The organism is Streptomyces sp. NPDC029164, assembly GCF_055563995.1.
The window spans coordinates 1-40,932 of the sequence record NZ_JBVHWW010000052.1 but is presented as its reverse complement, the minus strand read 5'-3'; the positions used below and the strand labels follow the sequence as shown (position 1 = coordinate 40,932).

The 40,932-nt window shown below is 72.9% G+C and carries 35 protein-coding genes, 1 rRNA gene and 1 pseudogene; 29 read left to right on the top strand and 8 right to left on the bottom strand.

The annotated features are described in order from the left end of the window. The 3 genes and pseudogenes from rrf to ACZ4VT_RS34470 all read left to right on the top strand — a co-directional run. Positions 1 to 91: ribosomal RNA gene (rrf, locus tag ACZ4VT_RS34480) — 5S ribosomal RNA — on the top strand; the annotation flags it as partial. A gap of 104 nt (positions 92 to 195) precedes the next feature. After that, positions 196 to 1,218: pseudogene (locus tag ACZ4VT_RS34475) on the top strand (hypothetical protein); the annotation flags it as partial. Positions 1,219 to 1,542: 324 nt separating this feature from the next. Beyond that, positions 1,543 to 2,409, top strand: coding sequence for a tetratricopeptide repeat protein (locus ACZ4VT_RS34470; protein WP_467955333.1), 867 nt, complete (start codon positions 1,543 to 1,545; stop codon positions 2,407 to 2,409). A gap of 77 nt (positions 2,410 to 2,486) precedes the next feature. On the opposite strand, the gene ACZ4VT_RS34465 is transcribed toward ACZ4VT_RS34470, so the two are convergent. Next, positions 2,487 to 3,758: a DUF1015 family protein gene (locus ACZ4VT_RS34465; protein WP_467955329.1), complete on the bottom strand. Its 1,272-nt coding sequence runs from the start codon at positions 3,756 to 3,758 to the stop codon at positions 2,487 to 2,489. 112 nt (positions 3,759 to 3,870) lie between these two features. On the opposite strand from ACZ4VT_RS34465, the gene ACZ4VT_RS34460 reads away from it, so the two are divergent. Genes ACZ4VT_RS34460 through ACZ4VT_RS34445 form a run of 4 tightly spaced genes read left to right on the top strand, consistent with a single transcriptional unit; the run spans position 3,871 to position 7,920 of the window. Continuing rightward, on the top strand, positions 3,871 to 4,908 hold the full coding sequence (locus ACZ4VT_RS34460; protein WP_467955328.1) for an HAD hydrolase-like protein: 1,038 nt from the start codon (positions 3,871 to 3,873) through the stop codon (positions 4,906 to 4,908). A gap of 50 nt (positions 4,909 to 4,958) precedes the next feature. Then, positions 4,959 to 6,017, top strand: coding sequence for a FecCD family ABC transporter permease (locus ACZ4VT_RS34455; protein ID WP_467955327.1), 1,059 nt, complete (start codon positions 4,959 to 4,961; stop codon positions 6,015 to 6,017). A 2-nt stretch (positions 6,018 to 6,019) separates the two neighbouring features. Then, entirely contained in the window at positions 6,020 to 7,093 is a 1,074-nt protein-coding gene (locus tag ACZ4VT_RS34450) for a FecCD family ABC transporter permease (RefSeq protein ID WP_467955332.1), read from the top strand. Beyond that, the gene (locus ACZ4VT_RS34445) at positions 7,090 to 7,920 is read left to right on the top strand and encodes an ABC transporter ATP-binding protein (RefSeq protein WP_467955326.1); all 831 of its coding nucleotides are present in this window, start codon (positions 7,090 to 7,092) and stop codon (positions 7,918 to 7,920) included. The genes ACZ4VT_RS34450 and ACZ4VT_RS34445 overlap by 4 nt, the downstream gene beginning before the upstream one ends. A gap of 125 nt (positions 7,921 to 8,045) precedes the next feature. Here ACZ4VT_RS34445 and ACZ4VT_RS34440 read toward each other — a convergent pair whose 3' ends face one another. After that, a complete protein-coding gene (locus ACZ4VT_RS34440) occupies positions 8,046 to 8,393 on the bottom strand; it encodes an alkyl sulfatase C-terminal domain-containing protein (RefSeq protein ID WP_467955325.1) in 348 nt (115 codons plus the stop codon). 64 nt (positions 8,394 to 8,457) lie between these two features. Here ACZ4VT_RS34440 and ACZ4VT_RS34435 point away from each other — a divergent pair, with 64 nt between their 5' ends. From ACZ4VT_RS34435 to ACZ4VT_RS34415, 5 genes are all read left to right on the top strand, one after another. Further along, positions 8,458 to 8,718, top strand: coding sequence for a hypothetical protein (locus ACZ4VT_RS34435; protein WP_362810423.1), 261 nt, complete (start codon positions 8,458 to 8,460; stop codon positions 8,716 to 8,718). A gap of 7 nt (positions 8,719 to 8,725) precedes the next feature. Continuing rightward, entirely contained in the window at positions 8,726 to 9,541 is an 816-nt protein-coding gene (locus tag ACZ4VT_RS34430) for a TlyA family RNA methyltransferase (RefSeq protein WP_467955324.1), read from the top strand. Beyond that, entirely contained in the window at positions 9,538 to 10,446 is a 909-nt protein-coding gene (locus ACZ4VT_RS34425) for an NAD kinase (protein ID WP_362810417.1), read from the top strand. Before ACZ4VT_RS34430 ends, ACZ4VT_RS34425 begins: the two co-directional genes overlap by 4 nt. A gap of 118 nt (positions 10,447 to 10,564) precedes the next feature. Then, on the top strand, positions 10,565 to 12,289 hold the full coding sequence (gene recN, locus ACZ4VT_RS34420; protein WP_467955331.1) for a DNA repair protein RecN: 1,725 nt from the start codon (positions 10,565 to 10,567) through the stop codon (positions 12,287 to 12,289). A 302-nt stretch (positions 12,290 to 12,591) separates the two neighbouring features. After that, entirely contained in the window at positions 12,592 to 13,710 is a 1,119-nt protein-coding gene (locus tag ACZ4VT_RS34415) for a glycosyltransferase family 4 protein (protein WP_467955323.1), read from the top strand. A 141-nt stretch (positions 13,711 to 13,851) separates the two neighbouring features. Here the strand turns inward: ACZ4VT_RS34415 and ACZ4VT_RS34410 are convergent, their stop codons facing one another. Next, positions 13,852 to 15,471 (bottom strand): PucR family transcriptional regulator, encoded by a 1,620-nt coding sequence (locus ACZ4VT_RS34410; protein ID WP_467955322.1) that lies wholly within the window; start codon positions 15,469 to 15,471, stop codon positions 13,852 to 13,854. A gap of 184 nt (positions 15,472 to 15,655) precedes the next feature. Here ACZ4VT_RS34410 and ACZ4VT_RS34405 point away from each other — a divergent pair, with 184 nt between their 5' ends. Beyond that, positions 15,656 to 17,245 (top strand): APC family permease, encoded by a 1,590-nt coding sequence (locus ACZ4VT_RS34405; protein ID WP_467955321.1) that lies wholly within the window; start codon positions 15,656 to 15,658, stop codon positions 17,243 to 17,245. A gap of 11 nt (positions 17,246 to 17,256) precedes the next feature. Beyond that, positions 17,257 to 18,888 (top strand): flavin monoamine oxidase family protein, encoded by a 1,632-nt coding sequence (locus tag ACZ4VT_RS34400; protein WP_467955320.1) that lies wholly within the window; start codon positions 17,257 to 17,259, stop codon positions 18,886 to 18,888. Between the two features lie 3 nt (positions 18,889 to 18,891). Here ACZ4VT_RS34400 and ACZ4VT_RS34395 read toward each other — a convergent pair whose 3' ends face one another. Together ACZ4VT_RS34395 and ACZ4VT_RS34390 are read right to left on the bottom strand one after the other, a co-directional pair. Next, positions 18,892 to 20,274, bottom strand: coding sequence for an FAD-binding protein (locus ACZ4VT_RS34395; RefSeq protein ID WP_467955319.1), 1,383 nt, complete (start codon positions 20,272 to 20,274; stop codon positions 18,892 to 18,894). A 139-nt stretch (positions 20,275 to 20,413) separates the two neighbouring features. Next, positions 20,414 to 22,219: a glycoside hydrolase family 15 protein gene (locus ACZ4VT_RS34390; protein WP_467955318.1), complete on the bottom strand. Its 1,806-nt coding sequence runs from the start codon at positions 22,217 to 22,219 to the stop codon at positions 20,414 to 20,416. Positions 22,220 to 22,690: 471 nt separating this feature from the next. Here ACZ4VT_RS34390 and ACZ4VT_RS34385 point away from each other — a divergent pair, with 471 nt between their 5' ends. The 14 genes from ACZ4VT_RS34385 to ACZ4VT_RS34320 all read left to right on the top strand — a co-directional run bounded on the left by ACZ4VT_RS34385 (position 22,691) and on the right by ACZ4VT_RS34320 (position 38,603). Next, a complete protein-coding gene (locus tag ACZ4VT_RS34385) occupies positions 22,691 to 24,358 on the top strand; it encodes a CTP synthase (RefSeq protein ID WP_467955330.1) in 1,668 nt (555 codons plus the stop codon). Positions 24,359 to 24,434: 76 nt separating this feature from the next. Next, positions 24,435 to 25,088 (top strand): NUDIX domain-containing protein, encoded by a 654-nt coding sequence (locus ACZ4VT_RS34380; protein ID WP_467955317.1) that lies wholly within the window; start codon positions 24,435 to 24,437, stop codon positions 25,086 to 25,088. A 328-nt stretch (positions 25,089 to 25,416) separates the two neighbouring features. Then, a complete protein-coding gene (locus ACZ4VT_RS34375) occupies positions 25,417 to 27,381 on the top strand; it encodes a tetratricopeptide repeat protein (RefSeq protein WP_467955316.1) in 1,965 nt (654 codons plus the stop codon). A gap of 152 nt (positions 27,382 to 27,533) precedes the next feature. Beyond that, the gene (gene ald, locus ACZ4VT_RS34370) at positions 27,534 to 28,649 is read left to right on the top strand and encodes an alanine dehydrogenase (protein ID WP_327386192.1); all 1,116 of its coding nucleotides are present in this window, start codon (positions 27,534 to 27,536) and stop codon (positions 28,647 to 28,649) included. Between the two features lie 368 nt (positions 28,650 to 29,017). Beyond that, positions 29,018 to 30,136: a ParA family protein gene (locus ACZ4VT_RS34365; protein ID WP_467955315.1), complete on the top strand. Its 1,119-nt coding sequence runs from the start codon at positions 29,018 to 29,020 to the stop codon at positions 30,134 to 30,136. Beyond that, on the top strand, positions 30,121 to 30,660 hold the full coding sequence (locus ACZ4VT_RS34360) for a hypothetical protein (RefSeq protein WP_351298625.1): 540 nt from the start codon (positions 30,121 to 30,123) through the stop codon (positions 30,658 to 30,660). Before ACZ4VT_RS34365 ends, ACZ4VT_RS34360 begins: the two co-directional genes overlap by 16 nt. 417 nt (positions 30,661 to 31,077) lie before the next feature. Next, on the top strand, positions 31,078 to 32,283 hold the full coding sequence (locus ACZ4VT_RS34355) for a segregation and condensation protein A (protein ID WP_467955314.1): 1,206 nt from the start codon (positions 31,078 to 31,080) through the stop codon (positions 32,281 to 32,283). After that, positions 32,280 to 32,915 (top strand): SMC-Scp complex subunit ScpB, encoded by a 636-nt coding sequence (gene scpB / locus ACZ4VT_RS34350; protein WP_467955313.1) that lies wholly within the window; start codon positions 32,280 to 32,282, stop codon positions 32,913 to 32,915. The genes ACZ4VT_RS34355 and scpB overlap by 4 nt, the downstream gene beginning before the upstream one ends. After that, entirely contained in the window at positions 32,915 to 34,273 is a 1,359-nt protein-coding gene (locus tag ACZ4VT_RS34345; protein WP_467955312.1) for a pseudouridine synthase, read from the top strand. The genes scpB and ACZ4VT_RS34345 overlap by 1 nt, the downstream gene beginning before the upstream one ends. A gap of 151 nt (positions 34,274 to 34,424) precedes the next feature. Next, positions 34,425 to 35,033 (top strand): nicotinamide riboside transporter PnuC, encoded by a 609-nt coding sequence (pnuC, locus tag ACZ4VT_RS34340; RefSeq protein WP_467955311.1) that lies wholly within the window; start codon positions 34,425 to 34,427, stop codon positions 35,031 to 35,033. Then, positions 35,030 to 36,109 (top strand): AAA family ATPase, encoded by a 1,080-nt coding sequence (locus tag ACZ4VT_RS34335; RefSeq protein ID WP_467955310.1) that lies wholly within the window; start codon positions 35,030 to 35,032, stop codon positions 36,107 to 36,109. The genes pnuC and ACZ4VT_RS34335 overlap by 4 nt, the downstream gene beginning before the upstream one ends. Next, positions 36,106 to 36,834: an NUDIX hydrolase gene (locus ACZ4VT_RS34330; RefSeq protein WP_362810376.1), complete on the top strand. Its 729-nt coding sequence runs from the start codon at positions 36,106 to 36,108 to the stop codon at positions 36,832 to 36,834. Before ACZ4VT_RS34335 ends, ACZ4VT_RS34330 begins: the two co-directional genes overlap by 4 nt. Then, entirely contained in the window at positions 36,831 to 37,841 is a 1,011-nt protein-coding gene (locus ACZ4VT_RS34325; RefSeq protein WP_467955309.1) for an ADP-ribosylglycohydrolase family protein, read from the top strand. The genes ACZ4VT_RS34330 and ACZ4VT_RS34325 overlap by 4 nt, the downstream gene beginning before the upstream one ends. A gap of 3 nt (positions 37,842 to 37,844) precedes the next feature. Beyond that, positions 37,845 to 38,603, top strand: a complete 759-nt coding sequence (locus ACZ4VT_RS34320; protein WP_467955308.1) for a nucleotidyltransferase domain-containing protein — start codon at positions 37,845 to 37,847, stop codon at positions 38,601 to 38,603. Here the strand turns inward: ACZ4VT_RS34320 and ACZ4VT_RS34315 are convergent. The 3 genes from ACZ4VT_RS34315 to ACZ4VT_RS34305 all read right to left on the bottom strand — a co-directional run bounded on the left by ACZ4VT_RS34315 (position 38,592) and on the right by ACZ4VT_RS34305 (position 40,199). Further along, positions 38,592 to 39,272, bottom strand: coding sequence for a nucleotidyltransferase domain-containing protein (locus ACZ4VT_RS34315; protein ID WP_467955307.1), 681 nt, complete (start codon positions 39,270 to 39,272; stop codon positions 38,592 to 38,594). The genes ACZ4VT_RS34320 and ACZ4VT_RS34315 overlap by 12 nt on opposite strands. A gap of 28 nt (positions 39,273 to 39,300) precedes the next feature. Then, the gene (locus tag ACZ4VT_RS34310) at positions 39,301 to 39,774 is read right to left on the bottom strand and encodes a Rieske (2Fe-2S) protein (RefSeq protein ID WP_467955306.1); all 474 of its coding nucleotides are present in this window, start codon (positions 39,772 to 39,774) and stop codon (positions 39,301 to 39,303) included. Positions 39,775 to 39,857: 83 nt separating this feature from the next. Continuing rightward, on the bottom strand, positions 39,858 to 40,199 hold the full coding sequence (locus tag ACZ4VT_RS34305) for a DUF952 domain-containing protein (protein WP_467955305.1): 342 nt from the start codon (positions 40,197 to 40,199) through the stop codon (positions 39,858 to 39,860). A gap of 59 nt (positions 40,200 to 40,258) precedes the next feature. On the opposite strand from ACZ4VT_RS34305, the gene ACZ4VT_RS34300 reads away from it, so the two are divergent. After that, positions 40,259 to 40,780: a YidB family protein gene (locus ACZ4VT_RS34300; RefSeq protein ID WP_467955304.1), complete on the top strand. Its 522-nt coding sequence runs from the start codon at positions 40,259 to 40,261 to the stop codon at positions 40,778 to 40,780. Positions 40,781 to 40,932 lie beyond the last annotated feature (152 nt).

Here is a 40,932-nt window from a genome sequence, read left to right as displayed (position 1 = left end):
GCCCGGTTACATTCCGAACCCGGAAGCTAAGCCTTTCAGCGCCGATGGTACTGCAGGGGGGACCCTGTGGGAGAGTAGGACGCCGCCGAACAATCTTTCAAAGGACCCTTGGTCCAGCGTTCAACGCTGGGCCAAGGGTCCTTTTTTGTTTCACCTCTTTACGCCGAAGCGCGGCCATGGGTTGGTTGCGCGAGAATGACTAGCGGTACCCCGAAGACAGGAGTCACACCCATGTCCAACTCTCCCGACGATCGTCCGGAGCGCGAGCCTCGGCGCAACGACGGCGGTGACAGGGGCGGCTACCGCGGGGGCCGTGACGACCGTGGTGGCGACCGTCCCCCGTTCCGTCGTGACGACCGTGGTGCCAGTGGTCGTCCGTCCAGTGGTGGCGGCTTCCGTCGCGATGACCGTGGCGGGCGTCCCGCCGGCGGCGGTGGCGGCGGTGGCGGCGGTTTCCGCCGTGACGACCGCGGTGGCGACCGTCCCAGCTACCCCCGCCGTGACGACGACCGTGGTGGTCGTCCCTCCGGTGGCGGTGCCGGCGGTGGCGGCGGCTTCCGTCGCGACGACCGTGGCGGGGACCGTCCGAGCTTCCCCCGCCGTGACGACCGTGGCGGCGACCGCCCGTCCTACCCCCGCCGCGATGACCGCGGGGGCGAGCGTCCCTCGTACCCGCGTCGTGATGACGACCGTGGTGGCTTCCGCGGTGGCCGTGACGACCGTGGTGGCGACCGCCCGTCCTACCCGCGTCGCGATGACCGTGGTGGCGACCGTCCGTCGTACCCGCGTCGTGATGACCGTGGCGACCGTCCCACCGGCGGTGGCGGCGGCGGCTTCCGCCGTGACGACCGTGGCGGGGACCGTCCGAGCTTCCCGCGCCGTGATGACCGTGGTGGCGACCGTCCGTCGTACCCGCGTCGTGATGACCGTGGTGACCGTCCCACCGGCGGTGGCGGCGGCGGCTTCCGTCGTGACGACCGTGGCGGGGACCGCCCGTCCTACCCGCGCCGCGATGACCGGGGTGGCGAGCGTCCCTCGTACCCGCGTCGTGATGACGACCGTGGTGGCTTCCGTGGTGGCCGTGACGACCGTGGTGGCGACCGCCCGTCCTTCCCGCGTCGCGATGACCGCGGTGGCGAGCGTCCCTCGTACCCGCGTCGTGATGACGACCGTGGTGGCTTCCGTGGCGGCCGTGACGACCGTGGTGGCGACCGCCCGTCCTACCCGCGTCGCGATGACCGCGGTGGCGAGCGTCCCTCGTACCCGCGTCGTGATGACCGTGGTGACCGTCCCACCGGCGGTGGTGGCGGCGGCTTCCGTCGCGACGACCGTGGCGGCGACCGCCCGTCCTACCCGCGCCGTGACGACCGCGGTGGCGACCGTGGCGGGTTCCGTGGTGGCCGTGACGATCGCGGTGGTGACCGTGGTGGCTACCGTGGTCGCGATGACCGTGGCGGCGACCGCGACTTCCGCTCCGACCGGGACCCGGTCAAGCGCCTTCCGATCGACGAGGACGTCACCGGTCTCGAGATCGACGCCGATGTGCGCCAGGAGCTGCTGAGCCTGCCCAAGGGCCTGGCCGAAGAGGTCTCCAAGAACCTGGTCATGGTCGCGCGGCTGATCGACGAGGACCCCGAGCAGGCGTACGCGTACTCGCGCATCGCCCTGCGCCTGGCCTCCCGCGTCGCCGCCGTCCGCGAGGCCGCCGGCTTCGCCGCGTACGCCACGCAGAAGTACAGCGAGGCCCTCGCGGAGTTCCGTGCCGCCAAGCGCATGACCGGCTCGGTCGAGCTGTGGCCCGTCATGGCCGACTGCGAGCGCGGCCTCGGCCGTCCGGAGCGGGCGCTGGCCATGGCCGGCGAGCCCGAGGTGCAGAAGCTGGACAAGGCCGGCCAGGTCGAGATGCGTCTGGTCGCGGCCGGTGCCCGGCGGGACCAGGGGCAGCTCGAAGCCGCCATCGTGACCCTGCAGAGCCCGGAGCTGGCCTCCAGCTCCGTCCAGCCCTGGACCGCGCGCCTGCGGTACGCCTACGCCGACGCCCTCCTGGCGGCCGGCCGTGAGGACGAGGCGCGCGAGTGGTTCGGCAAGACCCTCGAAGCGGACAAGGACGGGGCCACCGACGCCTCGGACCGTCTCGCCGAACTCGACGGTGTCGAGTTCGTCGACGCCGCCGTCGACCTGGCCGACGTCGATGTCGATGGTGACCTCGACGTCGAGGACGTCATCGACGACGAGGACGACGACGATGAGGACGACGAGGACGCGGCGGAGGTCGCCGCGGCCGAGCGCGCCTCCGACGTCGCCGAGTACTACGACGAGGACGACGAGGAGTACGAGCCGCTGGAGCAGTCCGCGGCCGACGCCGACCTCGACGACGCCGCGCAGGACTCGGGCCGCGACAAGGCCTGAAGCACGAGCACGGTGAGCGCATGAGAAAGGGCGGTACCCCCCGGCGGGGTACCGCCCCTTTTCGCGTCCGGAGTGGTTCAGCCCAGCCCGCGCAGGACCAGCCCGGTGGCCGGTTTCGGTCCGAAGGAGGTGGACTTGCGGGGCATGGTGACGCCCTGGCGGGCCAGGTCCCGTACGACTTCCTCCCGTACGGGGTGGAGCAGGACGGCGGTGCCCCCGTGGCGTTCGGCCATGGCCACGGTGGACGCGGCGTCGTGGATGTACGTGATCTCCTCGGGGGCGTCCGGCACGTGCCAGAGGGCGTCGAGCAGGGTCGCGTGCAGCACGGTGGCGTCCAGCCGGCGCCAGGCCTCCGGGCGGTCGTGGCGGACCGTGCGGTCGAGGAGCGCCAGGTCGGGATCGGTGACCAGGTGGAAGGTGCCGTCGCCGGTGAGCAGGAAGGCGTTGCCGCGTTCCGAGGCGTCCGCGAGGGCGTCCAGGGCGAGCGGGAGCGGTCCGTCGACCGGGGTGACGCGGAAGTGGCCGCCGAGGGCGGCGAGGGCGTCGGAGACCGGGAGCCGGCGCAGCATCCGGTGGATCGCGCGGACCTGGAGCGGGTAGCGCGCGGTATCCACGAGGAGGACCAGCCCGAAGTCCCACGCCGTGGGGGAGCCGTGCTCCTCCTGGAGGCGCAGGTACGTGGCCCAGCGGTGGTGGCCGTCGGCGATGAGGGCCTGGCGGTGGCTGAGGTCCGCCGTGACGGTGGCGAGCTCGTCCGGGTCCGTGATGGCCCACAGGCGGTGCTGGAAGCCGTCCTCGGTGGTCGTCGACAGCAGGGGCGTGCGCTGGGCGGTCCGCTCGACGACCGCGGCCGCTCCCGTGCCGGGGTCTTCGCCCCGGTAGGTGAGGAGCAGGGGTTCGAGGTTGGCGGAGGTGGCCCGCATCAGGCCGGCCCGGTCGGTGACCACGTCCGGCATGACGTCCTCGTGGGGGAGGACGATGCCCGCGTCGGCGGTGGACAGGGCGAGGGCGCCGATGACGCCGCGCTGGAGCAGGCCGGCCTTGCGTTGTTCGTACACGTAGAGCGCGGGCTCGGGGTCGGCGCTGAGGATGCCCTCGGCGAGCCAGTCGTGCAGGGTGCGGGCGGCCTGTTCGTTGCGTGCGGCCGGGGTGCCGGCCTGCGGGAGGATCAGGCGGACGATGTTGTGCGGGTCGGCGGATTCGAGGTGGTCGACTCCGTCGGGGCGCACGACCACGTCGTACGGCGGGGAGGTGACGGCCGCGAGGCTGCCGACACGCTCCGGGACGTAGCGCAGGCCATGGAACGGGATCAGTCGCAGCCCTTGGTCCGCGGTGCCAGGTGTGGTCATTGGTGCATGGTAAGTCGCGTCTCGCCATGCGGGATGATCGGGGCAGTGCAGAATCGGACAAGATCGTTCTCCCCCGGCTACCGCCGGGAGGGCCCTCAGAGGAGCGAACGCGATGACCCGGCAGAGCAGGACCAGTCCCGCGGCGAGTGAGCAGAGTCTGCACCAGGCGTACGACACCGCGCTGCTGGACCTCGACGGAGTGGTGTACGCGGGCGGCGAGGCCATCGCGTACGCCGTGGAGTCACTCGCCGCGGCCCGGGCCGACGGCATGCACCTCGCCTACGTCACCAACAACGCGCTGCGGACCCCGGACGCGGTCGCGGAGCACCTGGGCGAGCTGGGCATCCCGACGGAGGCCGCCGAGGTGATCACGTCCGCGCAGGCGGTGGCCCGGCTGATCTCGGAGCAGGTGGAGCCGGGGTCGAAGGTGCTGGTGATCGGCGGGGAAGGGCTGCGGGTCGCGCTGCGCGAGCGCGGACTGGTGCCGGTGGAGTCGGCCGAGGAGGAGGGCCTGGCGGCGGTGGTGCAGGGGTACGGGGGTCCCGAACTGCCCTGGGGACGCTTCGCGGAGGCCTCGTACGCGATCAACCGCGGGGTGCCGTGGTACGCGTCGAACACCGACCTGACGATCCCGGGGGTGCGGGGGATCGGGCCGGGCAACGGGGCCGCGGTGGAGGTCGTACGGATCGCCACGGGCGCGGAGCCGCAGGTGGCGGGCAAGCCGCTGCCCCCGATGCACCGGGAGACGGTGCTGCGGACGGGGGCGGAGCGGCCGCTGGTGGTGGGGGACCGGCTCGACACCGACATCGAGGGTGCCTTCAACGGGGAGGTGGACTCGCTGCTGGTACTGACCGGTGTGACGGACGCGGAGCAGCTGGTGCGGGCCGAGCCGAGGCACCGGCCGACGTACGTGGACCGGGACCTGCGGGGGCTGCTGACGGGGCAGCCGGAGGTGGAGCCGGTCGCGGAGGGGTTCGCCTGCGGCGGCTGGACCGCGGTCGCGCTGAACCGCGGGGTGCTGGAGCTGCGCGGGGAGGGCGGGGATCCGGTCGACGGGCTGCGGGCGCTGTGCGCGGCGGCCTGGACGGCGGCCGGGGACGGGGTCTGCACGCTGGACGCGGCGAAGGCGCTGGCCAGGCTGGGCCCTTAGGGCCGAACGGGTGATCCGTGCGAGGTGGAGGGTAGGCTAACCTAACTCGCGTGTTGGTCGAGAGCCCCCCTGAATCCGAACCGAGCGCGGCGCCCGGACAGGCCGCCGTCGCCCGCCCGCGTCATGCCGCGCGCGTCGCCGGTCTGCTGGCCGCCCTCGCGGTGCTCGCGCTGGTCGCGGTCGTGAGCATCGCCGTGGGCGCCAGGCAGATGCCCCTGGACGAGGTCTGGCACGGCCTGTTCGCGTACGCGGGGACGCCCTCCGACGTGGTGGTGCGGGACCTGCGGGTCCCGCGCACGCTCCTCGGGCTGATGGTCGGACTGGGCCTCGGCCTGTCCGGTGCCGTGATGCAGGCGCTGACCCGCAACCCGCTGGCCGAGCCCGGCATCCTCGGCGTCAACGCCGGCGCCGCGGCCGCCGTGGTCTCCGCGATCAGCTTCTTCGGCGCGACGTCGATCCGCGAGTTCGTGTGGTGGGCCTTCCTCGGCGCCGCCGTCGTCTCGGTGGTCGTGTACGTCCTCGGCGGCAGCCGCAGCGCGACCCCGGTGCGCCTCGCGCTCGCCGGTACGGCGGCCAGCGCGGCCCTGATCGGCTACATCAACGCCGTGCAGCTGATGGACAGCAAGGCGCTGGACAAGCTCCGCTTCTGGACGGTGGGTTCACTGGCCTCGGCCAACATGGACACCGTCCGCCAGGTGGCGCCCTTCCTGATCGTCGGCGCGGTGCTCGCGCTGTCGCTCGGCCGGCCGCTGAACGCGATGGCCATGGGCGACGACACGGCGCGGGCGCTCGGCGCGCACCTGACGCGGACCCGGATCGCCGCCGTGGTCGCCATCACCCTGCTGTGCGGTGCGGCGACCGCCGCGTGCGGGCCCATCGTCTTCATCGGCCTGATGATCCCGCACCTCGTCCGGGCGTTCACCGGTCCCGACATGCGCTGGGTGCTCGCGTACTCGGCCGTCCTGTCACCCGTCCTGCTGCTCGGCGCCGACGTCGTCGGCCGTGTCGTCACCCGGCCCGCCGAACTGCAGGTCGGCGTCGTGACCGCGCTCATCGGCGGCCCCGTCTTCATCTACCTGGTTCGGCGCAAGAGGATGGCCCAGCTGTGACCGTGACCGCGACCGTGAACGACACACCGCGCAAGGGCCGGTCCGGGCCCCGCCCGCTGCGCCTGCCCGGCGGGATCGCGCTGCGCGTCGAGGGGCGCGCGCTGGCGGTCGGCCTGCTGCTCGCCGCCGCGACGCTCGCGCTGGCCGTCCTGCTCATCGGCACCGGCGACTTCGAGATCGCACCGTGGGACGTGGTCCAGACCCTGCTGGGCAACGGCACCCCCGCCAACGACTTCATCGTCAACGACCTGCGGCTGCCGCGGGTCCTGGTCGCCCTGCTCGTAGGCGCCGCCCTCGGGATGGCCGGCGCGGTCTTCCAGTCGGTCTCCCGCAATCCGCTCGGCTCCCCCGACCTGCTGGGCTTCGGGTACGGCTCGGTGGTCGGCGCGCTCGTCGTCATCATCCTGTTCAAGGGCGATGCCAACGAGGTGGCCGTCGGCGCGCTGATCGGCGGCCTGCTGGCCGGGGCCGCCGTCTACCTGCTCGCCTACAAGCAGGGCATCCAGGGCTACCGGCTCGTGCTGGTCGGCATCGGCGCCTCCGCCATGCTCGTCGCCGTGATCCAGTACCTGATCACGAAGGCCCAGATGATCGAGGCCACCCGCGCCACGGTCTGGCTGACCGGCTCGCTGGCCGGCCGCGACTGGGCGCAGGTGTGGCCGCTGCTCGCGGTCTGCGCGGTGCTCTTCCCCCTGGTCCTCGGGCAGGGCCGGGCCCTGCGGATGATGGAGATGGGCGACGACGCCGCGTACGCCCTCGGGGTGCCGGTGGAGCGGACGCGGCTGCTGCTGATGCTCGCGGCGATCCTGCTCACCACCGCGGCGAGCGCGGCGGCCGGGCCCATCAGCTTCGTCGCGCTGGCCGCGCCGCAGCTGGCCCGGCGCCTCACCCGCTCGCCCGGCGGGAACCTGCTGACGGCCGCGCTGATGGGCTCGGTGCTGCTGATGGTGTCCGACTGGGCCTCGCAGCGGGCCTTCGGCGCGGACCAGTTGCCGGTGGGCGTGGTGACCGGGCTGGTCGGCGGTGTCTACCTGCTCTGGCTGCTCGTCACCGAGCGCAAGGCAGGACGTATATGAACCTGATGAGGAGTACGCAAGTGCAGCGGCTGACCGCGGAGAACGTGACGCTCGGCTACGACCAGCGGGTCATCGCCGAAGACCTGTCGGTGGAGATCCCCGACCACTCCTTCACGGTGATCGTCGGCCCCAACGCCTGCGGCAAGTCCACGCTGCTGCGGGCCCTGTCGCGAATGCTGAAGCCGTCCGCCGGGCGGGTGCTGCTGGACGGACAGGCCATCGGGTCGATGCCGGCGAAGAAGGTCGCCAAGACCCTGGGGCTGCTCCCGCAGTCCTCGATCGCGCCGGACGGCATCACGGTGGCCGACCTGGTCGCGCGCGGCCGGTACCCGCACCAGGGGCTGCTGCGGCAGTGGTCGGCCGAGGACGAGCGGGTCGTGAACGAGTCGATGGCCTCGACCGGGGTCGCCGAGCTCGCGGAGCGGGCCGTGGACGAGCTGTCGGGCGGGCAGCGGCAGCGGGTGTGGATCGCGATGGCGCTGGCGCAGCAGACGCCGCTGCTGCTGCTCGACGAGCCGACGACCTACCTGGACATCCAGCACCAGATCGACGTGCTGAACCTGTGCGCGGAGCTGCACGAGAACCAGGGGCGGACGCTGGTCGCGGTGCTGCACGACCTGAACCACGCGGCCCGTTACGCGACGCACCTGATCGCGATGCGGGGCGGGAAGGTCGTGGCGGAGGGGGCGCCGGCGGAGGTGGTGACGGCGGAGCTGGTGGAGAAGGTGTTCGGCCTGAAGTGCCAGATCATTGACGACCCGGAGACGGGGACGCCGCTGGTGATTCCCGCCGCCCGGGTGGCGCGGGTGGTGGCTCGCGCGCAGTAGCGGGCGCGGGCCGGCTGCCGGGGCGCCGCCCCGGACCCTCCCCCCGACCCCGTCCGGGGGGACCCCCAGCGCCTCAAACGCCGGCGGGGCTGAGAGAGCGCCTCAAGCGCCGGCGGGGCTGAGGGTCAGAGCAGGCTCTTGAGGCGTAGGAGGTCGCGGAAGCCGGCTTCGAGTTTTACTCGGCCGGAGGCCCAGGCCTTGGCGAACTTGAGGTCGCCCGCGACCAGGGCGAGGAGGTCGTCGCCCGTCATCGCGAGCCGGATCTCGGCCTTGGCGGCCGGCGGGCCGGGGGCGACCGTGTCCACGCGGATGCGGCCCGTGTCGAGGCGGCCCGTGAACGTCTGGTCGACGTCCGTGATGTGGCAGCTCAGGGAGCGGTCGAGCGCGGCCGCGCCGCGTACGCCGCCGTCGGCCCGGGCGAGATTGCCGGAGAGGGTTTCGAGTGCTTCGCGGCACTCCTGGATCGTAGCCATCGTGATCACGACCGTACCGCAGAGCCGTGCGTGGTCGCGGGGCGCTTCGAGGTAGCGTCGGGGCATGACCGACGAAGCCCAGGGCGCAGCAGAAGCCGACGGCGAAGCCTCCGCCGGGCCCGCGGGGCCCGTGGCGCTGGGCGTCGTACGCACCCCCACCGGACACGCCGCCGTGGACGCGCACCTGGCGCGGCTGGCGGACGCCGACCACCTCGCGGCGGACGGACACGTCGAGGTGTACGAGGATGTCCACCGGGGGCTGCGCGAGGCGCTGACCGCGCTGGACGCACCGCCCGTCCCTGGTCCGTACGAAAACAGGAGCTGAACCGAACGTGGCAGGAGTGGCACGCCGCCGCCTGGACGCCGAACTGGTACGCCGCAGCATGGCCCGCTCGCGCGAGCACGCCGCGCAGCTGATCGCCGCGGGCCGGGTGACCGTGGGCGGCACCACCGCGACCAAGGCCGCCACCCAGGTCGAGACGAGCGCGGCCCTGGTCGTCCTCAAGGACGACAGCGATCCCGACTACGTCTCGCGGGGCGGCCACAAGCTCGCGGGCGCGCTGGCGGCCTTCCAGCCGCTGGGGCTGCGCGTGGCGGGCCGCCGCGCGCTGGACGCCGGGGCCTCCACGGGCGGGTTCACCGACGTGCTGCTGCGCGCGGGCGTCGCCCACGTGGTGGCCGTCGACGTCGGCTACGGGCAGCTCGCCTGGTCGCTGCAGAGCGACGACCGGGTGACGGTCAAGGACCGGACGAACGTGCGCGAGCTGACGGTCGAGCAGATCGACGGGATCGCCGCGGACCTCGTCGTCGGTGACCTGTCCTTCATTTCCATCGGGCTGGTGCTGCCCGCGCTCGTACGGTGCTGCGCGCCGGACGCCGACCTGGTGCTGATGGTCAAGCCGCAGTTCGAGGTCGGCAAGGACCGGCTGGGCAGCGGCGGGGTCGTGCGCAGCCCGGAGCTCCGGGCGGAGGCCGTGCGCGAGGTCGCGGCGCAGGCGGCGAAGCTCGGTCTGGGCGTTCTCGGGGTCACGGCGAGTCCGCTGCCGGGACCGTCGGGCAACGTCGAGTACTTTCTGTGGCTGCGGGCGGGGGCACCGGCACTCGACCCGGCGGATGTTGACCGTGCAGTGGCGGAGGGGCCGCAGTGACAGATTCAACGGGGGAACGCACCGTATTCCTGCTCGCGCACACCGGGCGGCCGGCGGCCATCCGCAGCGCGGAGCTGGTCGTCAAGGGACTGCTGCGCTGCGGGCTGGGCGTACGGGTCTTCGCGCACGAGGCGGTGGACCTGCCGCTGCCGCCCGAGGTGGAGCTCGTCACCGAGTCCACGCCGGGGGTGCTCGACGGGTGTGAGCTGCTGATCGTGCTGGGCGGGGACGGGACCCTGCTGCGGGGCGCGGAGTTGGCGCGTGCCTCGGGGGTGCCGATGCTGGGCGTCAACCTGGGCCGGGTGGGGTTCCTCGCCGAGGCCGAGCGCGACGACCTGGACAAGGTCGTGGACCGGGTGGTGGCGCGCTCGTACGAGGTCGAGGAGCGGATGACCCTCGACGTGGTCGTGCGCACGAACGGCGACGTGGTCCACCGGGACTGGGCGCTGAACGAGGCCGCGGTCCAGAAGGTGTCCCCGGAGCGGATGCTGGAGGTGGTCCTGGAGATCGACGGGCGCCCGGTGACCGGCTTCGGCTGTGACGGGATCGTCTGCGCGACTCCGACGGGCTCGACGGCCTACGCCTTCTCCGCGGGCGGGCCGGTGGTCTGGCCGGAGGTGGAGGCGCTGCTGATGGTGCCGATCAGCGCGCACGCGCTGTTCGCGAAGCCGCTGGTGACCTCGCCCACCTCGGTGCTGGCGGTGGAGGTGCAGGCCGGCACCCCGCACGGCGTGCTGTGGTGTGACGGCCGGCGGATGCTGGAGCTGCCGTCCGGGGCCCGTGTGGAGGTCCGGCGCGGGGCGGTGCCCGTGCGGCTCGCCCGGCTGCACCACGCGTCCTTCACGGACCGGCTCGTCGCGAAGTTCGCGCTGCCGGTGTCGGGTTGGCGCGGGGCGCCCCACTAGCGGGTGTCCCGGCGTGTCGCCCATCGTGCTTAATAGCACATCCGTTCGGAGAACTCGGGGCGGGTGACGTCACATGGCACCGGTGAAACCTCGGTATCGTCGTCCCGTGCTTGAGGAGATGCGGATACGGTCGCTCGGGGTCATCGACGACGCGGTGGTCGAGCTGTCGCCCGGTTTCACCGCGGTGACCGGCGAGACCGGCGCGGGCAAGACGATGGTCGTCACCAGCCTCGGGCTGCTGCTCGGCGGTCGCGCCGACCCGGCCCTGGTACGGATCGGGGCCAAGGCCGCGGTCGTCGAGGGCCGCATCGTCATGCGCCCCGGCGCGCCCGCCGCCGTACGCGCCGAGGAGGCCGGGGCGGAGCTCGACGACGGCGCCCTGCTGATCAGCCGGACCGTGTCCGCCGAGGGACGCTCGCGCGCCCACGTCGGCGGCCGGTCCGTGCCCGTCGGCCTGCTCGGCGAACTCGCGGACGACCTGGTCGCGGTACACGGCCAGACCGACCAGCAGGGGCTGCTGCGCCCGGCCCGGCAGCGGCAGGCGCTCGACCGGTACGCCGGGGACGCCGTCGCCGTCCCGCTGGAGAAGTACGGATCCGCCTACCGCAGGCTCCGCTCCGTCGCCGTCGAGCTGGAGGAGATCACCACCCGGGCCCGGGAACGCGCCCAGGAGGCGGACCTGCTGCGCTTCGGGCTGGACGAGATCGCCGCCGTGGAACCGGTGGCCGGCGAGGACACCGAGCTGGCGGCCGAGGCCGAACGGCTCGGGCACGCCGAGTCGCTGGCCTCGGCGGCGCAGCTGGCCCACGGCGCGCTCGCGGGCAATCCCGAGGACCCCGAGGCCATCGACGCGAACATGCTCGTCGCGGGCGCCCACCGCGCCCTGGAATCCGTACGGTCGCACGACCCGGCGCTCGGCGCGCTCGCCGAGCGGATCGGGGAGCTGGGCATCCTGCTGTCCGACGTGGCCGGGGAGCTGGCGGGCTACGCCGACGACCTGGACGCCGATCCGCTGCGGCTGGCCGCCGTGGAGGAGCGCCGGGCGGCGCTGACCCAGCTGACCCGCAAGTACGGCTCCGAGGGCACCGTGGACTCCGTACTGGAGTGGGCCGAGCAGGGCGCGGCCCGGCTGCTGGAACTGGACGGCGACGACGAGCGGATCACCGAGCTGACCGTCGAGCGGGACGGGCTGCGCTCCGAACTGTCACTGCTGGCCCAGGCGTTGACGGACGCCCGGGTGGAGGCGGCGACCCGCTTCGCCTCCGCCGTGACGGAGGAACTGGCCTCTCTCGCGATGCCGCACGCCCGGGTGACCATCGACGTCCGGCAGGCCGAGGACGCGGACGGAGTGGAGGTGGGCGGCCGTCCGGTCGCCTACGGACCTTCGGGCGCGGACGAGGTCGAACTGCTGCTGGCCCCGCACCCCGGCGCCCAGCCGCGGCCGATCGCCAAGGGCGCCTCGGGCGGTGAGCTGTCCCGGGTGATGCTCGCCGTCGAGGTCGTCTTCGCCGGCTCCGACCCGGTGCCGACCTACCTCTTCGACGAGGTCGACGCGGGGGTCGGCGGCAAGGCGGCGGTCGAGGTGGGCCGGCGCCTCGCGAAGCTCGCCAAGTCGGCGCAGGTCGTGGTCGTCACGCACCTGCCGCAGGTGGCGGCCTTCGCCGACCGCCAGCTGCTCGTCGAGAAGACCAACGACGGTTCCGTCACCAGGAGCGGCGTCACCGTCCTGGAGGGCGAGGCCCGGATCCGCGAGCTGTCGCGCATGCTGGCGGGCCACGAGGACTCGGCCTCCGCGCGGGCACACGCCGAGGAACTGCTGGCGGCGGCGCGCGCGGACGCGTGAGCCGCGAGGGGTGACACGGTCGCGGGAGGGCCCGCGCACGGCGCGGCGGGCCCTTCGCCGTGCCGGAGCCGTGCCGGAGCCGTGCCGGAGCCGTGCCGGAGCCGTGCCGGAGCCGTGCGCGGGCGGCTCGCGACCGCCGGGGACAGCCCGCCGGGGTGAGGTGACACTAGGCCGTGTGGGTGAGGCTGGGGGGTGTCCGGCGGTATCTCGTACGGGATCCGCACCCGTATGGTCCCGGAACGCGCGTGCGGACTGGCATCCTTGGCGACGTCTCTGACTCCCTCACCCTGGAGCTTCGGCCCGTGAGCAGCTCCCCGGTCTCCACCTCCCTCCCGGCACAGCCCTACGGGCGCCCGCCGCTCCGCACCGTCCAGGTACTCGGCGACGGCGCGGGCGCGGGCAGCTGCGCGCACGTACGGTCGCTCGCGACCGGGCTCGCCGCACGCGGCGTACGGGTCACCGTGTGCGCGCCCGTCCAGGCGGAGGGGGAGTACGACTTCACCGGCGCCGGGGCGGAGTTCGCGCCCGACGCGGTGAGCGTCCTGCGGGCCGCGTGCGCCGGAGCGGACGTCGTGCACGCGCACGGGGTGCGCGCCGGGCTGCGCGCCGCGCTGGCCATGCGGGGGCGCCGGGTGCCGCTGGTGGTGAGCTGGCACGGCGACGGGCCCACGAACGCGGGAGCGCTGGGGCGGCTGGGCCGGATGCTGGAACGGCACGTGGCGCGGGCCGCGGCGGTCGTCCTCGGGGCCTCCTCGGACCTGGTGGACCTCGCGCGGCTGCGGGGCGCCCGGGACGCCCGGCTGGCACCGGTGGCGGTACCGGCGGGGCCCGCCGGAACCGAGGCGGCGGACCCGGGCAAGGTGCGGGCGGAACTCGGGGCGGTCGAGCGGCCGTTGCTGATCACCGTCGGCAGCCTGGTGCCGCGCCGCGGGTACTCCCTGCTGCTCGACGCGGCACGGGAGTGGCGGGCGCTGGAGCCGGCCCCGCTGCTGGTGATCGCCGGGGAGGGCCCGCTCCGGGCCGAGCTGTCGCGGCGGATCCAGGCCGAGGGGCTCCCGGTACGGCTGCTCGGGCGCCGCCGGGACGCGGCGCAGCTTCTGGCGGCGGCGGACCTGGCGGTGCTGCCGAGCCGGCGCGTGGCGCGGGCCCTGCTGGCGCAGGAGGCACTGCGGGTGGGGGTGCCGCTGGTGGCCACGGCCGTGGGGGGCGTGCCGGAGCTGGTGGGGGAGGGCGCGGTGCTGGTCCCGCCGGGGGACGCGGCGGCGCTCGCCGCGGCCGTGACCGGCCTGCTGGCGGACCCGGAGCGGAGGGCCGCGCTGGCGGTGGCGGGGCGGGCGCAGGCGGCGACGTGGCCGTCCGAGGACGACACCGTGGCGCAGGTCCTGTCGGTCTACGACGAACTGATGGAACGCCGCCGGTAGCCTCCCGGCGGGGTCGCGGTCGAAAGACCGGGGCTTCGTCCCTAACCCCGCGCCTCACTCGCCGGCGGGGCTGAAAGACCTCAGGCGCCGGCGGGGCTGGACGTGCCGGCCTCGCCGGCGCCGAGCGGTGCGAGGGGGGCGTCAGGAAGGGGTGTGGCGGCGGGCGCGGAGGGCCAGGCTCAGGGACAGGACCGTTTCGGGGTCGTCCAGGTCCGTGCCCAGGAGTTCCGAGATGCGGGCCAGGCGGTTGTAGAGGGTCTGGCGGTTCAGGTGGAGCTCGCGGGCCGTCTCCGCCTTGCGGCCCGCGTGGGCCAGGTACGTCTCCAGCGTGGGCAGCAGCGGCGGGCGCGACGTCGTGTCGTGCGTGCGCAGCGGCCCGATCGCCCGGTCCACGAAGGCCGCCAGGTCGGGATGTTCGCGCAGCCGCCACAGCAGCAGGTCGATGTCCAGGCGCCGCGCGTCGTACCAGGGCCGGGCCGGCAGGCCGTGGGCCGCCGTGGCGGTCTCCGCGGCGTGCCGCAGCCCCGCCGACGCGGCCGCCCAGCCGCCCGCGACGCCGACGACCACGGCCGGCGGGGCGGCGGCACGGTCCAGGCCCGCACGTTCGACGCCGGCCCGCAGCGCGGCCGAGACCCGGTCCGCCACCGCCGTGCGTTCCGATTCCGCCCGCAGGGACACGAGGAGCGGCACACGGCCCTCGACCGGGCGGACGCCCAGCAGGACCGGCACCCCGACGGACGACAGCTCCTCCAGGACCGCCCGGGCCAGGACGGCCCAGTTCCCGGACGGGCCGAGGTCCGTGGAGAGCCGCATGACCACCGGCAGCAGCGGCCCCGCCCCCGGCTTGAAGCCCAGGACGCGGGCCTGCGCCGGGGCGTCCTCCGCCGAGATGCGGCCCTCCGCCAGGTCCGTGAGGAAGTCGCCGCGGCCGCGCGCCGCCAACTCCTCCTCCTGCCGCGCCTGCATCAGCACGACGGCCAGCACGCCGGCCGTGCGCTCCGCCGCCATCCGGTGCACCGGCAGCAGCGGGGCCGAGACGCCGACCAGGACGACGCGGGCCCGGACCGAGCCCGTGCCGTGGCCGCCGCCCGGTACGTCGACCACCACCGTGTTCGCCGACGGCTCGGCCTCGCGCTGGCCCCGTAGGCCCTCCCACACCTGCAGCGGGTCCGCGCCCGCGTCCCCGGCCGCGCTGCCGGCCGCGTACAGCAGCTGACCGTCGGGGGTCTCCAGGAAGACCGGGTTCCCCGTGAAGTCGGCCAGGATCCGCAGCACCTGCGGGATGCCCCCGCCGCCCAACAGGGCCTCCGTGCAGCGCCGGTGGACCTCCTCGGCCCGCTGGAGCAGCGCGTAGTGGTGGTTGACGATCTCGGTGTGGACCTCCTCCGTGACGGCGACGAAGGGGACCTCCCGGTGGAGCTGGACCAGCGGCAGTCCCGCCGTGCGCGCGGTCTCCACGATCGTGGCGGGCAGCCGGGTGAAGCGCGGTCCCAGCTCGACCACCAGCGCGGCGATCCCCCGGTCCGCGAGGCGGCGTACGAAGGCACGCTGCTCGGCGGGCCGGGTGCCCAGGCCGAGACCCGTGGTCAGCAGCAGCTCGCCGCCCTTGAGCAGGGAGGCGATGTTCGGGACCTCGCCCGCGTGCACCCAGCGGACGGTCCGGCCGAGGCGGTCCGCGCAGGCCATCACCTCGGGCAGCCCGCTGCGCAGTCCCGGCAGCTCCAGTGCCCGCTGAACCGTGATCCCGCCCTGGTTGTCCATATCGCGGGACGCTACCGGGCCGTATGTGCCGCGGACATCACCTGGCGGTTACAAAGCCCGATCTGCCCCTCTTCTGGACCGACAACTCGTCTTCTCCGCAAGGAGATTATCGGACCACGTGCCGATTGTGGTCTGCGTCACCCAGGTGGAGAGTGGCCGCCTCCCGACACAGGAAGAGGACGCCATGAGCAGAGGCACGACCAGCGGGGCATCCCCGAAGCCCGCGGCTCCGCAGGTCCAGCGACTCAAGGCCAACTCGGTCGGCCTCGTCGGCGTCGTCTTCATGGCCGTCGCCACCGCCGCCCCGATCACTGCCATGACGGGCAATCTGCCCATCGCCGTCGGCTTCGGCAACGGCACCGGAGCCCCGGCCGGATACCTCTTCGCCACCCTCGTCCTGACCGTCTTCGCGGTCGGCTACGTGGCCATGGCCAAGCGGATCACCGCCGCCGGGGCCTTCTACGGATACATCTCGCACGGCCTCGGCCGCATCGCGGGCATGGCCTCCGGCATGCTCGCCGTCCTCGCCTACATCGTCTTCGAGGCCTCGATCGTCGGCGTGTTCGCCTACTTCACGAAGACCACCGTCCACGACCAGCTGGGCGTCGACCTGCCCTGGATCGTCTACGCGGCCGCCATGCTGGCCGTCACCGCCGCCCTCGCGCACTTCGACATCAACCTCACCGCCAAGGCGCTCGGCGTGATGCTCGTCGCCGAGATCGCCGTGCTCTTCGCCGTGGCCACCGCCGTGCTGATCGCCGGGGGCGGACCGGAGGGCATCCCGCTCGAACCCGTCAACCCGAAGAACGCCTTCACCGGCACCTCCGCCGGCCTCGGCCTCTTCTTCGCCTTCTGGTCCTGGGTCGGCTTCGAGTCCACCGCCATGTACGGCGAGGAGTCCCGTGACCCCAAGCGGGTCATCCCCAAGGCCACCCTCATCTCCGTCGTCGGCGTCGGCCTCTTCTACATCTACGTCTCCTGGATGACCATCGCGGGCAACGGCCTGGCCGAGTCCGTCGAGCTGTCCGCCTCCGCCAGCCCCCTCGACCTGTTCTTCGCCCCCACCCGGACCTTCATCGGCGCCTGGGCCGTGGACGCCTTCCAGTGGCTGCTGCTCACCGGATCCTTCGCCTGCGGCATGGCCTTCCACCAGTGCGCCGCCCGCTACCTCTACGCCATCGGCCGCGAGGGCTTCCTGTCGCCGAAGCTCGGCCACACCCACCCCAAACACGGCTCCCCCTACCTCGCCTCGGTCGTGCAGACCGCCATCGCCACCGCGCTCGTCACCGGCTTCTGGGCCACCGGGCAGGACCCGTACCTGCACCTCTACACGCTGCTCGCGATCCTCGGCACGATGGCGATCCTGATCGTCCAGACGCTGTGCTCCTTCGCCGTCATCGGCTACTTCCGCAAGAACCACCCCGAGGACCGGCACTGGTTCAAGACCTTCACCGCCCCGCTGCTCGGCGGCATCGGAATGACGGCCGTCGTGGTCCTGCTCGTCCTCAACATGGAGACCGCGGCCGGCAGCGCCGCCGGATCGATCTTCTTCAAACTGATCCCGTGGATCGTCGGCGCGGTCTTCCTCGGCGGCCTCGGCCTCGGCCTCTGGCTCAAGGCGAAGGCCCCCGCGCGCTACGAGATCATCGGCCGGATCGTCCTGGAGGACGCCGCCGAGCGTCCCGGCGACGCGCCCGGCGACACCGACGGCCCGCCGAACCCGACCGCCCTGCCCGGGCAGGGCACCCCCTCGTCCACCGCCGCGAACCTCTGAGGAGCCCCGCCATGGCCCGTACGCCCCTCATGCACGCCCTGCGCCGCCTCGCCGCCGAGCACGCCGCGGCAGCCCGCCTGGGCATGCCCGCCGCCGAGGTCCGCGGATCCACCCGCCGCGAACTCCTCGGCCGCGCCGCCGCCCTCGGCCTCGGCGCCGCCCTCGCCGGATCCGCGGCCGGGGCCGCCCACGCCGCCGGGGCGACCCCCGACAAGAAGCCCGTCGCGCCCGCCCGCGTCGCGGTCGTGGGCGCCGGCATCTCCGGCCTGACCGCCGCCCTCACCCTCAAGGACGCGGGTGTCGACTGCACCCTCTACGAGGCCGACCCGAGCCGCGTCGGCGGCCGGATGTGGACCCAGCGCGGCCACTGGGCGTACGGCCAGACCTCCGAGATCGGCGGTGAGCTGATCGACACCAGCCACAAGAAGATCCTGGAGCTGTGCCGCCGGTTCAACCTGCCCACCGAGGACTTCCTGGGCGGCGGCCCCAACGGGGCGGAGGAAGTCCTCTGGTTCAACGGGGAGTACTACTCCCGCACCCGGGCCGACGAGGACTTCAAGGCCGTCTACCAGGCCCTGCGCCGGGACCTCCAGGACGCCGGGGAGGTCTCCTGGAACAGCAGCACCCCCGCCGGCACCGCCCTCGACAACATGAGCCTGTACGAGTGGATCGAGAGCCGGATCCCCGGCGGCCACGGCTCGCAGCTCGGCCGCTTCATCGACGTGGCCTACAACGTCGAGTACGGCGCCGACACGAACCGGCAGTCCGCGCTCGCCCTCGTCCTGCTGATGGGCTACCAGCCCAACCCGGGCAACTTCAACGTCTGGGGCCTGTCCAACGAGCGCTACCACATCACCGGCGGCAACGACCGGCTGCCGAACGCCATCGCCGCCGCCCTGCCCGCCGGCTCGATCGTGAGGGGCCGCGAGCTGGTCGCCGTACGGGCCGACGCCGACGGCACCCAGACGCTGACCTTCAACGACTCCGGATCCGTGCGCACCACCGTCGCCGACCACACGATCCTGTGCCTGCCCCTGCCGGTCCTCCAGCGCATCGACACCTCGCAGGCCGCCTTCGACCCGCTCATGCGGAACCTGCTGCGCGACGCCCGGATGGGCCACTGCACCAAGCTCAACATGCAGTTCACCGCCCGCCCCTGGCGCGGCACCGGACCCTGGCCCGGGGTCTCCGCGGGCGACTGCTTCACCGATTCCGACGTCCAGCAGACCTGGGACACCACCAAGGTCCAGCCCGGCACGGGCGGCATCCTGCTCCAGTACGGCGGCGGCACCCTCGCCGGGTCGCTCACCCCCGCTACCCCCTTCGCCACCGAGGCGGACCCGTACGTGCGCGCCCTCGCCGGCCGCATGCTGACCGGCATCGACGCCTTCTACCCGGGCACCAAGGCCGTCTGGACCGGCAAGGCCCAGCTCTCCGCCTGGCACCGCAACCCGTACTCGCTCGGCGCCTACTCGTACTGGCCCACCGGCTACCTGCACCGCTACGCCAAGTACGAGGGCACCGCCCAGGGCAACATCCACATCGGCGGCGAGCACTGCAGCTACGACTTCCAGGGCTTCATGGAAGGCGGCGCCACCGAGGGCGAGCGGGCGGCGCGGGAGGTGATCGCCGCCCTCACGTGAGCCTCAGGCCGGCCGGATGTTGTGGTTGAAGCGGAAGACGTTGTCCGGGTCGTACCGCCGCTTCAGCTCGCCCAGCCGCCGCATGCTCTCGCTGCCCAGACCGGACACCACCCGTTCCGTGCCCTCGTCCCCGATGAAGTTCAGGTACACCGCGCCGGTGCTCCAGGGCTCGGAATCGGACCGGACGTCCTTGACCCACTGCCGGCACCGCTCGTCGTCGGCCTCGTCCTCCCAGATCCCGAACGGGTGCACCGCCCAGGGCGCGTCGCGGTACGGCACCGGGTAGTCGGCCGGGCCGGCGGCGATGGCGCCGCCCTGCGGGAAGACCAGGTGCTGGGTGCCGGTGGGCACCGGCATGGACTCGGCGCGGGCGCAGAAGACGTCGACGAACTCGTCCGGGATACCGGTGAGGTACTCCGCCGACCAGTAGTTCCGCAGGCCCGGCGGGTCGTCGATCATGCACTGGAGGTCGGCGTACGGGATGGCCGTGACGATCTCGGACTCGTGGGGGATCGCCAGCAGCGGCCGCGCCAGCTCGCGCATCTCCTCCTCCGGGCCCGCGTACGTCAGCAGCGCGCCGGCCAGAAGCAGCCCGACCAGGTGCGGCGGTACGAAGTCCTCGGGCGGGCCCGTCACGTAGAGGGCGGCGCCGGAGGCCTCCGGCGGTCCGGCCTCGATGAGGTCCCGGAACGCGCGGACCACCTCGGGCCCGCGCTCGGGCAGGTACAGCACGAACGCGATCGACATGGCGGGCAGTTCGTGCAGGCGCAGGGTCAGCGAGGTGGCGATGCCGAAGTTCCCGCCGCCGCCGTGCAGTCCCCAGAACAGCTCGGGATGGTCCTCGGCGGTCACGTGCAGCAGCTCGCCGTCCGCGGTGACCAGGTCCACGCCCAGCAGGTTGTCCACCGCCAGGCCGAACTTCCGGTCCAGCCAGCCGGTTCCGCCGCCCAGCACGAAGCCGCCGACGCCCGTGGTGGAGGCCCGGCCGCCCGTGGTGGCCAGGGCGTAGGGCTGGCAGGCCCGGTCCAGGTGGCTCATCGTGGCCCCGCCCTCGACGTGCGCGGCCCTGGCCGCCGGGTGGACCGTCACCTCGTGCATCCGCCGCAGGTCCACGACGAGGCCGCCGTCGTTGAGGGACATCCCGGCCACGCTGTGCCCGCCGCCGCGCACGGCGACCTTCAGATCGAGGTCCCTCGCGAAACGCACGGCGGTCACCACGTCCGCCGCGCTCTCGCACTGGGCGATGACGGCGGGCTTGCGGTCGATCATCGCGTTGAAGACCGTCCGGGCTCCGTCGTACCCCGGGTCCTCCGGGGTGAACACCTCGCCGGACAGGTCCTCGCGGAGCGCGGTCAGCGCCGCGCCCGCCTTCGAGAGGGGAGCCATGGCAGCCCCTTCCACCGGAGGGCAAAGGACCCCTCCAGCGTAGGGGGCAGGGTTCGGCGGGGCGCGGCGAGCAGTCCGCGGCCCGTGCGCCCGGGCGGGACCCGAGCCGGGCCCCGCCCGCGTACGCCCGGGGAGCGCGCTACCCCCCGTACGCCCCGCTCGCCGTCAGCCGCAGCGCCGTGTCGATCAGCGGAACGTGGCTGAAGGCCTGCGGGAAGTTCCCCACCTGCCGCTGGAGCCGCGGATCCCACTCCTCCGCCAGCAGACCCAGGTCGTTGCGCAGCGACAGCAGCCGCTCGAACAGCCGCCGCGCCTCGTCCACCCGGCCGATCATCGCCAGGTCGTCGGCCATCCAGAACGAACAGGCCAGGAAGGCCCCCTCGTCGCCCTCCAGGCCGTCCACGCCGGCCTCCTCGCCCGCCGTCGGGTAGCGCAGGATGAACCCGTCGGCGGTGGACAGCTCGCGCTGGATCGCCTCGATGGTGCCGATGACCCGCTTGTCGTCCGGCGGCAGGAAGCCCATCTGTGGGATCAGCAGCAGGGAGGCGTCCAGCTCCTTCGACCCGTACGACTGGGTGAAGGTGTTGCGCTCCTTGTCGTAGCCCTTCTCGCACACGTCCTGGTGGATCTCGTCGCGCAGCTCGCGCCACCGCTCCAGCGGGCCGTCCGCGTCCCCGCTCTCGATCAGCTTGATCGTGCGGTCCACGGCCACCCAGGCCATCACCTTCGAGTGCACGAAGTGGCGGCGCGGGCCGCGCACCTCCCAGATGCCCTCGTCCGGCTGGTCCCAGTGGGTCTCCAGGTAGCGGATCAGCTTGAGCTGGAGCAGCGAGGCGTAGTCGCTGCGGGCGAGGCCCGTCATGTGGCCCAGGTGCAGGGCCTCGGTGACCTCGCCGTAGACGTCGAGCTGGAGCTGGCCGGCGGCGCCGTTGCCGACGCGGACGGGGCGGGAGTTCTCGTAGCCGGGCAGCCAGTCCAGCTCGGTCTCGCCGAGCTCCCGTTCGCCCGCGATCCCGTACATGATCTGCAGGTTCTCCGGGTCCCCGGCCACCGCGCGCAGCAGCCACTCGCGCCAGGCGCGGGCCTCCTCGCGGTAGCCGGTGCGCAGCAGCGAGGAGAGGGTGATCGCCGCGTCGCGCAGCCAGGTGTAGCGGTAGTCCCAGTTGCGGACCCCGCCGATCTCCTCCGGCAGGGAGGTGGTCGGCGCGGCGACGATCCCGCCCGTGGGGCCGTACGTGAGGGCCTTGAGCGTGATCAGGGAGCGGACCACGGCCTCCCGGTAGGGCCCGTGGTAGGTGCACTGGTCGACCCACTCGCGCCAGAAGTCGGTGGTCGACGCCAGCGCCGCCCCGGCGTCGGGGAGCTCCGGCGCACCCTTGTGGGAGGGCTGCCAGCTGATGCTGAAGGCCATCCGGTCGCCGGGTCCGACCGTGAAGTCGGAGTACGTCGTCAGGTCCTTGCCGTACGTCTGGGCCTCGGTGTCCAGCCAGACCGAGTCGGGGCCGGCGACGGCGACCGTGCGCCCGTCGACCTTGTGGACCCAGGGCACGACCCGCCCGTAGCTGAAGCGCATCCGCAGCGCCGAGCGCATCGGGACGCGCCCGCTGACGCCCTCCACGATGCGGATCAGCTGCGGCGCGTGGTCCTCGCGGGGCGGCATGAAGTCGATCACGCGGACCTTTCCGCGGGGCGTGTCCCACTCCGACTCCAGTACCAGCGAGTCACCGCGGTAGCGGCGGCGGTCGGCACGCGGGGCCTCGGAGCCGGCCGGGTACGCCGGGCCGATCCGCCAGAACCCGTGATCCTCGGTGCCCAGAATGCTCGCGAACACGGCGTGGGAGTCGAAGCGTGGCAGGCACAGCCAGTCCACCGCCCCGTCCCGGCAGACCAGCGCCGCGGTCTGCATGTCCCCGATCAGTGCGTAATCCTCGATGCGCCCGGACACGTTGCATCTCCAGTCGAACGGCCACGTCCGCCCCGAAGGGCGCTTGCATTGCGCGTATGCGCGGTCACCTGTGGGTGGGGATCTCCGCGTTGAGCCCATGATTCCGCATATCGGCTCGGTTAGGCCGTCTGACGGACTGCCCGGCGGTGATGTTCGCAATATCCGAGCAGGATATGACGGCACCCTAGTGATCTCCTTAAGCCGCGGAAGAATGGCGCTGGGCCGAACGGGTGAGCAGGCGCCACGCCGGGCCGGCGCACTGCGGCGCCCTGCTACCGGCTGCTGACGCCGCGTGGCCGGAGGCGGACCGGCCCGGGCGCTGATAGGCTGGTACCCCGTGGACCGGTGGTCTGCCTGTGCGAATCAGGAGCCCCGAAACCGCAGCTTCGGCGCCCCCTGAGACCCTCCGGATCGACGGTGGCCGGCGCCGGACGCACCTCACCTCGCGACCACGGGAGCCCCCTCTTGGCGATGCCGCCCGCTGCTTTTCGAAACAGCACAGCCATGACGACCAAGCACATCTTCGTCACCGGGGGTGTCGCTTCCTCCCTCGGCAAGGGCCTGACGGCCTCCAGCCTGGGTGCGCTGCTGAAGGCGCGCGGTCTTCGGGTCACGATGCAGAAGCTCGACCCGTACCTGAACGTCGACCCGGGCACGATGAACCCGTTCCAGCACGGCGAGGTGTTCGTCACCAACGACGGCGCCGAGACCGACCTGGACATCGGCCATTACGAGCGCTTCCTCGACGTCGACCTCGACGGCTCGGCCAACGTCACCACCGGCCAGGTCTACTCGCAGGTCATCGCCAAGGAGCGGCGCGGCGAGTACCTCGGTGACACCGTGCAGGTCATCCCGCACATCACCAACGAGATCAAGCACCGCATCCGCCGCATGGCGACCGAGGACGTCGACGTCGTCATCACCGAGGTCGGCGGCACCGTAGGCGACATCGAGTCGCTGCCGTTCCTGGAGACCGTCCGCCAGGTCCGCCACGAGGTCGGCCGCGACAACGTCTTCGTCGTGCACATCTCGCTGCTGCCCTACATCGGCCCCTCCGGCGAGCTCAAGACCAAGCCGACCCAGCACTCGGTCGCGGCCCTGCGCAACATCGGCATCCAGCCCGACGCGATCGTGCTGCGCGCCGACCGCGAGGTTCCGACCTCGATCAAGCGCAAGATCTCGCTGATGTGCGACGTGGACGAGGCGGCCGTGGTCGCGGCCATCGACGCCAAGTCGATCTACGACATCCCGAAGGTGCTCCACACCGAGGGCCTGGACGCGTACGTCGTGCGCAAGCTCGACCTGCCCTTCCGCGACGTCGACTGGACGGTGTGGGAGGACCTGCTGGACCGCGTCCACAACCCCGACCACGAGGTCAAGGTCGCGCTCGTCGGCAAGTACATCGACCTGCCCGACGCCTACCTGTCGGTGACCGAGGCGCTGCGCGCCGGCGGTTTCGCCAACAAGGCCCGGGTCCAGATCAAGTGGGTCGCCTCCGACGAGTGCAAGACCCCGGCCGGCGCCGCCGCGCAGCTGGCCGACGTGGACGCGATCTGCGTCCCCGGCGGCTTCGGCGACCGCGGTGTCAACGGCAAGGTCGGCGCGATCACCTTCGCCCGCGAGAACAAGGTCCCGCTGCTCGGCCTGTGCCTGGGCCTGCAGTGCGTGGTCATCGAGGCCGCGCGGAACCTCGCGGGCATCGAGGACGCGAACTCCACCGAGTTCGACGCCTCCACCCCGCACCCGGTCATCTCGACCATGGAGGAGCAGCTGGCCTTCGTCGAGGGCGCGGGCGACCTGGGCGGCACCATGCGTCTGGGCATGTACCCGGCGAAGCTCGCCGAGGGCTCGATCGTCCGTGAGGTCTACGGCGACCAGGCGTACGTGGACGAGCGCCACCGCCACCGCTACGAGGTCAACAACTCCTACCGCGGCGAGCTGGAGAAGGCCGGTCTGGTCTTCTCCGGCACCTCCCCGGACAACAAGCTCGTCGAGTACGTCGAGTACCCGCGCGAGGTGCACCCCTACCTGGTGGCCACCCAGGCCCACCCGGAGCTGCGCTCGCGCCCCACGCGCCCGCACCCGCTGTTCGCGGGCCTGGTCAAGGCGGCCGTGGAGCGGCAGCAGTCCGCGAAGTGAGCACCTGACCGCATAACGTAGACAGCCGGGGCACGGATCGTGCCCCGGCTGTCGCGTTCTCGGGAAGGTATCGGCCATGGCCATGGGCAACGACATCGGCAACGACATCGTGGACACACCGGAGTCGTGGGAGGTCGTCGCCTCGCGCACCCCGTTCGAGGGCGCGAAGACCTCCGTCAAATCGGACCAGGTCCGGATGCCCGACCGTTCGGTGGTGCGCCGCGACTACCAGGTGCACCCCGGCTCGGTGTGCGTGCTGGCCCTCGACGAGCAGCAGCGGGTCCTGGTCCTGCGGCAGTTCCGGCACCCGGTACGGCACCGGCTGTGGGAACTGCCGGCGGGGCTGCTGGACGTGGCGGGGGAGAACCCGCTGCACGCGGCGCAGCGCGAGCTGTACGAGGAGGCGCACGTCAAGGCGGAGGACTGGCGGGTGCTGGCCGACTTCTTCACCTCCCCGGGAGGCTCGGACGAGGCGGTACGGGTCTTCCTGGCGCGGGACCTCGCGGAGGCGGAGGGGGAGCGGTACGTGGTCTCGGACGAGGAGGCGGACATGGAGATCGCCCGTGTTCCTCTCGGGGACCTGGTGCGCGGGATCCTCGCCGGTGAGCTGGGCAATCCCGGGCTGGTGACGGGGGTCCTGGCCCTGTCCGCCGCGCTGGCCTCCGAGGGCGGCATCGAAGCCCTCCGCCCGGCCCTGGCCCCCTGGCCGGCCCGCCCGTACGAGGCGTAGCCCGAGCCTGCGGCGCCGCTGCCGGGGGCACCGCCCCCGGACCCCCGCGCCTCAAGCGCCGGCGATTCCAGCCTCGCCGGCGTTTGAGGCGCGGGTCTGGGCAGAGCCCGGGCACGCCCCGAAGCCGCGGCCGCGGGGACGGCGGACGGAGTCCGACGCAGCGGCGCGAAGCCGGTGGGGCCCCCCGGGGCCGACGCGTGCGAGCGCTGCGTCGAAAAATGGGACCATCCGCTGATCCGATTGGGGGATTTGCCCGCCGCGCTCCACACGGGTCGTCGCTCTGCGTGAACTACGCTCGCCATCCGAAGGCAGGGAGAGGAGCGGATCCGTGACGGATTTCGTCGGGCGGCGGCGTGAGCTCAAGGAGCTGCGCGAGGACATCGCGCGGACCGGGCTCGACACCCTCTCCGGCCGGAAGGCCAAGGCGCCCCGGGCGAGGGTGCTGCTCGTCGCCGGGCGGCCGGGCTCCGGACGGACGGCCCTCGCCGAGGAGTTCGTGCGCGAGGTGGCGGACGAGTACCCCGGCGGGGTGCTCCGGACCCGGCTCGTCCTCCCGGGAGGGGAGACGGTGGCCACCGAGCGAGCCGTCCGGGGCCTGCTGGAAGGGCTCGGGCGGCCCACCCCGCCCGGAGCCGGCGAGGACGAGCTGAGCTCGGCCCTGCGCACCGCGCTCGACGGCCGGCGGGTGATCATCCTGGTCGACGACGCCGCCGATCCGCACCAGGTCGACGCCCTGTTGCCGGACACCCCCGAGTGCCTCGTCGTGGTCACCTCGGAGGGCCCCCTCACGGGGATCCCGGACGTGAGGCCCTGCACCCTCGGCGGGCTCGACACGCCCTCCGCCGTGGAGCTGCTCGCCCAGCACATCGGCGACACCCGCGTCACCGCCGATCCCCGGGCCGCCGACGCCCTCGCGGAGGAGTGCGGGGGCCAGCCCGCCGCACTCGGCCTCGTCGGCGGGTGGCTCGCCGCCCGGCCCAAGGCCTCCGTCGCCGATGTGGCCAAGCAGCTGCACGAGATGCCGGCCCTCGCGGGCGGCCCGCTCGCCCGGTGTTTCCGGCTCGTCTACGAGTCCCTGCCGCAGCCCGCCCAGCGGACCCTGCGACTGCTGCCGCTGGCCCCCGGCGGCCTCGTCGACTCGCACACCGCCTCCGCCCTCGCCGGCTGTTCCGTGGCCGCGGCCCAGGCCACGCTGGACGATTTCGCCGGGCTGGGACTCGTACAGGGGGCGCACGACGGGCTCTTTCAGCTGCCCGGCTGCCTCGCCCCCCTGCTCCAGGCCCTGCTGGAGGCCAAGGAGCGGCCCGCCGAGGTCCAGCTGGCCCGGGCCCGGATGCTGGAGCGCACGGTCAGGCTGCTGCACTCCTGCGGCGCGATGGCCGCGGCGGGCGAGGAGGACGTACGGGAGGTGCTGGACGGTCTGCCGCGCGCCCTGCGGTTCCCGGACCGGCGGGCCGCCGCCACCTGGCTGGACACCCGGCTGCCCGCGCTCGCCGCGGCCGCCTCGCTGGCCGTGGCCGACGGGGAGCTGGACACCCTGGCCCGGCGGCTGGTCGCCGCCCTCGTCCGGGCCCTCGCGGAGCACCGTGGCACCGCCGGGGCCGCCCCGGAGCTGTACGGGCTGCACCGGCTGGTCCTGGACGTGGCAGAGCGCCGCGACCTGCACCGGGAACAGGCCGCCGCGCTGCTGAACCTGGCCGATCTGGACGCCGAGACCGGCCGGACCCACGAGGCCCTGGAGCGCTACCGGGCCGCGCTGGTCGCGGGAAAGGCCGCCGGGGACCCGTACGCGACCGGCCGCGCGATGGAATCCGTAGGCGGCGCGTACCAGGAGCTGGCGGACTGGCACCGGGCCGCCGACTGGTTCGGCCGGGCGCTGTCCCAGGCCCTCGCGCGGGGGGAGCGCGCGGACGAGGCCCGGCTGTACGGGCGGCTGGGGAACGTGCACACGTACGCGGGCCGGTACGGGGACGCGCTGCGCAGCTGGCGGGCGGCCGCCGCGGGCTACCGGAAACTGGCCGATGTGCCGGGTCAGGCAAAGGCGTTGAGCGAGATGGCCCGGGTCCAGGAGTACGCGGGACGGCCCGAGGAATCGCTGCACACCTGCCGTGAGGCGGTGGAGCTCGCGCGCAGGGCCGGCGACCAGCGGCTTCAGGCCGCGCTGCAGGTCCGGCTGGCCGACACGCTCGACAGGCTGGGCGACCCCGCGGCCGCCAGGCTGCACCGCTCCGCAGCCGACAGATTGCTGGGAGACGACCCCGCAGCCTGCGAAATCCGCAGTGATACCGACTGAGATTATTTGTTTGCAAGGCTAGACAGCGCGTCGTCCTTCATTAGACTGGCTTCACCACGACATCCCGTGGTGCATCCCGTTGCGCGTTCTTGTGGGCGGGTATGTATGGAAGTGCCCCGAAAAATCCCCTGAGCCAAGGACCGTGATCGACGATGAAGGTCGGCATCCCCCGCGAGGTCAAGAACAACGAGTTCCGGGTCGCCATCACGCCCGCCGGCGTGCATGAGCTGGTCCGCAACGGCCACCAGGTCTTCATCGAGCAGAACGCCGGTGTCGGCTCCTCGATCACGGACGCCGAGTACGTCTCGGCCGGTGCGGAGATCCTCGGCACCGCCGACGAGGTCTGGGCCACCGCCGACCTGCTGCTGAAGGTCAAGGAGCCGATCGCGGAGGAGTACCACCGCCTCCGCAAGGACCAGACCCTCTTCACCTACCTGCACCTGGCGGCCTCCCGCGAGTGCACGGACGCCCTCCTGGAGTCCGGCACCACCGCCATCGCGTACGAGACGGTCGAGCTCGCCAACCGCGCGCTGCCGCTGCTCGCCCCGATGTCCGAGGTCGCGGGCCGGCTTGCCCCGCAGGTCGGCGCCTACCACCTGATGCGCTCGGCCGGCGGCCGCGGCGTCCTCCCGGGCGGTGTCCCCGGCACCCACGCCGGTGAGTGCGTGGTCATCGGCGGCGGCGTCTCCGGCTGGAACGCCGCGCAGATCGCCATCGGCATGGGCTTCCACGTGACCCTGCTCGACCGCGACATCAACAAGCTCCGCGAGGCCGACAAGATCTTCGGTACGAAGATCAAGACGATCGTCTCCAACGCCTACGAGCTCGAGAAGGCCGTCGTCGAGGCCGACCTCGTCATCGGCGCGGTGCTGATCCCGGGTGCGAAGGCCCCGAAGCTGGTCACCAACGAGCTCGTCGCCAAGATGAAGCCCGGAAGTGTACTTGTCGACATTGCGATCGACCAGGGCGGCTGCTTCGAAGACTCCCGTCCGACCACCCACGCCGAGCCGACCTTCCAGGTCCACAACTCGGTCTTCTACTGCGTCGCCAACATGCCGGGCGCGGTGCCGAACACCTCCACCTATGCGCTGACGAACGCCACGCTGCCCTACATCGTGCAGCTCGCGAACCTCGGCTGGGTCGAGGCGCTGCGCCGTGACCCCGCGCTCGGCCTGGGCCTCAACACCCATGACGGCCAGGTCGTTTACGGTCCGGTCGCCGAGGCCCACGGCCTCGAGACCCTCGAGCTGAGCACGCTCCTCGGCTGACGCGTCAACGACTGACGTCAATCTCACGTATCCGGCCGGACCTTGCCCGCAAGGTCCGGCCGGACGCGTTTGCGGGATGCCCCGAGACCCCGCTCAACTCGCCTCGAACGTAACCCTTTAACCCTTTCGCGCACCCGCGAAACTTCGCAGCGACAGCTCGCACGCCCTTGACAGAGTGGTGTTCGGTTGCCGACACATCGTGCCGGGTCCGGCGGATTGTGTTGCCGCTGAGTGGTGACACGCCATAGAGTCGCCAACCGTCGGCATGGTGCCACGCTGACCTATCGATAAGTGTCCTGGTCACGTCCGAGGAGGTAAGACGACTTGTGAATGAGTCGACATTTGCTCCTGGGGGTGGTCGAGCAGGGATGCCCGAGCGGGGCCAAGGCCCCACCGGGCTCGAAGCCGTCGGCTCCGTCGCGGTACGCACCTTCGCAAACCACCAGCACCTGACGACGCCCCAAAAGAGCATGGACGGCCTAGACGTGAACTCCAGGGCCGGCGACCTGAGCGGCGAAAAGCCCACTGGTTTCGCCGACTACGACAATGTGCCCGAAGGGCACTTCTACGACCCCGACGCGGAGTACGAACCGGACCCCGAGTACGCGGCCACCCTCGCCCCCGACGCTGCCCGCCAGCGCCGTGAGCGGATCGGCCCGACCGGACGCCCGCTTCCGTACTTCCCGATCCCGGGTCCGCTGACCGACCACGGTCCGGCGAAGATCATCGCGATGTGCAACCAGAAGGGCGGCGTGGGCAAGACCACGTCGACCATCAACCTGGGTGCCGCGCTCGCCGAGTACGGGCGCCGCGTGCTGCTCGTCGACTTCGACCCGCAGGGCGCGCTGTCCGTGGGCCTCGGCGTGAACCCGATGGAACTCGACCTGACGGTCTACAACCTGCTCATGGAGCGGGGCATGTCGGCCGACGAGGTGCTGCTCAAGACGGCGGTCCCCAACATGGACCTGCTGCCGAGCAACATCGACCTGTCCGCTGCCGAAGTGCAGTTGGTCAGTGAGGTCGCGCGCGAGTCCACCCTGCAGCGGGCCCTGAAGCCCCTGATGGCCGACTACGACTACATCGTGATCGACTGTCAGCCCTCGCTCGGTCTGCTGACCGTGAACGCCCTGACGGCGGCTCACAAGGTCATCGTCCCGCTGGAGTGCGAGTTCTTCGCGCTGCGCGGCGTGGCGCTGCTGACCGAGACCATCGAGAAGGTGCAGGAGCGGCTCAACCCCGAGCTGGAGCTCGACGGCATCCTCGCCACGATGTACGACTCCCGTACGGTGCACAGCCGTGAGGTGCTGGCGCGCGTCGTCGAGGCCTTCGACGACCACGTCTACCACACGGTCATCGGCCGCACGGTGCGCTTCCCGGAGACCACGGTCGCCGGTGAGCCGATCACGACGTACGCGTCCAACTCCGTCGGCGCCGCCGCCTACCGCCAGCTGGCCAGGGAGGTGCTCGCCCGGTGTCACGCCGAGTGAGTCTGCCCGGAGCCGACGAACTGTTCCGCACGACCGGGGGGATGGCGCTCCAGTCGTCCTCGCCGCGGCGCGGGGTCGACGAGGCACCCGTCGCGGAACACTCGGCGAGTTCGGCCGAGGGCACGGCGGGGGAGGGCCGCAGCCGGGAGGCTGAGGCAGGTACGGCGTCCGGCGGGCCCGTCGTGGGGCAGCCGCGACGACCGCAGGAAGGTTCTGTCAGCCCCGCCGGCCCGGCCGGCGGGGCGGTCGCCGCCCCCACGGGCGCCACCCGCCGGGGCAAGGGACAGGGCCGCGGTGCGAACCGGCGGCCCAGCGGCCGTGAACGGCACGACGAGAAGATCACGGTCTACGTCTCCGCCGAGGAGCTCATGGACCTGGAACACGCGCGGCTGGTGCTGCGCGGCGAGCACGGGCTGGCCGTCGACCGGGGCCGCATCGTCCGCGAGGCGGTGGCGGTGGTCCTCGCCGACCTCGAGTCCCGCGGGGACGCCAGCATCCTGGTCCGCCGCCTGCGCGGCCGCTGACGGTTTGGCTGCGCCGCTCCGGCCGGGGTGGCGGTGGCCGGTTGTGCCGGGGTCGGGCGCCGGGTGGCTGCGCCGCTCGGGCCGGATCGGGTGGGCCGGTTGTGCCGGGGTCGGGCGCCGGGTGGCTGCGCCGCTCGGGCCGGATCGGGTGGGCCGGTTGTGCCGGGGCCGGGCGCGCGCCGGGGCGTCTCCTCGGACGCCGAACGTGACGAGGGGTCGGAGAGCTCGGCAGAAGTGCGTTCGGCGCCCTGCGGGGATCACCCCGACACACACCCGACCCCGACCCAACCGGCGGGTGTACCGGTGGGCGCCCCGTCGTCGTCGGCGGATACCGCTGGATGTGCGGGAGAGCGCCTAGGCTGCTCGTGGCTGTTGCCCAGCCTGCCTCGCTGCCCCCTGCGCACCACTTGGACCACGATGCCCCTCCCCGCCGAATCCGGCCGACCGCCCCGGCGAGCGCTGGGGCGCGGCCCCGGCACACCCGAGGCGGCGGACGCAGGAGCGGCCCCCGAAGCGCCTGACGCGCCCCTCGCGCGACCCGCGCCGGCGGACTCGGGCGCGGCCGAAGCGCCTGACGCGGCCGCTGCGAGGCCCGCGCCGGCGGGGGGCGGGGCGGAGCCCCAGGAGCCCCCCGGGCCCCCAGACGGCCCGCCAGGCCCCCAGCAGGCCCACCCCGGCCTGGGCAGGCCCACCCCACTGCCGGCCGACATCCCGCCCGACAGCCCATCCGAAGCCGGCCCCGCCGCAGGCGGTCCGGACGGGAGCAGGGGTGCCGACGCCCCTGCCGCGGCCGGGCCGGACGGGGAAACTGCGGGCCCCGCGGGAGGCGACGGGCGGTTCACGTTGCGGCTCGCCAACTTCGAGGGGCCCTTCGACCTGCTGCTCCAGCTGATCTCGCGGCACAAGCTCGACGTCACCGAGGTCGCGCTGTCCAAGGTCACCGACGAGTTCATGGCCCACATCCGGGCCATGGGGCCGGACTGGGACCTCGACCAGACCACCGAGTTCCTCGTCGTCGCCGCCACCCTCCTCGACCTCAAGGCCGCCCGGCTGCTGCCGGCCGCCGAGGTCGAGGACGAGGCGGACCTCGCCCTCCTGGAGGCCCGGGACCTGCTCTTCGCACGCCTGCTCCAGTACCGCGCGTACAAGCAGATCGCCGAGATCTTCGAGGCGCGGGCCGAGGCCGAGGGCAAGCGCTACCCGAGGACCGTCGGGCTGGAGCCGCACCACGCGGACCTGCTGCCCGAGGTCGTCATCAGCATCGGGCCCGAGGGGTTCGCCCGCCTCGCCGTCAAGGCCATGCAGCCCAAGGCCAAGCCGCAGGTGTACGTGGACCACATCCACGCGCCCCTCGTCAGCGTGCGCGAGCAGGCGGGGCTCGTGGTGCGGATGCTGAAGGCGCGCGGTGAGGCCACCTTCCAGGAGCTCACCGAGGACGCCGGGGACACCCTCACCGTCGTCGCACGCTTCCTGGCCCTCCTGGAGCTCTACCGGGAGAAGGCGGTGGTCCTCGACCAGGAGGAGGCCCTGGGGACGCTCACCGTGCGCTGGAGCGGCGGCGACGGCGACGGCATGCCGACGGTGACCGACGAGTTCGACCAGATCGTGGAGGCGAAGGATTGAGCAGCGAAGCGACGAGCGCGGTGGCCGCGCTGGAGCTGAAGCCGGCGCTGGAAGCCGTGCTCATGGTCGTGGACGAGCCCGCGACCGAGACGCACCTCGCGAAGGTGCTGGAGCGGACCCCGCGCGAGGTCGCGGACGCGCTGCGCGAGCTCGCCGACGAGTACACGGCCGCGCGCAGGGGATTCGAGCTGCGGCTGGTCGCGGGCGGGTGGCGCTTCTACACCCGGGCGGAGTACGCCCCGGCCGTCGAGGGCTTCGTACTGGACGGCCAGCAGGCCCGGCTCACCCAGGCGGCCCTGGAGACCCTCGCCGTCGTCGCGTACCGCCAGCCGGTGAGCCGCTCGCGGGTCTCGGCGGTCCGCGGAGTCAACTGCGACGGGGTCATGCGGACCCTCCTCCAGCGGGGTCTGGTGGAGGAGGCGGGGACGGAACCCGAAACAGGTGCGATCCTATACAGGACGACGAACTACTTTCTGGAGCGGATGGGCCTGCGAGGCCTGGACGAGCTCCCGGAGCTCGCGCCCTTCCTCCCCGAGGCGGACGCGATCGAAGCCGAGACGCAAGAAGGTGTGCCGTCGTTCGATCCGGATGCTCCGGATACCGATGTAGACGACAAGACGACGGACATTTGATGCGAAGCAGCGGCAACGGCAACGGCGGCGGCAACAGGAACAGCGGCGGCGGTGGTGGCGGACGCGGCGGTAACTCCCGCGGCGGCTCCTCCTCCGGCGGCAACTACCGCGGCGGCGGCTCCTCCTCCGGCGGTGGCAGCTCCCGCGGCGGCTCCTCCGGCGGCGGCTCCCGCGGTGGGTCCCCCCGCGGCGGCTCCACCGGAGGCGGCGGCGGTTACCGCGGCGGCAACTCCGGCGGCGGCTACCAGGGCGGCGGCTACCAGGGCGGCGGCGGCTACCAGGGCGGTGGCTCGGACTCCCGCGACCGCGACCAGGCTCCGCCGCCGCGGATCCGCAACCCGCGCCCCGAGGAGCGTCGCTACGACGTGGGCCCCGAGGGTGAGCGCAGCGGCCGCAGCGGTCCCAAGGCCGGCGGCGGCGGTGCCCGTGGCGCGGCGGCGCGCGGCGGTGCCAAGGGCGGCCCCAAGACCTCCAGGACCCCCGGCATCGGCGGGGCCGGCGGCCCGCGCAGCGGCCCCGGCAGCCGCAGCGGCCAGTCCCGCCCCCGCGAGCTGGACGCGCGCATCGAGGAGCGCGTGCGCGACCGGTACGCGGACAAGCCCGTGATCAAGACCCCGAAGACCTTCCCGGGCGCCGAGGAGGAGGGTGAGCGTCTGCAGAAGGTGCTCGCCCGCGCCGGCATGGGCTCGCGCCGCGCCTGCGAGGAGCTCATCGAGCAGGCCCGCGTCGAGGTCAACGGCGAGATCGTGCTGGAGCAGGGCAAGCGCGTCCAGCCGAAGGACGAGATCAAGGTGGACGGCCTGACCGTCGCCACCCAGTCGTACCTGTTCTTCGCGCTGAACAAGCCCGCCGGTGTCGTCTCCACGATGGAGGACCCCGACGGCCGCCAGTGCCTCGGCGACTACGTCACCAACCGTGAGACGCGTCTCTTCCACGTCGGCCGGCTCGACACCGAGACCGAGGGCATCATCCTCCTCACCAACCACGGTGAGCTGGCCCACCGCCTCACGCACCCGAAGTACGGCGTGAAGAAGACCTACGTCGCCGCCATCACCGGCCCCCTGCCGCGTGAGATCGGCAAGCGCCTCAAGGACGGCATCGAGCTGGAGGACGGGTACGCCCGCGCCGACCACTTCCGCGTCGTCGACCAGGTCGGCAAGAACTACCTGGTCGAGGTCACCCTGCACGAGGGCCGCAAGCACATCGTCCGCCGCATGATGGCGGAGGCCGGCTTCCCCGTCGAGAAGCTCGTCCGGACCTCCTTCGGTCCGATCGAGCTCGGCGACCAGAAGTCCGGCTGGCTGCGCCGCCTGACCAACACCGAGGTCGGCATGCTGATGCGCGAGGTCGGTCTGTAGGACGTCAGCACGTCCGTACGCCCGCAGTACGTCCGCTCCTGAGCGGTGGAAGCCCGCAGTGCCCCCGGCGCTGCGGGCTTCTCGCTTGTCCGGCACCCGATCCAGGGTTTATAGTCACCATGACTATTAATGCGGAGTGAGGGGGGCCGGCATGAGCTGGACCATGAACTGGACCGAGGTGCTCGGCTTCGCCACCGGCGCCCTGTGCGTCTGGCTGGTCGCCCGGCAGCACGTCGCCAACTGGCCGATCGGCATCGCCAACAACCTCTTCTTCATCGTGCTCTTCGCCCAGGCCGGCCTCTACGCCGATGCCGGGCTCCAGATCGTCTTCATCGCCCTCGCCGCCTACGGCTGGTGGTCCTGGACCCACGGGGGTGGACCAGGATCCGCCGAGGCCCTTCCGGTGCGCCGCACCACGCGCACCGAATGGGCCGGGCTCGCCGCGGCGGGGGCGGTGACGGTGCTCGCGCTCACGCTGCTGCTGAGCCGGGCCACCGACTCCACCGTCCCCTTCTGGGACGCCCTCACCACCGGGCTCTCGCTCCTCGCCACGTACGGGCAGTGCCGCAAGCTCGTGGAGTCCTGGTGGCTGTGGATCGCCGCCGACCTCGTCTACGTCCCGCTCTACGCGCACAAGGGGCTCTACCTGACCTCCGCGCTCTACGTGGGCTTCCTCGCCCTGTGCGTCGCCGGACTCCTCGGCTGGCGGCGCACGCTGCCCGCGCGGGACGCCCGTACGGCGGCGGAGGCGACGGCATGAAACGCCACGGGCACGGCCTGGTCCTCGGCAAGTTCTACCCGCCGCACGCCGGGCACCACCACCTCGTGCGCACCGCCCAGGACCAGTGCGAACGGCTGACCGTGCTGGTGTGCGCGGCCTCCGTCGAATCGGTCCCGCTCGCCGACCGGGTCGCCTGGATGCGCGAGGCGCACCCCGGGGCCGAGGTCGTCGGCGCGGTCGACGACATCCCGGTCGACCTGCACGACCCGGCGATCTGGGAGGCGCACATGGCGGTCTTCCGCGGCGCGGTCCCCGGGCGGGTGGACGCGGTGTTCACCTCGGAGGAGTACGGGAGCGAGCTCGCCCGGCGGTTCGGCGCCGAGGAGGTCCTCGTGGACCGGGAGCGGACGCTGTTCCCGGTGTCCGGGACGGCGGTGCGCCGGGACCCGGCCGGCTCCTGGGAGTTCCTCGGGCCGGCCGTGCGCGCCGCGCTGACCCGGCGGGTCGTCGTCCTGGGCGCGGAGTCCACCGGGACCACCACGCTGTCGCGGGCCCTGGCGGACCACTACCGCCGGCGAGGCGGCGTCTGGGCCAAGACCGGCTGGGTCGCCGAGTACGGCCGCCGGTACAGCGAGGAGAAGCTGGCGGCGGCCCGAGCGGCCGACCCGGCGGCGTCCTGGGCGGACGTGTCCTTCACCTCGGAGGAGTTCCCGGTCATCGCGCGCCGGCAGGACGCGGACGAGGAGCGGGCCGCCCGGCTCGGCTCCCCGGTGCTGTTCTGCGACACCGACTCCTTCGCCACCGGGATCTGGCACGAGCGGTACATGGGCGGCCGCAACCCCGAGGCCGAGCGGATCGCCGGCCTCACCCGGCGGGACCTGTACCTGCTGACCGACCACGCCGACGTGCCCTTCGAGGACGACGGGCTGCGGGACGGGCCACAGCTCAGGCCCTGGATGACCGGACGGTTCCGGGCGGAACTGGAGCGCACCGGGAGGCGTTTCCTCGTCGTGCGCGGCGACCGGGCGGCCCGGCTGGAAACGGCCGTCGGGGCCGTGGACGGGCTGCTCGCCGAGGGCTGGCACTTCACCGACCCCCTTCCGGAGAACCGATGACCGCCGGCTATGACCCGCACGCCTTCGAGCCGTTCGCGGTGACGGTCGACCTGGCCGTGTTCACCGTCCGTGCCGGGGCCCTGCACGTCCTGCTGATCCGGCGCGGACAGGAGCCGTACGCGGGGGCCTGGGCGCTGCCCGGCGGGTTCGTCCTGCCGCGGGAGTCCGCCGAGACGGCCGCGCGGCGCGAACTGGCCGAGGAGACCGGGCTGCCCGGGGAGGTGGTGGCGGCGCTCCACCTGGAGCAGCTGCGCACCTACAGCGAACCGGACCGGGATCCGCGGATGCGGGTGGTCTCGGTGGCCTTCACGGCCCTCGTCCCGGACCTGCCCGAACCGGCGGCGGAGGGCGGCGGGGACGCTGCGCACGCCCGCTGGCTGGCGGTGGGGGAGGCCTCGGACCTGGCCTTCGACCACGCCGCGATCCTGGCGGACGCGCGGGAGCGGATCGGCTCGAAGCTGGAGTACACCTGCCTGGCCACCGCCTTCTGCCCGCCCGAGTTCACCCTGGGCGAGCTCCGGGCGGTCTACGAGACCGTCTGGGACACCGCCCTCGACCGCCCCAACTTCCGCCGCAAGGTCCTGACGACGCCCGGGTTCGTCGAGGCCGTGCCCGGCGGCGCCCGGCTCACCGGCGGCCGCGGCAAACCGGCCGCCCTCTACCGGCCCGGCCCGGCGACCGCCCTGCACCCCCCTCTGCTCCGACCGGAAGGACCCACTCGATGACGAAGCGAGCCGCGACGGGCGCCCTGATCGGCCTGGCCCTGGGCGACGCCCTCGGCTTCCCGACCGAGTTCAACGACGTGCCCTCGATCCTGGCCAAGACGGGCCCGTGGCGGGAGATGAAGCTCCCCCGCCCGGCGATCGTCACGGACGACACCCAGATGACCCTCGCCCTCGCGCGCGGCATACGCACCGCCGCCGAGCGGGGCCGGGTCGGCCCGCTGCGCCTGGCCCGGCCGGTCCGCGAGGAATTCGTCGACTGGTACCACTCCCCGGAGAACAACCGGGCGCCGGGAAACACCTGCCTCAAGGCCTGCAGCCTCCTGAACCTGCCCGAACGGGACTGGCGGGACGCCAGCCAGCTCGGTTCCAAGGGCTGCGGCGCCAACATGCGCGTGGTCCCGGTCGGGCTGGTGCCCGGCTGGACGGAGGAGGAACGGGCGGGCGCGGCCCAGCTCCAGTCGGCCCTCACCCACGGGCACCCGACGGCCCTCGCCGCCTCCGACCTGACGGCACGGGCCGTGTACCTGCTCGCCACGGGCACCGAGGTGACGGGCCTGGTCGGACGGCTGCGCTCGTACGCCCTGGAGAACCGCACCCGCTACCACGAGCGCTGGCTCGGCGACCTCTGGATGCGGACCGCCTCCGACGCCTCGCCCGAGTCCTTCATGGCACGCGGCTGGGACGAGTGCCTCGAAGTCCTGGAGCGGCTGGCGGCCGCCCTGCGCTCCCCGTCCCCGGAGACCGACCCCTGCCTGACCACCGGCGACGGCTGGATCGCGGAGGAGGCCCTCGCCACCGCCCTCCAGTGCTTCCTCCTCTTCCCCGACGAGCCCCTCCTGGCCCTGCGCCGCGCGGCCTGCACGCGGGGCGACTCGGACTCCATCGCCTGCCTCGCCGGCGCCTTCGCCGGAGCCCGCCTCGGGGCCGACGTGTGGCCCCGGGAGTGGGAGGGCCGCATCGAGTACCGGGACGAGCTCCTGGCCTTCGGCGCCCTCTGGGATGCTTGATCCATGCTGGACGCACTGAGCATCGACCTGACCCCCGTCGTGGCGGAGCAGCCCGACCCGCTGCTCTTCGCCACGGTCTCGGGCGCGCACCTGTACGGCTTCCCGTCCCGGGACTCCGACATCGACCTGCGCGGCGCCCACCTCCTGCCGGCGCAGGCCCTCCTCGGCCTGAGCGAACCGGAGGAGACCCGCACCCGCATGTGGGACCGGGACGACGTGGAGATGGACCTCGTCACGCACGACCTGCGCAAGTTCGTCCGCCTGATGCTGAACCGCAACGGCTACGTCCTGGAGCAGCTGCTCTCCCCGCTCGTGGTCCACACGACACCGGCGCACGAGGAGCTGATCGCGCTGGCCCCGGGCGTGCTGACCTCCCACCACGCCCACCACTACCGGGGGTTCGCCCGCACGCAGTGGCGGCTCTTCGAGAAGGCCGCCGAACTCAAGCCGCTGCTCTACGCGTTCCGGGCGCTGCTCACCGGCGTCCACCTGATGCGGTCGGGCACGGTGCAGGCGCACCTGCCGACCCTGCTGGCCGAGGTGCCCGAGGCGCCCCCGTACCTCGCCGCCCTGATCGAGGCCAAGGTGGCCGCCGAACACGGGAGCTACGAGGGGCCGGCCGTCGGCGGGGTGCGGGCGGACTTCGAGGCGCTGCACGCGGTACTGGACGCCGCGCAGGCCGCCTCCGCGCTGCCCGGGCACGGGTCGGCGTACGAGGCCCTCGACGCGTTCGTCGTACGGCGTCGGACGCTACGCGACTGACGCGCGGCGGGCACGGACCAGGAAGTCCTCGACGCGGGCGTGGTCCGGCTCCGCGGGCAGGGGCGTGGTGGCCAGGGCGGCCTCCGTCTCCGCCTGGAGGCGGGCCATCCAGGCGTCGGCCTCGTCCCAGGTGAGCTCTCCGCGGCGGACGGCGAGGAGACGGTCGCGGTACGGGCCGGCGTCGATGGTCAGGCGGCCCGTGCGCAGGAGGTCGCGGCAGGACAGCAGCAGGCGCAGCAGGTGCATGGCGTGCTTCCAGCGCGGGGCGCCGTGGATGCGGACGTCGGCGACGAGTTTGCCGCGCTGGGAGGCCGCGTACCGGCTGAAGCTGGTGTGGGCCCGGCGGGAGAGGAAGGCCTCGCGCAGCGACAGCAGTTCCTCGCCCACCGGGGTGAGCTCGTCCACCAGGGGCGAGTGCAGACACTCCAGGATGTTCGGGTTGGCCCGCAGCGCGAGTGCGCAGAAGCGCTCCAGCTCCCACGAGAACTCCTCGTCCCGCGGGCCCTCCACGTGCGTGGGGGGCTTCTCGAACCGCCAGAACAGCGGAGCGGGGGCGAGGTAGACACCGCGCCGGTCGGTGTCGCTCGCCTCCGTCGCCAGCCCGAACGCCCGGGACCCCATCACGCACCGGTAGACCGTGTGGTCCCGTACCAGTGCCAGATCGTCCATGGGGCGAGCGTAGGCGCCTGACCTACCGCTATGCGAGCGAGATAGTGCCGTCCGCCGCGACCTTGATCTTCTTCTCCGCCAGCCCCTTGGTGGCGGGCCCCTTGGTCACCGCACCGTCCGCGATGGCGAACTTGCTGTCGTGGCAAGGGCAGTCGATGCTGCCGTTCTCCACCTTGTTGACCAGGCAGCCCTGGTGCGGGCAGACCGCCGTGAAGCAGCGGTAGGAGCCGGCCGTGGGCTGGGTGACCACGAGCTTCTGCTCCTTGAGGATCGTGCCGCCGCCCTTGGGTACGTCCGCCGTCTTGACGAGGACCTCCTTGGCCGCCGAACCGGATTCCGGGGTGGCGGCGCCGGAGGCGGCGGGTGCGGGCGCCGAGGCGTTCGACTCCCCCTGGGGGGTCGTCTCGGCGTCACTGCCGCAGGCGGTCAGCGCACCGCCGGCCAGGGCGGCCGCGCCCGCCGCCAGTACGGTGCGCCGGGCGGTGTGCGTGGGGTCGCTCATGAGTCTCTCCTCGCGTTGTGGCCGGGAAGGGCGTGCAGCATCCTGGCCTGCGGCGAGCTTCAGGTGAAGCTTGCCGCGCCGTTTCATCGGCCCGGTTCCCATGGGGCCAGTGAGGCAGGGGTGCCGGGTGTGCGTACGACCTCCCACACGTGGATCACGGCCTCCCGGTTCAACGGACCGTGGACATGTGGGTAGCGGACGCCCGATTCACCCTCGCGGCGGACCTCCGCGGTCAGGGCGTCCTCGTCGAGCTCCACCGCGAGCAACGTACCCGGCACCTCGCGGTAGTGCGCGTCGGCGATCGCGAGCGCCGTCGGGCGATCGGCCGAACAGTGCACGAAACCCTCCGAGTCCAGCGAGGGCGGTGCGTACGGGAGGTCGGGCGCGGTGGCCCAGTCGGCGAGCGGGACGATGTGGAAGATCATGCGGATCGTTCTACCGCAGCGGCCCGGGGCCCGCGCATCAGGTGGCGACGTGGGGCGGTATGGGTGACATTGTCCGTGTCTTGAAGCCGGGTACGGCGCTGTCCGCGCGGCCCGGTCCCTCTTCGAAAGGCAGGACCATGGCGGGTAACGACCTCGGCTCTCTTCTCGGCAGCCTCCTCGGGGGCGGCGGCGGCCAGGGCGGGAGCGGCGGCGCCGGCAACGTCCTCGGCGCGCTGATCGGCGCGCTCGCCGGCGGTGGCGGAGGCGGCCAGGCGGCTGCCGGCAACGGCGCGAACAACCCGCTCGGCGGCCTGCTGGACATGCTGACCAAGTCCGGCCTCGCCGACCAGGCGCAGTCCTGGATCGGCACCGGCGAGAACAAGCCCGTCAGCGCCGACCAGATCAAGGAGGCGCTGCCGGACGGAGCCCTGCAGAAGGCCGCCGAACAGGCCGGCGTCTCCCCGGAGCAGGCCGCCGACCAGATCGCGCAGGTGCTGCCGCAGGCTGTCGACAAGCTGACCCCGCAGGGGCAGGTGCCGTCCGGCTCGCTGGAGGACATCATCAAGGCGCAGGCGCTCTGACCCTCGGCGACGACAGCCCGGGCCCGGCGGACCGTCCCACCGGACGGACCGCCGGGCCCTCGTGCTGTCTCTCTTGCTCCCCCTGCCGGGGCGGTCCCTCACACCTTCGTCCGCAACCCCGGAAAGCCCACGGGAACACCCACTGTTATCGG

Bases quoted from the DNA above. Each gene is read 5' to 3' on its own strand.
- ACZ4VT_RS34465 (WP_467955329.1), bottom strand. From the start codon at position 3,758: ATGACCACACCTGGCACCGCGGACCAAGGGCTGCGACTGATCCCGTTC.
- ACZ4VT_RS34460 (WP_467955328.1), top strand. From the start codon at position 3,871: ATGACCCGGCAGAGCAGGACCAGTCCCGCGGCGAGTGAGCAGAGTCTG.
- ACZ4VT_RS34445 (WP_467955326.1), top strand. From the start codon at position 7,090: ATGAACCTGATGAGGAGTACGCAAGTGCAGCGGCTGACCGCGGAGAAC.
- ACZ4VT_RS34440 (WP_467955325.1), bottom strand. From the start codon at position 8,393: ATGGCTACGATCCAGGAGTGCCGCGAAGCACTCGAAACCCTCTCCGGC.
- ACZ4VT_RS34435 (WP_362810423.1), top strand. From the start codon at position 8,458: ATGACCGACGAAGCCCAGGGCGCAGCAGAAGCCGACGGCGAAGCCTCC.
- recN (WP_467955331.1), top strand. From the start codon at position 10,565: ATGCGGATACGGTCGCTCGGGGTCATCGACGACGCGGTGGTCGAGCTG.
- ACZ4VT_RS34410 (WP_467955322.1), bottom strand. From the start codon at position 15,471: ATGGACAACCAGGGCGGGATCACGGTTCAGCGGGCACTGGAGCTGCCG.
- ACZ4VT_RS34405 (WP_467955321.1), top strand. From the start codon at position 15,656: ATGAGCAGAGGCACGACCAGCGGGGCATCCCCGAAGCCCGCGGCTCCG.
- ACZ4VT_RS34400 (WP_467955320.1), top strand. From the start codon at position 17,257: ATGGCCCGTACGCCCCTCATGCACGCCCTGCGCCGCCTCGCCGCCGAG.
- ACZ4VT_RS34395 (WP_467955319.1), bottom strand. From the start codon at position 20,274: ATGGCTCCCCTCTCGAAGGCGGGCGCGGCGCTGACCGCGCTCCGCGAG.
- ACZ4VT_RS34385 (WP_467955330.1), top strand. From the start codon at position 22,691: ATGCCGCCCGCTGCTTTTCGAAACAGCACAGCCATGACGACCAAGCAC.
- ACZ4VT_RS34380 (WP_467955317.1), top strand. From the start codon at position 24,435: ATGGCCATGGGCAACGACATCGGCAACGACATCGTGGACACACCGGAG.
- ald (WP_327386192.1), top strand. From the start codon at position 27,534: ATGAAGGTCGGCATCCCCCGCGAGGTCAAGAACAACGAGTTCCGGGTC.
- ACZ4VT_RS34365 (WP_467955315.1), top strand. From the start codon at position 29,018: ATGCCCGAGCGGGGCCAAGGCCCCACCGGGCTCGAAGCCGTCGGCTCC.
- ACZ4VT_RS34355 (WP_467955314.1), top strand. From the start codon at position 31,078: ATGCCCCTCCCCGCCGAATCCGGCCGACCGCCCCGGCGAGCGCTGGGG.
- ACZ4VT_RS34345 (WP_467955312.1), top strand. From the start codon at position 32,915: ATGCGAAGCAGCGGCAACGGCAACGGCGGCGGCAACAGGAACAGCGGC.
- pnuC (WP_467955311.1), top strand. From the start codon at position 34,425: ATGAGCTGGACCATGAACTGGACCGAGGTGCTCGGCTTCGCCACCGGC.
- ACZ4VT_RS34335 (WP_467955310.1), top strand. From the start codon at position 35,030: ATGAAACGCCACGGGCACGGCCTGGTCCTCGGCAAGTTCTACCCGCCG.
- ACZ4VT_RS34330 (WP_362810376.1), top strand. From the start codon at position 36,106: ATGACCGCCGGCTATGACCCGCACGCCTTCGAGCCGTTCGCGGTGACG.
- ACZ4VT_RS34325 (WP_467955309.1), top strand. From the start codon at position 36,831: ATGACGAAGCGAGCCGCGACGGGCGCCCTGATCGGCCTGGCCCTGGGC.
- ACZ4VT_RS34320 (WP_467955308.1), top strand. From the start codon at position 37,845: ATGCTGGACGCACTGAGCATCGACCTGACCCCCGTCGTGGCGGAGCAG.
- ACZ4VT_RS34315 (WP_467955307.1), bottom strand. From the start codon at position 39,272: ATGGACGATCTGGCACTGGTACGGGACCACACGGTCTACCGGTGCGTG.
- ACZ4VT_RS34310 (WP_467955306.1), bottom strand. From the start codon at position 39,774: ATGAGCGACCCCACGCACACCGCCCGGCGCACCGTACTGGCGGCGGGC.
- ACZ4VT_RS34305 (WP_467955305.1), bottom strand. From the start codon at position 40,199: ATGATCTTCCACATCGTCCCGCTCGCCGACTGGGCCACCGCGCCCGAC.
- ACZ4VT_RS34300 (WP_467955304.1), top strand. From the start codon at position 40,259: ATGGGTGACATTGTCCGTGTCTTGAAGCCGGGTACGGCGCTGTCCGCG.